The organism is Trichocoleus sp. FACHB-591 (assembly GCF_014695845.1).
Lineage (GTDB): Bacteria > Cyanobacteriota > Cyanobacteriia > FACHB-46 > FACHB-46 > Trichocoleus.
In genome coordinates this window covers 1-57,671 of sequence record NZ_JACJPA010000078.1, presented here as the reverse complement: position 1 = coordinate 57,671, position 57,671 = coordinate 1, and the positions used below count along the sequence as shown (strand labels likewise).

The following is a 57,671-nucleotide window of genomic DNA, read 5'->3' as shown; positions in this document are numbered from 1 at the left end:
CCTCTTGGCTCTTTAAGGCGTTCACTAACATCCATTAAAGATTCAAATTTTTTCTTCTTACGTTCACTTAGCGCTGCTTCAGAAATCGTTGCGGCCTTTTGAGGAGAAACCCCTGCACTTCTCAGCTTTGCAGTCAAATCAGTCTGGCTAAGGCTATTAAACGCATCCAGTGGATGAATTTTTTCTGGAATTCTGTGTTCTAGTTGATCAATTCTTTGAATAATCTCTAGTTTGTTTTCTCGATATTCATCTCTTAACTGGTTTAACCGCTTCTCGTATTGAATTTCGAAATTTTTAAAGTATATCTCAAATTCATTTGAATTTATATTGCCTGAAGAGTTAGGAGGAGAGTCTTTCTTAGTGGCTTTGATTTGGCGTGAAGCTATCTCTTCATATTTCGGTGATACGATCAGGGCATTGACCATTTCACCTTTGCGTGGGTTTATTTCTTTTGCCCTTACAGCTGCATAATATTCTAAGTCTCCCTCAATAACTGCATAACGTTCTGGACCAACTGGCTTCAAAACAACTGGGCTTACAAGTCCACCTATATCTAAAATCATCTGAGCCAAAAGCTCTAACTCAGATTCGGAAAATTTTGAACGAGAAACACTTGAACTAATATTCTTTACATCTACTAGCGCAACTTCAACCATTAACTTATACCTATCTAGTTTTATTTAGAACTTCATTCGTTAAAGCCTCAAATTCTTCCGCAGAAGGTGAGTCAGGCGCAAAATCAAAAACTGATTTTGGATCAGGAATTTCTAAATCTCCTACAGTTATTGTTTGATTTATGCAGTGGGAGAGAAATGCTCTTTCAAAAATGATGCTATCCATGAGTGGCATATCATATCGCTGAGAAATAGCTTCTCTCTGTTTTGGAAAGGTATGTTTCAAAAACTGAGGATGTGTAGAAATTTTTGAAGGAAGAATTCCAAGCAAAGTAATTGGAGGTATTGATCGATCTTCTCGATATTCATTAACCTGATTTATAAAACCTTGAACATTCGGTAAACCCTGGTTGGCGAAAGGCTTTAAGTCCGAAGGTATAATCAAATAATCTGCTGCTATCATAGCTACCTCTGCATATAAATCTCTTGATGGAGGTGCATCAATAATTACATAGTCATACTTGCTTTCTACACGCTTTAATTTCGAAGTCAATCTAGATCTACTTACTGCAATTCGTGTTAATTTGTCTTGATACTCAACCAAAGTGATGTGAGATGGAATTACATCAATTTCTGGGTTGGTGAAAAAATTAGATTTTCGAGCGACATCTTCAATAAAATTGAAATCTCCTGATTCTAATAGATGATATACATTGCTATCTTTTAAGTTGTCCTCCTCATCAAATTGAAATTTTATCAAACCAGTAGCAAAGGTAGAGTTGGCTTGAGCATCTATATCAATTAAAAGGACCTTTTTATTTTTTCTGGTTAAGCCTGCTGCTAAATTAACAGATACAGTAGTTTTACCAACACCACCTTTGTTGTGATAAACCGCAATTGTTTTCATGGGGTACTTCCTTGGGGGATCTTGTTCTGTAGAAGAAGGACTTGCCTTAAGGGTATCTTTACCAATAAGGATTCTAATGTCATCAATTTTGGTGGCAACTTCTCGACCAAGACAGTTGAATCTTAGCTGGATGTCACTTCCAACTCGCTCAAAAATCCTGATTTCTTTACCATTGGTTAGCAGTCCATACTGAACATTCAAACTAACCAAATATCGCTTGAGTTTTCGAACATGCGTGTCCAGATTTTGGTTGGGGCTTTTGGCTTCCATCACCACACTTAATGGTGAGTTATCATCCAACATAAAAGGAATGACTTGGGCAGCAAAAGCTAAAAAATCTAGACGAATACTACCGACCGCAACTTCTTGATACCAGCTATCCGGTGTATAGCCCAGTTGAGGCAGCAAATATTGAACGATGAGCTTGCTTTCAACCTCACTTTCGTTGCGGCAAAGCTCAGGATTGAAATCCAAGTTAAATTTTCCCCTGAGATACAGCTAAATCAGAAACAGCCTTATAGTTCCCGATTTTGGCTCAAGGTCAATCGTCTTTAGTAGAGCGGCGTTGCAAATATTCAATAAATTTAAATAGCATTTAGGGCAAGTAAGCAAGCTTTTTACTATGACTAAAGCTAGTTAGTAAAAAGGTGCTACTTGCCCTAGAGCAAAATTTTGCTCCTTAAATTAGAACAAACAGTTAGTTCTAGAAGACTATTTAACTGCGCTTGAAGAGAGAGGTGAAGCGGTCTTTGACGTTGGCGATCGCCGATTGGAACGCATTAGCAACAGCTTGCTCAGGCTTCACGGCAATTTGGATCGGTTCGTCGCTAAATTCCTTCAATCGATAGCCGTATTCTAAATTGGCTTGATTCTTGCGGAGGATCGGAAACAGGCGGAATGCACCTTCGCGCAGATCTTTTTCGCTATCGTAGATCGCCATATTAATTTGGCTGCTGCGCTTCACGGCAATTGAGCCGACTGGGTACCACTGCTTTTTGTTCTGAATTCGCATATAGATATTGAACTCAGGCACCCCGTCAGTTTTCATTTTGTCGTACTGCTTCGAAGCTTCCGTCCGCTTGACAGCTTTCTTAGAAACAGACTTTTTTGGGGTTTCTGCCTTACCAAATCCACCACTCGTCACAGCGATCGCTCCTTGCTCTCTTAAGGAAAGTTTACAGTATTTTCAGAAATGAGAGAACTAGCGAGAGTGCGGATATCTACCCGATCCCCATTACGCTAAGATGCTGTTTCTAGGGACTTCATAATCAGGTGAAAATCGGCAGCGATCGAGTATTCTTAAGGGTCAGAGTAGCGATCGTAACTAGCAAAGATTCCCCTGAGTAAAGTTTAAAGTTTGGTACCACTGCGCTTATGATCTGGACTGCATGTTATGTCGTAGGTGCCTAACCCCCTAGCCCACCCTGGCTCGGCCATGCATGACCCTTGAGAGGACGCAACGAATGGGATTTATCATCGCAACTGCAAACATGAAAGGTGGCGTTGGCAAAACGACCCTCACCATCAACTTAGCCACTGCCCTGGCCAAAAATCATGGCAAGCGAGTTTTAATTGTCGATCTCGACACCCAAATCAGCGCCACCCTCAGCCTCATGGCTCCCGGCGATTTTGCCAAGCTTCGCAACAATAAGCGCACCCTGCGACACCTAGTACATCGCGCCATTTATAGCGACAAACAACTGCCTAATCTTGTCCCTGAAGCAGTCCAAGCCTACATGTGTAATGTCAAAGGATTGGATTTGTTGCCCGGAGACATCGATTTATACGATGAATTCTTAGTTTCTGAAATGCTGTTTGAAAAAGCCACAAAAGACAGCACCAAAAACTTTGAACAAGTTTGGAATAACTTTGAAAAAGGGCTTATTTCAAGTATTCTGCAACCTGTTCTTAAAGACTACGATTTCATCATTCTCGACTGCGCCCCTGGCTACAACCTTTTGACTCGCAGTGCCCTCTTAGCCAGTGATTTTTACGTTCTGCCTGCCAAACCCGAACCCCTCTCTCTAATCGGGATTCAACTTCTGGAACGACGCCTTGCCAAACTGCGAGAAACCCATAAGGAAGGTGCGCCAGTCAAAATTCAGCTGCTGGGCATCACTTTTATGCTCTCTGGCAATATACTCACGGGGCGCTATTACAGCCAAGTCATGAAGCGGGTGAACGAAGACTACAGCGAAGCCAAAATCTTTAAGACTCGGATTCCTGTAGATGTGAATGTCTCTAAGGCCGTCGATTCATTTACCCCTGTGGTGCTCAGCAATCCTAGTTCATCGGGTGCTAAAGCTTTTGCGGGACTGGCCCAAGAATTTCTACAAAAACTCACGGTTGCGGCCCGCCTGGACCAGAAGCCCAGCAAGTTTGCCCTGGCCGACATGGAGTAAATCCTGGAGAGAAGATCTTAGGGGCTTAGCATTTGAGCCAAGATGAATCTATCAGCATCAGAAATTGCCACTCCAAATGCTAAGCCCTGAAATACCAAGCGCAGCAATCAGCTACACCGAACTCTCGGCGGGTTGCTTTTCTTTGGCGGTTTCTTGCACGCGCAGGGCCACTTCTTGCCCATAGGTGAGTTCTAGAATATGGCCATCTGGATCGGTGACAAAGGCCCAGTAGCCAATGGGGGGACCTGCATCAGCGGGGCCGTTGTTGAGGCAACCTTCTTCTCTGGCTTGGTCACAGAGGCGATCGACGACTTCGCGGCTTTCGCAGGCGACTCCTAGATGAGCAGGGGGTAAAAGTTTGTGCTCGACGTTGGGTTCTTGGAGCAACACAATCACAAAGGGCCGCGTGTGATCGGTGAGCCAAGCTACGTTCTCCCCGGTTTTGGGGTCAGTGCGCCGATGCACCGCTTCCATGTTGGCGTATTTGCCATAAAAGGCAATGCTGGCGTCCAGGTTGGTGACGGGCAAGGCCACATGGGTGAATCCAATATCAGTCATTTTTAGTTCAGATCTTGAGGCTTTACTCCACCACTATGGCGTGCAAGCCTGCCAGACGTTATCTTCTGGGAGATAGAACTATGGGCGATCGCGAACAAAGAACCTCTCCCCCAGCCCCTCTCCTACGAGGCGAGGGGAGCTAGAAGTAGCTCAAGTTTTTACGGCTCGGTTCCCCCTTCCCTCGCAGGGAAGGGGCTAGGGGGTTAGGTCTAGAATGCTCCTTCTAGGGCAGGTTCGCAGCGTTCGCAGAGTAGGGAGTGAGCCTCTGATTCGCCTACGTGGGTGGAGTAGTTCCAGCAGCGATCGCATTTTTCGCCATCAGCTTTGACTACGCCGATCCCTAGCGCGTCGGACTGGGAGCTGTACTGCAAGCCTTCTAGGGCGGCGGGGGAGTCGAGCAGTTCTACCTGGGAGACAATAAACAGGTAGCGCAGTTCGTCTACGCCGTTGCCTTGGAGGCTGGTGTCGGGGTTCATGGTTTGGAGCTGTTGGCGTAGCTCTAAGTCGGGCACGTAGAGCAGTAGCTTGGCTTCCAGGGAGGAGCCGACCATTTTTTCGGCGCGGGCTTTCTCTAGGACTTTGTTGACTTCTGCTCGGATTTGCCGCAGGGCAGGCCAAGATTTTGCTAGAGCTTCCACTTGCCAGCGACCTTCGAGATGCACCCAACCCGCCTCAAATACCGACTTGTACGGGGTGGAGTAAGGCAGGAATTGCCAGATGTCTTCGGCCATGTGAGAGAGCACAGGTGCGATCGCTCTGGCGAGGTTTTCCAGGATGATCCGCAGCACGGTTTGGCAACTGCGACGACGAGGGGCATCGGGAGCGCTAATGTACAACCGATCCTTGGCGATGTCTAGGTAGAAGTTGGACAAGTCCACGACGCAGAAGTTTTGCACCGTCTGGAAGAAGCGGAAGAACTGGAAGCTCTTAAAGGCTTCGGTGATTTCGTTGAAGACTTCGCAGGAGCGATGCAGCATGTAGCGATCGAGTTCTAGCAGGTCTTCGTAGGCGACCGAGTCTTTGGTGGGGTCAAAGTCGTGCAGGTTGCCGATCAAGAAGCGGGCGGTGTTGCGGATCTTGCGATACACATCCGACATTTGCTTCAGGATGTTTTTGCCGATCAGCACGTCGGAGGAGTAATCCACCGAAGACACCCACAGCCGCAGCACATCGGAGCCGTAGGGTGGTTCTTCCTTTTGATTCTTGCCGCCGTTGATCACGATCATCGGGTCTACGACGTTGCCCATCGACTTACTCATCTTGCGGCCTTGCTCATCCAAGACAAAGCCGTGGGTCAAAACGGTGTTGTAGGGAGCAACTCCATTCGCAGCGACGCTGGTGAGCAAGCTGGACTGGAACCAACCCCGGTGCTGGTCGGAGCCTTCCAGGTACATGTTGGCGGGGTAGCACAGTTCCTCGCGTTGCTTCGCGACTGCGGCCCAAGAGGAGCCAGAGTCGAACCACACGTCCATTGTGTCGGTGCCTTTGCGGTAGCTGCGACCGTTGTTGCGGTAGGTTTCGGGCAGTAACTCTTCGACCGGAAGTTCCCACCAAGCATCGGAGCCTTTCTCGGCAAAGATGGCTTGGACATGGGCGATCGTTTCTTCAGTCAGCAAAGGTTCTCTGGTGGCTTCGTCGTAGAACACGGGGATCGGCACGCCCCAATTCCGTTGACGGGAGATGCACCAGTCCGATCGCTCAGCCACCATTGAGGTGATGCGGTTTTCGCCTTGAGCTGGAATCCACTGGACAGAGGCGATCGCTTCTAGGGCGGCTTCCCGGAACCCAGATACCGAAGCGAACCACTGTTCAGTCGCTCGGAAGATGGTTGGCTTTTTGGTCCGCCAGTCGTAGGGATACTTGTGGACGTAGGGTTCTTCTTTGAGCAGAGAACCCGCAGCTTGCAAGGCATCGATCACCGCCTGGTTGCCAGGGCCGAGGACGTTTAAGCCTGCAAATGGGCCTGCCTCTTCGGTGAAGTCGCCGTTGTCGTCTACGGGCGCGAAGACGGGTAAGCCGTAGCGCAAACCTACTTGGTAGTCATCTTGACCGTGACCCGGTGCGGTGTGCACCAAACCTGTACCAGACTCGGTTGTGACGTAATCGCCACCCACCACGATTGGGCTTTCGCGATCGAACAAGGGATGGCGATAGGTGGAATGCTCTAGCGCTTGGCCTTTGAGCGTAGCTTTGACGGTAAGAGTTGTGCCTAGAACTTCTGAAAGTCGCTCTACCAATTCAGCAGCGACGATCAGGTATTTGGTGTCGGGGAGGCGATCGCTAGCTCCGACTTCTACCACCGCGTAGTTTAGCTTTGGGTTGACGCTGACGGCCATGTTGGCGGGGATCGTCCAAGGAGTTGTGGTCCAGATTGCCACTTTCAAATCTGGCAAATAGGGGCCAAAAGTTTCCTGAGCGGTGTCAGACAACCCAGTCATGGGGAAGGCGGCGTATAAGCTGCGAGAGGTGTGGCCTTCGGGATACTCCAGTTCTGCTTCTGCTAACGCTGTTTTAGAGCTGGGACTCCAATAGACAGGCTTGCGACCGCGATAAATATGACCTTTCAGCACCATTTGCCCAAACACGCCAATCTGAGCGGCTTCGTAAGCAGGTGTGAGAGTCAAATACGGATGCTCCCAATCGCCCCAGATGCCATAGCGCTTGAAGGATTGGCGCTGGTCGTCTACAGTGGCGATCGCAAAATCTCTGGCTTTGTGGCGCAGATCCAAGGGCGTTAGCTTTTGCCGCTCGTCTGGTTTCATGTTTTGCAGAACTTTCAGTTCAATCGGCAAACCATGACAATCCCAACCGGGCACGTAGCGAACTTTGCGCCCCTGAAGCAGGTGAAACTTATTGATAATATCCTTCAGAATCTTGTTGAGGGCGTGGCCAATGTGCAGCGAACCATTGGCGTAGGGAGGCCCATCATGCAGAATAAACAGCTCACCTGGATTGTTCTGCGACAGGTGCTCATAAATCTGGTGCTCTGCCCAAAACTGTTGCAGCTCTGGTTCGCGTTTGACAGCATTGGCGCGCATGTCAAAGTTGGTTTTGGGCAGATTGACGGTGTTTTTATAAGTTCCTGATTCTGTCACAGTCGGAAGCCAACGAAGGATAAAGGTCAAGTCTTGCTTCGACCATTATCCTTGACAAGCTCCCTATGCTTCAAGTTTAGTTTTCAGGATTTTCAGATGACTCTGAATTTTCAGGGTCGTGAGGCTGGGCCTGTTCTACCAAAAATGGGTTGGGTGGGTTGGGCCGCTTTAGCTCTGGGGTGTCCTCCGATGTCGCTTCGGACGCCGCGATCGCTTCCTCTACCGCTTCAGGCTCAACCAGCGTAAATGTTGCAGGTTCAATCGGCGGCGCATTGAGATCGATGTCTTCTTGCTGACGCTCAATTGGATCGCCGGGGCCAATCGGTTCAGCAGGTGGAGCTAAGTCAACTTCGGCTGCATCTACTGGGATGGCTTCGGCAGGCACGAAGGGATCACCGAGCGGGTTCTCTACCACTTCAAGGCCTGTAGCTGCCTGCTCCACTGCTTCTGGAGTGGCTTCATCTTCTGGGATCGATGCGGATACATCACCAGAAGGGGTAAAGCCAGTGGGTACCACTACGTCATCTAGCGCTTCTGGAGCTACTTCGGCGGCGTTGTTGAGCAGGGTCTCTTCTTCGTCAACGCTTAGCAGTTCGGCATTGGTCGTCGCAGTTGGTGGTTCGGCAACGGTTTGGCTGGGTGACTCTAGCAGTAAAGTCGGCTCGTCGTCACTCAATGAGGTAGGTGAGGTAGGTGAGCTAACTGGCGTTGGCGTTGCAGCTGCGGCAGTGGGGTCAGCCATGTCGTCCTCAAGCTCATCGCTCACCTCTGTGTCTGCTCCAGGACCCGACTTCGGTGGATGATTGAGCTCGATCATGGGGCGGCTGGGTTTCTTCTGGCCAATCTTGGCGATCGCACCCTTCACCGTGTCAACCAGTCCTGACACAGAAGCCAAAGGGTTAGAGGTTGCTTTACCACTGGAAGTTGATTGACTGCCACTGGTGCCAGAACCTACTACTTCAGTGGGTACCGTAGCCCCCGAACTAGCAGATGCACTAGTTGAACTGGGTGACTGGCCCGTACCTCCCTGCGATCGCTCTTTCACGCTATTGAAGAGACGGCTGGCTTGGTCCTTGAGTTGGGTCACGTTTTCGGAGGAAGAGAAGCCAATCAGCTTGTCTCGAACTTGCTGAGTGGTGCCTCGCAGGGCGGCTGGTGTTGCCTGGGCAGGCAGTTGAGTTTTTTGTTCAGCTGGGGTGAGATCCCAGCGCATTTTTAGGGTTTGCCAACCAAACCAACCGAGGAGGGCGACGCTTGCCGTCTGACCCAGTAGGACACCCCCGGTGATCCGTCCCGCACAGACCCAGAGCACCAGGGCATAAAACAGAGCAATACCGCTCCAAATAAAATCGCTTTTGCGATGAACTTCTGGAAAGAAGAAAGCGGCCATATATAGAGCAAAGCTGCCAAGCGCGACAGCCAATGCCAGGATGTATGCAAGCATCATGCACTCCCTACTGCATCTGACGACTACTCATTCAATCTACTGCCTTAATGTCTATTGTCTCTGACATATTGAATTCTGAAGCAGGCTGAATTGTCCTGAGGCTCTGGTTGTAAAGGTGGCGAGGCGATCGCTTTGGCGTAACAATTTGTAGCGATCGCCTCAGCTTCATTAATGCTTTTTAGGGATAATCTTTCTGAATTTCTTTCCCTAGACAGACTTAAATCCTCATTTTTCCAGCCTTTTGCGGAGGCTCTTAATTTCTTCTTCCAGTACAACCTAAGGGGATCGGGCTACCCTGAAGGGGAATCACAGGCCCTGATACATGCAGAGTTGGTAAAAAGTGTTATGACCCAGCAGAGCTTTGGTCTCATTGGTTTAGCGGTTATGGGTGAGAACCTAGCCCTGAACGTTGAACGTAATGGTTTTCCGATTGCCGTTTATAACCGAACCCCAGACAAAACCGATGTCTTCATGGCACAGCGGGCGCAAGGTAAGCAAGTTAAAGCTGCCTACTCCATTGAAGACTTTGTGGCTTCTCTAGAACGGCCTCGAAAAATTTTAATTATGGTGAAAGCGGGGGCTCCGGTTGATGCTGTGATTAATCAGCTGAGACCCCTGCTAGAGCCTGGTGACATCATTATTGATGGTGGCAACTCTCTCTATGAAGATACGGAGCGGCGCACTAAGGAGTTAGAACCTTCCGGACTCCATTTTGTGGGTATGGGAGTCAGCGGTGGTGAAGAAGGAGCCCTGAATGGCCCCAGTTTAATGCCAGGTAGCTCCAAAGCTGCCTATGATGAACTCGCTCCCATCTGGACCAAGATTGCGGCCCAAGTGGATGATGGCCCTTGCGTGACCTACATTGGGCCAGGTGGGGCAGGGCACTACGTCAAGATGGTGCACAATGGCATTGAGTACGGCGATATGCAGTTGATTGCAGAAGCTTATGACTTGCTGAAGAATACTCTAGGCTTAAATCACACCCAGCTACATGAAGTGTTTGCTGAGTGGAATACTACTGAAGAACTCGACTCTTATCTAATTGAAATCACAGCTGACATCTTCAAGAAAATTGATCCCGATACAGGCAATGCCCTAGTTGATGTGGTTCTAGATGCTGCTGCCCAGAAAGGGACGGGGCGCTGGACGGTTGCCAGTGCTTTAGAGCTAGGTGTTTCCATCCCCACTATGATTGCTGCTGTGAATGCTCGGATTACCTCTTCCCAGAAGGAAGAACGGGTCGCTGCTTCCAAGGTTTTGACAGGACCTACAGGTAAGTATGAAGGCGATACCAGAGCCTTCATCGGCAAAATCCGGGATGCTTTGTACTGCTCCAAAATCTGCTCCTATGCTCAGGGCATGGAGTTGTTGAGTGTTGCCTCTAGGGACTTCAACTACGGTCTGAACTTAGGCGAAATTGCTCGGATTTGGAAAGGCGGTTGCATCATTCGAGCTCGCTTCTTGAATAAAATCAAGCAAGCCTTTGATGAAAACCCCAGCTTACCCAATTTGCTGCTAGCTCCAGAGTTTAAGCAAACGATTCTGGATCGACAAGACGCTTGGCGTGAAGTGGTGATTCAAGCGGCTAGATTGGGGATTCCGGTGCCCGCTTTTAGTGCTTCGCTTGATTACTTCGATAGCTACCGTCGCGATCGCTTGCCTCAGAACCTAACTCAGGCCCAGCGCGATTACTTCGGTGCCCATACCTACCTGCGAGTAGACAAGCCAGGAGTCTTCCACACGGATTGGACCCCAGCGGCTCAGGAATCTACCCAGACTTCCACGCCTGAAGTTCCTCTAGATGGTAAAGAGCCAGGAACTGTGGCACCGGAAGAGGTGAAAACTCAGGAAGCTCAAACGCAGCGTTAACCAGCTTCAAAGTTTGGCTCCTCCTCTCAATCCTATGCCTCCATCAGGGGGCATTTTTTGTGCTCTTGATACCTTGTACTACTGGAAGCTAATGATCTTTGCCATTTTGAAACGCTCCAGCTCTACACCTTTACGAGTCACGACTTCGGTTTCTGTGATGTGATATCCCATTTTTAAGAAGAAAAACTTAGAGATGCGGCTAGCTTCAGTGTGCAGATGCTCTACTCCTCGTTGGATTGCATAGGTTTCTAGTTTTAGGTAAATCTTGGTGGCATATCCTTGCCGCGCCGCTTGGCTGGCTGTGTAGAGAAAAGCAATATGATTGAGCGGATTTAATTGCCCAAAAGCGAGTAATTGCCCCTCTGATACAGCAACCAATGTCAGGCCCTGCTGGAGCGATCGCCTGAATTCCTCGATGTCGTCAGGATAAGCAGACCAGACGGCTATTTGCTCAGCGTTATAGGCTGTAGCCCCAATGCCAAGGACAGAGTCTTGGTAAATCGCCGCGATCGCTTCAGCATCGGTCGTTTGATAAGGACGAATCAACATGATTTTTAGATCCGGATTAAGCTCTGCCCAGAGAGAGATTTACTTGTCAGTTTTAACGAACTACAAGGGAAAGGCCACTAATTCGGCACAAGTAACTCGGCACAGCTAATTCAGTACAAGTATCCAGCACAAGCAATTCGGCACAGTTGGAATGGTGATCGAAAACCCCGTCGGCAACGTTTCTGAAGAAGTTTTTGTCTTTCCAACATCCTTCGCCCAGCAGCGGCTGTGGTTTCTGGAGCAGCTTGTTCCCAACACCTGTTTATATAATGTGCCGACTGTATTTCGCCTGACTGGTGCCCTCAATGTAGTTGTTTTAGAGCAAAGCTTTAATGAGTTGGTGCGTCGTCATGAAACTCTGCGAACAACTTTTGTGGTGATTGACGGAGAACCCGCGCAGGCGATCGCACCTCGTCTCCAGATTCCTCTCTCGATCATCGACTTGCAACATTGTTCTGTCCTAGAGCGGGAAGCAGAAGCGCAGCGACTGATCCGGACAGAAATGCAGCGGTCATTCTGTTTGTCTCAAGGGCCGCTGATTCGGTTGGTCCTGATTCGGCTGGCTCTATCAGAACATATCCTTTTGATCAATTTGCATCATATCGTTTTTGATGAGTGGTCTAGTGGCATCTTGATCCGAGAATTGGGGGCTTTGTATACCACTTTGAGTACAGATGCAGCTTCTCCTTTATCAGATTTGCCGATTCAGTATGCGGATTTCGCTCATTGGCAACGAGAATGGTTACAGGGAGAAATTTTAGAGTTACAACTTGCTTACTGGCGACAACAGTTGCGAGACGTATCTGTACTGGATCTTCCGACCGATCGCCCGCGTCCTAAATTGCCTACTCATCGAGGGGCGCTGCATCAGGTAGAACTCCCTCAAAGCTTAGCTGAAGCGCTCAATGCCCTGAGCCAGGATACGGGTAATACGCTGTTTATGACTTTGTTGGCAGCATTCCAGACGTTGCTCTATCGCTACACGGGTCAGACAGATGTTCCGCTCGGCTCACCTATCGCCAATCGCAACCGCAGTGAATTGGAGAGCTTAATTGGGTTTTTCGCCAATAGTCTAGTGCTGCGGGGAGATCTGTCTGGTAATCCTACTTTTGTGGAACTACTGGAACGATCGCGGCAGATGACTCTGGCCGCATATGCCCATCAAGATGTGCCGTTCGAGAAGCTGGTTGAGGAGTTGCACCCTATCCGTAACCCTAGCCATAATCCCCTGTTTCAAGTCATATTTGCGCTGCAAAATGCGCCGATGACCCAGCTAGAGTTGTCTGGGTTGACGCTGGACGCCATTGAGTTTGACACCCGCAGTAGTCGCTTCGATTTGGAGCTGTATCTGTGGGAATGTGGGGAGAATTTTCGGGGGTTATGGGGGCAAGGCTGGCAAAACTCTACAGGTCTGCGAGGAGTGGTGGTCTACAACACAGATCTATTTCAACCAGAAACGATCGCTCGCTTCATGCGATCGCTGCAAACTCTTTTGGAGGCGATTGTCGCTAACCCTCATCAGCGGTTGGCAGATTTACCTGTACTGACTGCGGCTGAACAAAAACAGATCTTGCTGGATTGGAATCAGACGGATACAGGCTATCCCAAATCTCAGTGCATTCATCAACTGTTTGAAGCGCAAGTAGAAAAGTCACCGGATGCGATTGCAGTTCAATTTGGTGACAAGCAGTTTACTTATCAAGCCTTAAACCAAGGCAGTAACCAATTAGCTCATTACTTACAGAAGCTGGGAGTTGGAGCGGAGGCATTAGTAGGTGTTTGTCTCGATCGCTCCTCCGAGATGGTGGCAGCTCTCCTCAGCATTCTCAAGGTAGGAGGGGCTTATGTACCACTAGATCCGACATATCCCTCAGAACGACTCTGCTTTATGATCGAGGATGCTCAAGTTCCTGTATTGCTAACTCAGACGCAATATCGAGAGCAGTTCCAAGATTGTTCCGTTCAGGTGATTTGCATAGATCAGGAGTGGGCCGCGATCGCCCAAGAGAGCGAAGAAAATCTCCCTAGCCAAGTTACAGCCGAAGATTTGGCTTATGTGGTTTATACCTCTGGTTCCACGGGGCAACCCAAGGGGGTGACTGTGCCCCATCGCGCCGTAAATCGGCTGGTATGTGATACCAACTATATCAAGATTCATCCCGGCGATCGCGTTGCTCAAGTCTCTAATGTCTCTTTCGATGCCGCTACGTTTGAGATTTGGGGTGCGCTGCTGAATGGCGCTCAACTGATTGGCATTGATCGGGAAATATCCTTATCTCCACTGAAATTCGCAACAGCTCTAGCCCAACAACAGATTGATATCCTATTTCTGACCACAGCTCTGTTTAACCAAGTCGCCAGTGAAGTCCCGGCTGCCTTTCGTAGATTGCGATATCTATTATTTGGTGGAGAAATTGCCGATCTACAACGGGTTCGAGCTGTAATCCAAGCAGGTGTACCAAAACACTTGCTGCATGTTTACGGTCCGACGGAAAGTACCACGTTTGCCTCTTGGTACGAGATCCAGGAACTGCCAGAAACTATCACCTCTCTCCCAATTGGTCGGCCAGTTGCTAATACCCAGCTTTATATCCTTGATACCCAACTTCAACCTGTACCAATTGGTGCAAAAGGTGAACTATACATCGGCGGTGATGGGCTAGCAACAGGCTATCTTAACCAACCAGAACTAACCGCTGAGCGATTCATTTCTTATAAGGATGAAGCAAGCTACCTCCTTCCTCTCTACAAAACCGGAGATCTTGCTCGTTATCACCCTGATGGCAATATTGAATTTTTGGGTCGTAGCGATCATCAGGTGAAGCTGCGGGGTTTTCGGATTGAATTGGGTGAAGTTGAGGCAGCTTTGCAGCAACACTCGCAGGTACAAGCAGCGATCGCCCTTCTTCAGTCATCCGCCACTGACGGTCGATCTTTGGTGGCTTATATTGTCCCTAGACGGAAACCTGCTCCTACTACTTCAGAACTGCGGAGTTTTTTGAAGGCGAAGTTGCCAGAGTATATGATTCCAAGTGCGATCGCAGTTTTGGAGGCTCTGCCGCTAACTCCGAATGGCAAGGTAGATCGGCGGGCTTTGCCTCCTGTAAGTTTAGCCTCGGTGGTTGGAATACCTGCGGCTCAAGCGCCACAAACGGAGATAGAACAAAAGCTGGCTGCGATTTGGATGCGGCTTTTAGGGCTTCCGCAGGTCGGAGTCCATGACAACTTCTTTGAGTTAGGAGGGCACTCGCTGCTAGCCACTCAACTCATGTCTCGCATTCGGGATGTTTTACAGGTGGAAGTGCCGTTGCGTACTTTGTTTGAGGCTCCCACGATCGCGGGCTTAGCTAAACAGATAGAAACGCTCAGTTGGGCGGGGCGGAGACGAGAAGTTTCTAGTGCTGTAGCAGTGGGACGTGAGGAGGTGGAGTTTTGACAACGGCTGAGTTTTTAGCTTATCTGCGACAATTAGATATTCAGGTGTGGTTAGAGGGAGCCAATCTACGCTGTAGTGCCCCAGACGGAGCCTTGACCCCAGAGTTGCGAGTCGCGATCGCTCAACGCAAATCAGAGTTGCTGAACTGGTTACATCAAGCTCATGCCTCTGTCAATCAAGCTGCATCTGAACTGAAGCCAATTTCCCGTAATCAACCACTACCGCTTTCCTTCGCCCAACAGCGATTGTGGTTTCTCGATCAACTGGTGCCAGAAAATCCCTTCTACAACATGCCCGCAGCCGTGCGGTTAAGTGGACATTTGCATCTAAGGACGCTGGAACAAGCTTTTGCGGCAGTGGTGCAACGTCATGAAACGCTACGGACTCGCTTTGCCAAAGTAGACGGGCAACCCACCCAGATCATTACGCCTGCTTTGTCACTGTCTATTCCAGTGACGGATCTGCAAAGTCTGGATTCCTCGGCGCAAGAGGAGACCGTTCGGCAAATTGCCACAGAGGAAGCACATTGCCCCTTTGATCTCACAGTCAGTCCGTTGTTGCGGGTGAAGTTATTGCAGCTAGAGACGACAGAATATCTACTACTGCTCAATCTGCATCACATTATTTCGGATGGTTGGTCGTTGGGGGTGTTAATGCGAGAGCTAGGAGCGCTCTATACAGCCTTTGCGGAGGGGCAGTCTTCTTCTTTGCCAGAGTTGCCGATTCAGTATGCAGACTTTGCTCACTGGCAGCGGCAATGGCTACAAGGAGAAGTGCTGGAGTCGCAACTGGCTTATTGGCGACAACAGTTGCAAGATCTGCCAGTACTGAATCTCCCGATTGACCATCCCCGCCCAGCCACGCAAAGTTATAAAGGCGCGATCGCTCCCTTAGCGCTATCTCTTGAACTCACCCAAGCCTTAGAAGAACTGAGCCAAGAATCGGGAACGACGCTGTTCATGACCCTTTTGGCTGCGTTTCAAACTCTACTTTTCCGCTATACAGGGCAGACTGATGTGGCTGTAGGGTCTCCGATTGCTAACCGTAACCGCAGTGAGATCGAGGGATTGATCGGTTTCTTCGTCAACAGCTTGGTGCTACGAATCAATCTTTCTGGTAATCCGACGTTTCGGGAGTTGCTGGAGCGATCGCGGGAAGTCGCATTAGCCGCCTACGCTCATCAAGATGTGCCATTTGAAAAGTTGGTTGAAGAACTACATCCAGAGCGGGACTTGAGCCGCAATCCATTGTTTCAGGTCGCATTTGCCCTCCAGAATGCGCCAATGACATCGCTAGATCTCCCTGGGCTGAAACTATCTCCTTGGAAACTGGATGTTGGCACCGCTCGGTTTGATCTGGAGTTCCATATATGGGAGCAAGCAGAAGGACTGAGTGGCCTCTGGGATACCCCAAAGGAGGGGCTGAGCGGCTTTGTGGCATACAGTACCGAACTGTTTGAGCCGGCTACCATCACGCGAATAATTGGGCATTTTCAAACGCTGCTAGAGGGAATTGTTGCCAATTCAGATCAGCGACTCTCCAATCTGCCCATCCTCAATGCTGCTGAACAGCATCAACTACTAGTTGAGTGGAATCAAACTCAGGTGGAGTACAACAAGGATGTTTGTATTCATCACCTATTTGCTGCCCAGGCTGAAAAAACACCTGATGCGATCGCGGTTTCCGCACCCTCTGGAAACGTAGGTGTGGCCGATCAGCAATTGACCTATCAAGAATTAGATCAGCGGGCTAACCAACTGGCGCACTATTTACAACAAATAGGAGTGGGGCCAGAAACCCTCGTTGGCATCTGTGTCGATCGCTCCCTTGATGTCTTAATTGCCATCTTGGGTGTGTGGAAAGCGGGAGGTGCTTATGTGCCGCTCGATCCAGAGTATCCCCGCGATCGCCTTCAGTTTATGCTGCAAGATTCGCAAGTTTCGGTGTTGCTGACTCAGCGATCGCATGTGGAAGTGTTTGATATTTCCCCATTTTCCTTGCAAGGGGGGAGTGATAAACCCATTTCGGGAGAAGATCAGACGCTTCGAGTTATCTGTCTAGATCAAGATTGGGAGTTGATTGCTCAGCAAAAGCAGTCAGCCCCCGCTAGTGTTGCGACAGCCGATCAGTTGGCTTATGTGATCTACACCTCTGGCTCAACCGGGATGCCCAAAGGGGTGATGGTGGAGCACCGAGGGCTTTGTAATGTGGTGACAGCGCAGCAGCAAAGCTTTAATTTGCCGTTGGGGAGTCGGGTGCTGCAATTTAGCGCCTGGAGCTTTGATGCTTCCATCTTTGAGATGCTGATGGCGTTAGGCGCTGGAGGTACGCTCTATATTGTGCCCCAGTCAGCGCGATCGCCTGGGATAGAACTGGTTCAATTCCTCCAAACCCAGAATATTGCTGCCGCGATTTTGCCGCCTGCGGTCTTGTCCCTATTGCCAGAAAATAACCTACCAATGCTGCAAACGGTGATTGCGGGTGGAGAAGCTTGTAGCGGTGAAATCGTGAGAAAGTGGGCACGAGGACGACGGTTTTTTAATGCTTATGGCCCTACAGAAACCACGATTTGGGCGACGGTGGCCGAACTGACTCACAAAGCTGACAGCCTCGAAAAGCCCCGCATTGGTCGTCCTGTGGCGAACACCCAAACTTATGTTTTGGATACTTATCAACAGCCTGTGCCGATTGGTGTAGTTGGTGAGCTATACATTGGTGGGGATGGAGTAGCTAGGGGATATCTCAACCGACCAGAGTTAACTGCTGAGCGTTTCATTTCTCTCCCCCTCTTCTCTCCTAACCCCTCTCTCCCAACCTCTCTTTACAAAACTGGAGATCTCGCTCGTTATCGACCAGATGGCACCTTAGAATTCATTGGGCGAGCAGATGAACAGGTTAAGGTTCGGGGCTTCCGGATGGAATTGGGTGAGATTGAGGCGGTCTTGCAGCAACATCCTTTAGTGAAAGGGGCGATCGCCACAGTTCAGGAATCAGCCTCTGGAGATCAACAGTTAACGGCTTATATCTCTTTCCATCCAGAGCGTGAAGGAGCTGGGATGGCGATCGCCCAGCAGCTACAGCAGGAGCAAGTAGAACATTGGCAAACTCTATACGATCAGACCTATGCTCAGCCTGTTAATTCTGCTGATCCAACGTTCAATATTGTGGGCTGGAATAGCAGTTATACGGGGCAACCCATTCCAATAGAACAGATGCGAGAATGGGTCGATCGCCGAGTGGAACAAATTCTCGCCCTACAACCTCAGCGAGTCCTAGAAATTGGTTGTGGAACGGGATTGCTGCTATTTCAACTAGCGCCTCACTGTCTCGAATATTGGGCTACAGATTTTTCCCAAATCTCATTAAGTACGATTCAGCAGCAGCTAAACCAGCAACAGTTGCCGCCCGTAAAACTATTGCATCGTTCGGCTAACGACTTTGCAGGTATAGAGCCAGCTAGATTTGATTTGATTGTGCTCAATTCGGTGGTGCAATACTTTCCGAGTGTGGATTACTTAGTGCAAGTTTTGGAGGAAGCGCTACAAGCCCTAGCTCCAGGCGGTTCTCTCTTTATTGGGGATGTGCGGAATCTAGCGCTGTTGTCTGCCTTTCATGCTTCTGTGCAGATGGAGCAAGCTAGCCCTGCATTGAAGCGATCGCAGCTCCATCAGCGGTTTCAGCGAGCCATGTTTGAGGAACCAGAACTGCTGGTCGATCCAGATTTCTTTCAGGCGTTGCGATCGCATTTTCCGCAAATCCAGGAAGTACAGGTTCAGCTCACTCGTGGTCAGGCTCATAATGAGATGACCCAGTTCCGCTACAACGTCATCTTGCAGAAAGAAACTCCAGCTAAGGAAAGTCAGGAGAAACCATCGTTTATCCCTACGAGACTGGATGTCTCTGGGTGGGATTGGACAAACGAACTAACAGTTGCTACGATTCGCCAGCATTTAGTTAAAGCGCAACCAGAGGTGTTAGCCATTAAAGGTGTACTGAACGCTCGCGTGGTTACGGCAGTCAAAGCAGGGGCTTGGTTGGTAGAGGCAGACGGACCTAGAACTGTAGGACATATGCGAACAGCCCTAGAGCAATTGGCAGAACCTGGAATTGATCCAGAAGCTTGGTGGAGTTTGGAGCGAGAGTTGCCCTACGACATAAACGTGAGTTGGTCAGCAATTGGAAGCGATCGCTATGATGTGACCTTACAACATCGAGAGGTCAAAGCAGAGCGGAGACTGGAGCCTGAGGCGATCGCCCCAGCTCGTCCTTGGTCCACTTATGCCAATCAGCCTCTACAAAGACAGTTGGCGCGACAGCTAGTGCCCCAGCTCCGAAATTACTTAGAGCAAAAGCTGCCAAACTATATGGTGCCTACTGCTTTTGTCGTGTTAGAATCTCTCCCGCTCACCCCCAGCGGCAAGATTGATCGTCGGGCTCTCCCTGCGCCCGTTCCGATAGAGTTAACGCAAGGATATGTAGCACCGCGATCGCCGATCGAAGCAAAATTAGTCTCTATTTGGTCAGAATTGCTGGGAGTCAAGCGAGTGGGTCTGCACGACAACTTCTTTGAACTTGGAGGGCATTCTCTTCTCGCGACTCAACTGACTTCGCGGATTCGGGATGCTTTTGCGATAGAACTGCCTCTGCGTCATTTATTTGAATCTCCAACGATCGCTCAACTAGCTCAGCAAATCGACACTTTGCAGGTTAGCCAACCCCAGCCGTCTATTCCTGCCATTGTTCCGCTCTCCAGAGAGGCATATCGGCGATCGCGATCGTCTTTGAATCAGAATTAAGGGAGATAAGAGGTGGTAGCTAGTAACAGCCAGGAAGAATTGTTTGTCTTTCCGGCGTCATTTGCTCAGCAGCGATTGTGGTTTTTGCATCAACTTGTACCGGAGAATCCTTTTTATAATGTCTCGGCGGCAATTCGCTTGCAAGGAAACTTGCACATAGGATCATTGGAGCAAACGCTTCAGGAGATTGGGCAGCGCCATGAGGTTCTTCGGACTACCTTTGCAGTAGTGGAGGGAGAACTGGCTCAGATCATCAGCCCTAATTTCCATCTACCTCTACCCATCGTAGATTTACAAGCAACTTCCGCGATCGCCCGCACCGAAGCAGCCCAGCGGATTGCCCAAGAGGTATCCCGACGTTCCTTCGATCTCAGGATGGGGCCACTGTTCCAAGCGCAGTTATTGCAACTCGAGGCAGCCGACTATATCTTGTTGCTAAATTTTCACCATATCGTGGCGGATGGTTGGTCGATCGCGGTATTGATTCGAGAGTTGACGACGCTCTATCCTGCTTTTCTCAAGCGCCAACCATCTCCTTTGCCAGAGTTACCCATTCAGTATGCGGACTTCGCCCATTGGCAGCGAGAGTATCTACAAGGCGAGGTATTGGCATCTCAGCTCTCTTATTGGCGGCAACAGCTGCAAGATCTCCCAGAATTGCAGTTACCTACGGATTATCCCCGTCCAGTCACGCCTAGCTACCGAGGATCTGCCCAACAGCTAGAGCTATCACCCGAACTAACCTCAGCTGTAGAGAGTTTGAGCGATCGCGCGGGCGTGTCTCTCTTTATGACGCTGCTCGCTGCATTTCAGACGCTGTTGTACCGTTATACAGGGCAAACAGATATCGTGGTGGGTTCAGCGATCGCCAACCGCAATCGCACCGAACTAGAGGATTTAATTGGGTTCTTCGTCAACAGTTTAGTATTACGGATTGACCTCTCTGGTAATCCTATGTTTGATGAGCTACTAGAACGAGTTCGTCAAATGACGTTGGCTGCCTATGCTCATCAAGAGGTGCCTTTTGAGAAGTTGGTTGAGGAATTGCAGCCAGAACGCGATTTGAGTCGAAATCCTCTCTTTCAGGTGGTCTTTACGCTCCAAAATACTCCAGTTGCCAAGCTGGAATTCCCTGGATTAGTGCTCAGCAACTTGCCCGTAGAAACAGAAACGGCTCGCGTTGATCTAGAATTTCACGTTTATAAATCTCTCAATCGGCTCACCTGTACCGCCATCTACAGCACTGATTTGTTTGAGCCAGCGACTATGACTCGTCTGCTGGGGCACTTCCAAACCTTACTAACAGGGATTGTAGCTGATCCAAAACAGCAGATTGCTCATCTATCTATTCTGTCCGCCAGAGAACGTGACCAGCTCTTTCAGGAATGGAGCCAGACAGTGACTCATGAGGTTGCTCCTCTCTGTGCTCACCAATGGTTTGAAGCACAGGTTAGACAAACTCCTGAGGCTGTTGCCCTGACCTATCAAAATCAGCGCCTCACCTATCGAGCCCTCAATCAACGGGCGAATCAATTGGCTCATTACTTGCAGGAGTTAGATGTAGGGGCAGAAGTTTTGGTGGGTCTCTGTGTCGATCGCTCCCCAGAAATGGTGATTAGTCTGTTAGCCATCTGGAAGGCGGGTGGCGCTTATTTGCCGCTCGACCCTGGCTACCCACGCGATCGCTTGCAGTTCATGCTAGTAGATGCTGAAGTTAAAATTTTAGTCACGCAATCTTCTCATTTGCATCTGTTTGATAGTGAGTTGCTACAGGTGGTTTGTTTGGATCAGGCGCAGAGAGCGATCGCGCAACAAAGCCAAGCCAACCTAATCAACTGGATTACGACTAACAACTTGGCTTATGTCATCTACACTTCGGGTTCTACAGGCCAGCCCAAAGGGGTCTTAGTCGAACATCGCGGGCTGAGCAATTTGGTACAGGCACAGAGACAGATCTTCCATCCCAAACTTGGTAGCCGCATTCTGCAATTTGCCTCCCTGAGCTTCGACGCTGCTATTTTTGAGATCCTCATGGCTTTGACTAACGGAGCTACCCTCTACCTAGCGCCCCAGACATCTTTGCTACCTGGAGCAGATTTACTTCAATTTCTCCGTCATAACGCTATTACCCATGCTACTCTACCTCCCAGCGTCTTATCTGTTTTGCCCGCAGAACCTCTGCCCGCTCTGCCAGTTCTAATCTCGGCGGGAGAAGCTTGTTCTAGTAGCATCGTTAAACGCTGGGCACGAGGACGACAGTTCTTTAATGCCTATGGCCCTACCGAAGCGACTATTTGGGCCACTGTTGCCGAGTTGACTGTAGATAGCGCTAAACCTACTATCGGTCGTCCGATCGCCAACACTCAAATTTACATCCTAGATGCTCATCTCCAACCTGTTCCCGTCGGTGTTGCGGGTGAGTTGTACATTGCTGGCATCGGCGTTGCCCGTGGCTATCTCAATCGACCTGACCTAACTGCTGAGCGTTTTGTTTCTCTCTCTCTCCCCTCTGCGGAAACGCTTGCAGCGAACACACCTCTCTACAAAACTGGCGATCGCGCTCGTTATCTCCCTGACGGCAATGTTGAATTTTTGGGTCGCGCGGATACTCAGGTAAAGTTGCGAGGTTTCCGGGTTGAGTTGGGTGAAATTGAGGCTGTGCTCCAGCAGCATGATGCAGTCCAGGTCGCAGTTGCGATCGCTTCTCAGGACAAACAGGGTGAGCAACGTCTAGTCGCCTACGTGATACCCCATGAGCAGCAGTCTGTAACTGACTCTGAGTTGCGAGAATTCCTGCAATCGCGGCTCCCAAGTTATTTGATTCCCGCCACATTTGTCTTGCTAGAAACTCTGCCGCTCACGCCGAATGGGAAAGTAGATCGCGCTGCGTTACCGATGCCTGAACTGGCAGATCTCCGGTTGGGAGAGTCTATGACTGCTCCTCGCACTCTGCTTGAGAAGAAATTGGCCAATATCTGGGCTGAGGTGTTGCACTTGGAGCAGGTTGGGATTGATGAAAATTTCTTTGCGCTGGGGGGAGACTCGTTTTTGGCGCTACGCCTGATGGAGCAAGTTCAACAACAGTTTGGACAATCTCTACCTTTATCGATGTTGTTTTTGGCTCCGACGGTGGAGCAACTGGCAAAACAGCTATCAAGCCCAGACTCTCTAGATTGGTCTCCCCTAGTGCCATTGCAACCTGCGGGTACTAAGCCTCCTTTCTTCTGTATCCATCCTGTAATGGGGATGGTACTGCCTTATGCTGAGTTAGCCCGTCGGATGGGAACTGAGCAACCTTTTTATGGACTGCAACCTTTTGGGTTAGACGGTCAACAGCCGCCGCTCAAGAGTATTGAGCAGATGGCGAGCCATTACATACAGGCAATTCGAGCCGTTCAGCCGCGAGGCCCCTATTATTTAGGGGGATGGTCATTCGGAGGCTTGGTAGCGTTTGAAATGGCCCAACAACTGCGGCAAGCAGGTCATGAAGTGGCGCTGCTAGCATTACTCGATACCCTCGCTCCGATCCCCACCAATCAACCGTCTTTTGGAGAGAGTTGGCGATTTCTGATCACGACTGTCCTGAAATCTCTCCCTTCGTTTGGGCTGGACTATTTCCGTCTCCTGATCGCTTCTCTATCGGAGACTTTTTGGAAAAGGCGATCGCGCCTCAACCAGATTCGATCAAAGACTCTGAGGGCTGCTCCCTCTAGGCTTCCTCCCGACTCGCAACTGCGACTCCTCAAAGAATTGGCGCTAAGCCCCATGCTCCGCATTTTTTATGCCAACAGTCAGGCAGTACGACGCTATATTCCTCGAATTTATTCGGGTCCAATTACGTTGTTCAAAAGCTCACAGTTTAAAAGCTCAAAACCATTGAGCCAAGCCAAAGATGATTTTCTCGGCTGGCACAGTTTAACTACAACCAAGATAAAAACTCATGTCATTCCTGGCGACCACTTCTCAATCTTGAAGCAACCTCACGTACAGGTTTTGGCTGAACAATTGCGCACCTATTTTAAGTAGGTGTAATCCAAAAGCTCATTGATTTAGTAGTTCAGATTAGAATAGTTGTTAGATTTAGCGATCAGACTGATAAATTTATTAGGCTAAAAGTGTCTGAGGATACATGAATTTAGAGGAATTCATCAAGAAAATTAAGACACTTAGGCAGTCAAGTAGCCATTTCACTGAAGATAAGAACTCAGAGTACTTAGACCCTTTACTGATCTACGAACAGCTGTTAACAGCCCTAGAAGAACTGCAAGTTGCGGAAGCGGAACTGGTACAGCAAAATGAAGAGTTGCAAATTACTCGTGACTTAATTGACCAGGAGCGCCAACGGTATCAAGAATTATTTGAATTTGCTCCAGACAGCTATATTGTCACAGATGTCAGCGGCCAAATTCAGGAAGTGAACGAAGCGGCGATCGCGTTACTCAATTTGCCTAGGGTATCTCTGATTCGTAAGCCATTATCTGTTTTTATTGCTGAATCAGAGCGGGCTATTTTTCGTCTCAGGTTACAAAGATTGCAGCAAGAGTCTACCCAGCAAGAGTGGGAGATGCGGCTACAACCTCGCCGAGGACAGTCCTTAGATGTAGCAGCGACGGTTGCAGTCGTGCGAGACAATTGGGCAAGGCCCATCATGCTACGTTGGTTGCTGCGCGATATTACTGCTCGCAAGCAGGTAGAGAGACAAGTCAAAAAGCTGAATGCAGAACTGATGCAGCGATCGCTCTTTGAAGCCAGTCTGAAGCGAATTCGGGACAAAGTGCGAGAAAGGTTAGATGAAAGCCAGATTTTGCAAACTGCGGTGCAGGAATTAGCCATTGGGCTGCACTTGCGTGCTTGCGATACTGCTATGTATGACCTGCAAACAGGCACTTCTACCGTTTGCTATCAATATAGTGCTCCTGGTGTCTTGACGCCTTCTGTAGCAGGACAAGTAATCCGGATGGCAGCCTTTCCGGATGGTTACAGTCAGCTTCAGCAAGCTCAAACTTTTCAGTTTTGTGAAATAACGACTGACCCCGCTCGAAGTCAAGTAGCGATTCTAGCTTGTCCCATTGCTGACCATGAAGGTGTCATTGGTGATCTGTGGTGCTTTAGCGACGGAGAGCGAGCCTTGCAGGAAGCTGAGGTGAACCTGGTGCAGCAGATTGCTGACCAATGTGCTATTGCGATTCGGCAAGCTCGGCTCTACCAAACAGCCCAAGCCCAGGTTGAGGAACTAGCAAAACTCAATTTGCTCAAGGATGATTTCTTAAGTACGGTTTCTCACGAACTCCGCACTCCTTTAGCAAACATCAAAATGGCGTCTCAACTGCTCCAAATTGCTAGTACTCCTGAACAACGGGAGAAATATCTTAAGGTCTTGCAAGGAGAATGCGATCGCGAAGCGGCTCTAATTAATGACCTTCTAGACTTACAACGTCTAGAGAGTAACCTCCAGAGCAACTTTGTGCCGGAAGCTATCAATCTCTCTACCTGGCTGCCTAACCTCATCGCGTCCCTACAACTGAAGGCTAAAGCCCACCGACAAAACCTTCAGTTAGATCTCCCTGCATCATTGCCAGTTTTTATCATTGACCAAGGTAGCTTAGAGCGGTTGCTAGTAGAACTGTTGCATAACGCCTATAAGTACACAGCAGCAGATGGAGAGATTATTCTGCAAGTTCGAGCGACTGGTGCTGTGACTACCTTTACGGTACGGAATCAAGCAGAAATTCCCGCTGAGCAATTACCTCGTATCTTCGATAAGTTCTACCGGATTCCTCATGCTGATCGCTGGAAGCAAGGAGGGACAGGTTTAGGCTTATCCCTGGTAAAGCGTTTAGTAGAGCAACTCCAAGGCACAGTCGAAGTAGAGAGTAGGGGTGGTTGGACAACCTTTACAGTGCAACTGCCCAATCACCCAAGCAGGAATGAATGATTAACTGCTGCTGGCGCTTCTCTCAGAGAGTTTCTTCTCGGTAAGTTCTGCTAAATTGGGTGTGGCGATGAAGCCAAAGTAAGTTGCGATCGCAGCGGTAGAGGCATGCAGCCAAATGTCATTACCAAAGATAGGGATAAAACCTAAAGTGGATTGAGTCGCGGGAATTAGACCCAGAATGGTGAGCAATCCATAGAATAGGGCCAACGCTCCACTGTAGAGACGGGAGCTACCTAAGGAGATAGAAGCCAGAATTCCTAGAAATCCTACAGTCAGATGAACGATATTGTGCAAGAAGTTAATCGGGAATAAACCTAGTAGATACCCATATCCGCCGCTAAAGCCAAGATTCGCCGCATCGGCTGACACTGTAGGTTCTTTCACCAAGGCTGGGATAAATCCCATGATACCGATTAACAGAAAGAGGATACCTATCACCAAGGCGAAATACTGTCCTGGTTTCCGAGATTTCATTGTTGAGATTCCTGTTGTCTAAAACTGTGGTCTAATGTGATCTAAAAAGATGCAAATTGGCAAAGCCTTAACGGTTAAGCATAACCATCAAACACTTATGCATCTTCTTCTTAAGGCTTGTTTGGATGTATCAAGACGCTGTGTTGAGCAATACGCTGTAAACATTTCGATGCTGCGATTTTCAAGCGAATCGCCCCACCCGGAAGTTCAGTAGTTACTTTGACTGCTGCAATGCTTGTACTAAAACCGCGATCGCCTTCTGTTTTTGTGGATCTGCGCCTTGAGCATAAGCTAACTGAAACGGCACTTCAATATCTGGCTTCACACCTCTCCCTTCCAGGCGTTCTCCGTTGACAAACACATCTACCACAGCTAGATATAGCAGGCTACCATCCTGCATCAGAAATGGGCGACCTCCCACCACAGCTCCTGGAGTTTGGCTACCAATCACGGCTCCAATGTTGTATTTCTGAAAGCCATAAGCCAAAATCTCTTTACCACTTCTAGAGCGTTGGTTGACCAACATAACGACTGGCTTGCTCCAACGGTAATTGAGGTCAGTTTTGGTGCCATCGCGCTCAACTTGAGTCAGGGTTGGAGACTTGGCAGTAAAGAAGTTGAGATATTCTGGGATCGCTCCACCCCAGCCCTCTCGCAAGTCTAAAATTAATCCGTCTGCTGTTCTCAAATCGCCATAGATTAGCGATCGCTTTAATTCCTCTTGGTAGCGATCGCCCGCATAAGACCAAATATGCACATAGCCAATTCGCTGATTCCCTTGCTCAATCATCTCTGTGCTCGCCTGCATCGCTTCCAAAAAAAGCTTGGTGGGATCTAGGGATTTGGGAGTAACGGTAATTGTTTGAGTGCTAGCCGCATCCGAGGTGCGCTGAATGGAGACTTTGACTGCTTGCCCCACCTTGCCGACAAAAGATTGGATTGGTTGGTAAGGAAGACCCTCGACACTGAGTAAGCGATCGCCCACCTTCAAGCCTGCCTTCTCCGCAGGGCTGCCATTGAGGATAGCGCTGATAAAAGTTTGACCGTTCAGCTCTTGGGTGAAAATGCCAATGCCAGTATATTCCACCTTGCCATCTGGAAAGAACTTTCTCAACTGTCTCCATAAACTATCAGATTGAAAGATGCCTAAAAGTTGGTAGTAAGCAGGTTCGGAGCGAGTGTAAAACTGCGTATGGGAAGTCTGTAACTCAGACAACATCTGATTGATCACGACAGCGGCTGCTTCCATAGAGCTGGCTTGCGCTACTAAGGGCCTGTAGCGATCGCGAATTGCCTGCCAGTCCACGCCATTAAACTTGCGATCGTAAAAGTTTTGATTGACTGTCTGCCAAGCTTGTTCAAACACTGCACTTTTAGGGTCTGCCAGTCTGGAAACTGCTGGTAAGACGAGTAGGGCAACTAAAAGTAAACCTGTAGCACTTGTAATCGCTAAAGCAAACCAGCGGCGTAAATTCTTAAGCGATTTTTGGTGCAGGCTAGACATTGGAAAAACTTCCGCAAATCAATTGTTTTTTAATTGAGATTGGTCTTAATCACTAGCCTAATTAAGCTCTGCTTTTCTACATTAGTTTTTAATAGCAAAAGCTCGTAGAGATGAGTGATGTCAATGCTTAACTTTGGCAGTGCTGAAGTGGTTTGGCATCACTGCCCACTAGGTTCTGGCTCTGACAAAAGCTGATAATTCTGGCTTCTAATGAAGCACTTTTGTTGGTAGCTAAATATTCTCGGCTAGGGCAAAAATTGATTTGACTGGCTCAGGTTTGCTACCTTAAGAAGAAATTTAGGGACTAGACTGTCAGCTATGCAATTTTAGAATTTGGGCTAGAGCGCCGATGAGGTGAATAGAAAAGGCCAAGAAATAATAGAGAATACGGTCAACCCCCCTATCTAGGATCTAGTTTATGAGTAAACGGATTCTTCTTGTAGAAGATAACGAAATCCATCGTCTGTTCACTCAAGATTTTTTAGAGTCGCAAGGATATCAAGTCCTAAGTCTCTGTGACGGCATTGATTTCTTGGAAACGGTGACTGAGTTTCAACCAGACTTACTCATCTTAGATCTAAGGCTACCTCAAGTGGATGGATTCACACTGCTTCAGGAACTACAACAGTCGCAGTGGCATGCTTTGCCTGTGGTGGTCGTAACGGCCTATGCTTTTTATCGGGAGAAACAAAGAGCGTTGAGTATGGGGGTGCGTTCTTACCTAACTAAGCCCATTAAGCTAGAAGCGATCATCCAAGCGATTGAGATAGAGCTGAGCCTTAACTAGCCAAACTATGACTGCTCTAGGCTATTGATCAGTGAAAGGGGCACCGTTGGTTGCTCACCCCACGAAACTTGTCAAATATAATCTGCCCTGAGATTTAAACCAGGGTCTACCTAAAGAGGTGGATTGCGACAGCTACTATTCGTAACTCTAGATACAAGACAGGAAAAATTAGAAGGGCTAAAGTTTATTCATGTTTATATTCCTCAACGAGAGTCTTTGACTGTATGTTAAAGACTCTTTTATTGCTTTTCTAGAGAAATCCCAGAAGCACGCCTAGTTAAAAAGCCCAATGCCGTGATCAATATCTGCGCGAGCGTCCTCACCCATGCTTCCAGCGATCGCCGTTCCTCAGCCCTCTAGTCCCCCTTCTGTGCGTAAGGCTGTGATTCCAGCCGCAGGCTTTGGTACACGTCTCTTTCCCGCTACCAAGGCAGTTAAGAAGGAGCTATTTCCGATTATTGACGCTGAGGGACGAGCAAAACCTGTGATTTTGGCGATCGTAGAAGAAGCGCTTAGTGCTGGGATTGAATCGGTCGGGATTGTGGTGCAACCGTGCGATCGCGAGCTGTTTGAAACTTTCTTTAACGCGCCACCAGAGGGAGATTATTTCCAGAAACTAGTGGCGAAACAGGGCGCTTACTTGGAATATCTTCAGGAGGTAGGCGATCGCATCACAATCTTGACACAGGAGCAGCAAGAGGGCTTCGGTCATGCGGTCTTCTGTGCCAAAGACTGGGTACAGGATGAGCCATTTCTGCTGCTCTTAGGTGATCACGTCTACAAGTCTGATTTGGAGGTCTCCTGTGCGGCTCAGATGTTGGCTATGTTCGAGCGCTGCCGCAAGAGTGTCATTAGTCTGGAAGTGACCCCAGCCGCCGAGATTAGCCATAGAGGATGTGTGACGGGTACGTGGCAGGAGCCACAGGTATTGCTAGACGTGACTCAGTTGGTGGAAAAGCCAGAGGTAGAGTATGCGCGGCAACATCTACATATACCTGGCATGGATCCGGATCAATTGCTATCTATTTTTGGCATGTATGTGCTGCCACCACAAATTTTTGACTACCTGGAAGAGCAGATCCGAGGCAATTTACGCGATCGCAATGAATTTCAGCTCACCTCTGGCCTAGAGCGGCTGCGGCAAGAGTTAGGGATGATGGGCTATATGGTGCAAGGGCGATCGTTTGATACAGGATTACCAGACGCATACCGCCAAGCCCTAATTGAGTTTCGGCAGACTTAGGAAGTGGGCAAAGGAAACTCAATACTAAATCGCGTCTGTGCTGCTTCGCTGGCGACGTGGATAGTTGCGCCCAACCGTTCAACCCGTTTCTTGACTAACGCTAAGCCTAAGCCAGTGCCGCTATACTTCCAAGGATCGTTGTTGGGGATGCGGTAGAACTTATCAAAAATGCGATCGCATTCCTCCACTGGGATCTCCACCCCAGAATTGCTGATATGTAGCTGTAACCGTTCGGAGGTAGCCTCGGCGAAGATTTTAATCTGCTCACCTGGGGGGGTGTATTTACAGGCGTTACCAAGCAACTCCGATAAGACGCGCTCTAAATCAATCAGGTCTGTGGTGAGGGCAGGGAGATCATCAGGGAGATCAACCTGGATTTGCTGCTGTTGAGTATGAGCCCGTTCCATAAAAGTTTCTGCTACATGCGGCACCCAAGTACTAAGTTTGATGCTGGTTAACAGTAAGGGTTCTGCATCAGCATCTAGGCGGGATAAGTCTAGCAGGTCATTAATTAAGCTAATTTCTTGTTCACATTCGCTCTGCAAAATCTGGAAATAACGCTCTAAATCTGCTGATGGTGGTATCTCTAGCGGCTCTAAAGTCATCTTCAACATCTGAGTCGCCATTTTGATGTTGGAGATAGGAGTGCGTAACTCATGGGATATGGTGCTTAAAAAGTCATCCTTGAGACCATTGAGTCTTTCTAGGGCTGCCACTTGGGCCTGAGCCGCCTGATAGAGCCGTGCTTGGCGAATGGCGATCGCGCATTGGTTGGCTACCTGCTGCACTAAATGTAATTCTAAATCTCTAAAAGGATAGTCTTTGTCATTGACCAAGCGTAGATCACCTAGCACTCCTTGGTCATCCACGATCGCGCAAGCCAACATGGCTACTCGCCCTTGAATCGGATGGGGTACTAAGTTGCACAACTGTAGGGATTGCCCTTCTTGGAGTTGCTCATATTCAGGGAAATAGGCCATCTCGATCACAGAGCCTTGCTCCGAAAACATAGAGGCAGTGTATTCATAAGCGATCGTCGCAGTTTGTTGGGTCAGATCGTACAGAGCCGCTTGGCAACGATTTACGCCTAGTACTAGAGCTAACTCCTGCACGACAGTAGCTAAAATTTGCCCTTCATCCAAGCTATCCCGCAACTTATCGGTGATGCGCTTGAGCATGTCATTAAAGTCGAGGACTTGATGCAACTGAGCAGTATACTGGCGCAGCGATCGCTCGGCCTGCTTGCGTTGCGTAATATCGTGAAAGATACAGTGAATTGCCTTGAGCTGATCTGCTTCAAATCGGCTGCTCAAGGTGCCTTCAACTATAACTTCTCGTCCCTCTTTACTCAAAAATGTGATTTCCAAGCTACGGGTAGCGGGTTTTGCCTGCACCCAATAGATTGCTTCTAGCCATCGTCCTCGGCTTTGCGGATGCACAATGTCTATGGCTAAGTTGTTCAGGTCCGCTTCGTCATAACCCAACGTATGTTTCCAGGCGGGGTTGACATAGAGCAACTCCCCAGACGGAGACATGATATGGATTAAATCATTGGCATGGTCTAAGAAGTTTTGCAACCGTGCTTGGCTCGTCCGCAGTTCAGCGTTTACAGCTTCTAATTGGTCTGCTTGCCGTTGGATCTGAGCAGTCTTCTGAAACAGCTCCACAAAGGCGGCTACCTTGGAAAGGAGAATTTCTGGCTCAATCGGTTTGAATAAATAATCTACTGCTCCGACCGAATAGCCTTTGTAAACCAACTGGTCGCTGTTATGGAGCGCCGTCATAAAAATAATTGGGATATGACGCGATCGCGCGCGGCTACGAATTAGAGTCGCCGTCTCAAATCCATCCATTTCCGGCATTTGGACATCGAGCAAAATCAGAGCAAAGTCTTCCTCCAACAAGCACTTCAAGGCTTCTTTGCCCGAACAAGCTCGCACCAAATTTTGACTTAAACTAGCGAGAACTCCTTCTAGCGCTAGCAAATTTTCTACATGGTCATCGACCAGGAGAATATTAACTGGAGGCTCAGTTTGCATCATTCCATTGCAACCCAGGGTAGTACCTGACAGCGGCATAGCGGTATAAAGCTAGCCTGCAAGGACTTTATAGTAGTGAACAGCAATTAACGCTAGTGTGGTTAAGTCACCAGTTTCTTAGTTTAGTGTACGGTGCTTCTAAGTAGTAGCCTCAAGGGATAGATAAGCGCCGTTATCTATGTAACTTTTAATAGATTTAATTTTAATTTGATTTTATCAGCAAAAAATAATAAAAATGTGTCTAAAACAATTATGAGAAAAGCCCTTGGGCGTCTGGCCGTGTTTCGACCCCAAGGGCTTTTGCTTTAGAGTCACTCCCCACATGAGTAAATGTACAGTCTTTCTACCCATGCTTTAGTTCCATTAAGTGACACTTTTCTGACTGTCCTCACTGAGGTGGCTCATGCAGGACACATAGCAATCCACCAATTTCATAAATTATTCAGGACTAGTATATAGATTCAGAAAATCTAGATTCGAGGGGCAAGAGTTATTTGTCAAAGGAGAATTGGAATGGACCTAGCGAAAGTGAGGTAGCCATTGCTGCTTCTTGCACTGCTTCCTTGACGGTCGGTAGGTCTACAAAGCGGATAGCGTGAGGTGAGCTTAAACCAATCTTGCCAGAGAGTTCTACGTCTTCGCTGGCGGCCAGTAACAAGCGCAAGCTGTAGGAATCCTGACGGTTAAAGGGAATGAGAACGACATCCAAGGTGGGTTGTGGTTCCGCAAAAGACAGGGGGGTGAGTTGCTTTACCTGGTGGTCACGATCGCCTGAGCGGACCTCGACATGCACGGCTCCATCCTCGGCATCATCCAGATTCAAGGAGATGCCTAACTTAAACTCGTCAAAATCCTGGGTGCCTTGATTGAGTAAATGAATCTGGACCACGCGCAAGTTGTCATACTGATATTCCCTTTGCCCATCCGAAATCCGAATCTCAGTGCGGGGGCAAGATGAACCGAGAACATCTTGGAATTTGGGAGGCGTTTCTACTCTTTGGGCGATCGCGGGTTTACGATTGCGGTAGGCGGCGATCGCGGCATAAAGGGCTGCTCCCACTCCACCACTAACCAGTAGAGCGATCGCAATGATGAGAATAGTCAGCCAATGGAGATTGAGTAGAAAATCTAACATCCTTTGCAATTCCGTAACTTCTAACTGATCTCCAACACCTGGTCTTTGCCCCAGTGAAATGTCTCTTTTACGGTTCGTCAGAACTCTACAGCTCTCGCTCCTGCCCAATCCCCACGAGAGTTTGCCAGATGGCTATGAAGAAGGTGCAGACAATCAGTGCAAAAGCTTCTGGCCGCTTGAGTAAATCTTTCGCTTCGAGGTTAGGGGCGATCGCCTGATTATCGTCATTGGCACCATTCGGATTGCCATTGTTCTCAGGATTAGCTGTAGTTTGGAGACTGGGGGCAGAAGATGTAGGTTGCTGTGGTGCAGGTTCTTCGGTGGGGGCTGCTGTATCTTTGGCTGCAACCTGCTCCTCAAAGTTCGCCGCGATCGCCACAGGCTCTTCTGGTTTAGGTGTTTCTGGTTCTGGTGCTTCTGACTTAGACTCAGCTAGCTCGGACTCCTCCGCCACAGGCTGTTCCGGTTTAGATTCCTCTGGCTTAGATTCCTCTAGTTTAGGCTCTGCGATCGCCAGTTCCCCAGAAGGCGGCGTTTCTGGATCTGCTTGGGGTGCTTCTACCTCAACTGCAGCAGTAATCTCAGTTAGGTGGAGGGTCTCGGCGGTCTCAACCGTCTCTGTGTCTAAGCTCAACTGTGCTTCTAGACGCTCTTCTAGAGTGGACGGGATCAGGAGCGGAGCAATCAATTCGTTACTAGCGGTGTCTGGTTCTTGGTGCCCTGGCTCAAACTCCTCAGCAGTCTGATGAAGCTGGGGTTCCACCGTTCCCTCTTTTGCTTCTGATGCTTGCTGGGTCAAGGTAAGCTGCTTGTCGCCTAAAGCCCGAATGGTGGATAAGAGGTTTTTGTGTTTGTGAGGCATGATTGCGGTTCCCAGAGTTAGTTTCAGTAGTAACGAGTTTGAACTGGTGAAACCCAGTTCAGGTCTTGAGCAACCAGTCCGAACTGCTCAACCAAGAAAAAGAGTTAATAGCATCATTTTCCTCCGAAAGCGCTGCGCTATTACCTGGCCTAACGGATGGACCTAGCACTGATCCCTAGGCTGATTTCAGCAAATTTAACCCAGTTCAACCAGCAACTGGGGTTGCTTTACTGATCGGAGGGCCAGTTTTAGCGGCACCTTTACCAACAAGTACCAACAAGTACTAAGAATTTGGGAGATTGAGCTTGCGGCGCAATGATCCGGCTTACATTAAAGTTATGGCGCAACTTACATCACATCTTGCTACGGTTAGGGAGAGCAGATCTATATGTATCGAAGAATCCTTGTTGCGATCGATCACTCCAGCATTAGCCGCCAAGCTTTTGAACAAGCTTTAGCCTTAGCGAAGCTGACAGAAGCAAATCTAATGTTGCTCCACGTCCTTTCCTATGAAGAGGAAGGAAGTCCTAGATTGCCAGTGCTGACAGGTTTTGACGCTTATCCTGGCATGATCCGGACTCAAGCTTTAGAGCTATACCAACAGCAATGGCAAAACTATGAGGGTCAAGGGCTAGCAATGCTGCGATCGCGGGCTCAAGAAGCGGCGGATGCAGGCGTGCGAGTGGAGTTTACCCAAAGCCCTGGTAGTCCTGGCCGAGCTATCTGTGACTTAGCTCGAACTTGGGGCGCAGATTTGATTCTGGTGGGCCGTCGGGGCCGATCGGGTCTGAGCGAACTCTTTTTAGGTAGCGTTAGTAACTATGTGCTGCACCACGCTCCCTGTGCGGTTTTAGTTACCCAAGGAGCGATCGCCCCCAGTCCGCAAGAGCGATCGCCAGAACACGTAGAAGTTTTGTCTTAAAAGTTTTGTCTTGCCAAAAGAGCAAGGGTTTTTCTACCCAGGCAGCCTCAGCAGGTAGGAGGTAGAGTTAAGCGATCGCGGTCTTAACGCAGTCGTGCGGTCATCTCGCTTAATTCAGATGCTCAATTCAGAAGTAAGTAACTGGTCAATCACCTCAGCGACTCCATCACCTCGGCTGCCTTGCGTCACCCAATCCGCTTGTTCTTTCACCATCGGCAGCGCGTTGGCTACGGCTACAGAGAGGGCGCAAATATTCAGAAAAGCGAGATCATTCTCTGCATCACCAAACCCGACTACGTTCTGTGGAGATAACTCCATACGCTCTAGAGCTGCTTTCAACCCGGTCGCTTTGTTTAAGCCGGAGGGCAGCACCATCACAGCCTCTTTATTGAAAATTATCTGTAGCTCTAACCCTAAATCTCTAATGGTTTCTAATACCGTGGTTTCATAGGGTTTCCAAGTTGCTACAATCACGCGACCGACCGCTAAGGAATCAACTTGGCGTTCTTGAAGAGCTTGGATAAAGGCTGCAGGAGGGCGATCGCCCAACAACTGTTCTTCACGGGTGCTAGGCCAGTACAACAAAGCCCCATTCTCAGCAACCACACAATCAAACCAATCTACCTGCGGCAGCACCTGGAATAGCTCGTCTAACCGTCTACCTGTGACTAAAATGAGTTTGCGGCCAGATTCGCGGAGGCGTTGCAAGGCTGCCAGCGTGGTTTTGCTGACTTGACCTTTCGTAGCGAGTGTTCCGTCGTAATCCGAAGCAATTGCTAAATAACGCATCGCCTTAATTAGATAGGTCCATTTATCCTAAGGTGCGGGATTGCCTGGCTCATCTAACAGAAGCACTAATCTTAAAAGCAATTCACTAAGCTAGACTTGCGAGAGTTAGCCTACTGCATCGTGATGCAATCTGTAACTTAACTATGCAACTCGTGACAAAAATCCTGACGAAAGATAATTAGCTAACTATTGCTTAACTCAATCCTGTGCTAGCCTGTGGAAAAGGATTATTTTCGGCTGTGTAATTCGTTTTGTTGCAAGCGTTTCTCCGAATCTAACTCTCTGCACCTTTGATTCTGGAGATGCCCCAACCGAATGGCCCAAATAATTCTAAATGAAAATGAGGGAATTGAGGCAGCAATCCATCGATTCAAGCGGAAAGTTTCTAAGGCGGGAATTTTTCCAGATATGAAGAAGCATCGCCACTTCGAAACGCCTGGGGAAAAACGTAAACGTAAATTAGTTGCTAAGCATAGACAGCGGAAAAAATATTCTCGTCACTGATCCTTAAAACTTATCTGGCTGACGCAGCCTAATCAACCTAAAACTCTCGGACTTGAGTTCCGGAAGTTAAGCTTGATCGCTGAAATGAGACACTCCTTCCCCTCGTAAATCTTCTAACAACTCCTAAAGGCTCCTATGAATACCAAAGAACTTCTAAGCCGCTACTCAGCTGGACAAAGGGACTTTAGAAACCTTAATCTAATGGCCGCTAATCTAAGAAATCTTAACTTCAGTGGGGCTAATTTCAGTGGAGCCAATTTCAGAGGCGCAAACCTGACTAGCACCAATCTGAGCCAAGCGAACCTGAGTGATGTCAACTTGACGGGTGCAAACTTAACCAGAGCCAATTTGACACGGGCCAATTTGAAGAATGCCGACTTGACTCATGTCAATCTGAGTGACACAAATCTAAGTCATGCGTATCTGTCAGACGCTATCCTGCCAGATGGAGCAGGAGCCAAACTCGCCTCTAATAGTCCTGCGGTAGCGCTGTCTCAAGATGTAGTAGGCTAACTTGTTCTGAACTATCTCTGAACTCGCTAACCTACTAGTGCCTAGTCTTTACTCTAAGCAAGGTTCCTCTTTGAGGGGAGCGAGTAAGGGAAATTCTTCGCCGCGCAGGTAAGCATCAAATTCTTCTTCAAATCGGCTCCAGCTTGTTGCAATCGAACGTTGCAAACGACAGGCTGGAGCTTCTCGGTATAAAGGAAGGCGTTGCTCGATCTGCGTTTTTAGCGCTGGATGCAATTCTTCAAAGACATCCGTTTTTGTGCCTGTGTAGTTCAACACTAAAAAGCCTGGTTTGCCTTTCATCTTCATCCAAGGCTCCCAAGGTCCCATGCGGTAATAAGACAAGGTGACAGCGCGATCGCAACTGGCATCTATGATTTCGTCTTCAAGCATTCGAGTTGGAAAAATAAATTTGTAGGAATCAGAAGATTGCACGAATGGCTCAGGAGAATATTCAGCAAACTTAGGATTACTCGCCAAATTATTAGGTAGCTTCAGGTTGAGGTCTAGTGAGACAAAAGACACTTCAGGCCCAATAAAAGCCCCAACCTGTGGCGGAATCTGAAACTCCTGATAGTCGTAGGAGCGGTGGATGACGTGTAGCGCTTCACCTGTCCACGGGTTTTGCCATTGCCGCAATATTTCTTGCGATCGCGGGTCTAGATAGAGCGTAAATTTGCGGCTGAGTAAAGTCCAGCGCGAAGTTGCAGGGTCTTGAATACAGCGCGAAATATCGACCCCCAAAAAGTCGAACAGGTGAATGGGTTGATCTGAGTCGAGCGGCTGCGCGTACATCGAGCCCGTGGCTTCAAAGTAGTGAGTTCCGCCATCGGTACTACAGCGCATTTTGACAAACTGCTGGTCGGTAATTGTGGACTTGCGTAAAGTCATATTTCACCTCTAGCGAGATCGATTAATCGTAGCTTGAAGATCAGGTGAAGGGAAAACCTCTGTAATGTTACGGGTAATCAAACGCTGTATGTAGGTACTCTGGATCGATAAGTCTTAAAACCAATGAAAATTACTGCATTCTTCATGAATAAAGTAGCAATTTGATTAATTTATTTTAGTGAAAACTCGTAACCATGAAATTACACCTAGAGCTTTGTAGGAAGACAAAAACTACAAAGTGGGTTTAGATTGGGTTAGCTTAATCAAGATTTTAACTACAGTACCAAGCGCTGGATTCCAGCTAAGAAAAGACTTTTAGGGTTGCGATCGCAGTTTTTTCTCTTTGATGGCTTCAGTAGTACTGAACTAATTAATAATTTTCTACACGGGCACTTTCGCGCTGATTAGAACGTCTTTATAAAAGCTTTGTTAAATCAGCTCCATCCTTGTCAGGCAGTGGTGAAGGTTGCAAATGAGTGAAATTCGTGTGGCCCTAATTGAATCTCAAGACCTCAGTCGGTATGGGATGCAAGCGGCTTTAGGACAAAGTGATCTAATCACTATTGTTGGTGAGGCGGCCAAAGGGCGAGAAGGTCTAGACCTGTTGCAACAAACTCAGCTCGATTTAGTCATTATCGAGCTGAGTTTGCCTGATATCAGTGGCATCGAGGTCATTCAGCAGATTAAGAACCCAGAGTCGGAAGCAGAATCTGCCGACCTGAAAGTTCTGATTTTTAGCACTGAAGCTAATGAAGAATTGGTCATGCAAGCCTTTGCCGCAGGCGCAGATTCTTACTGCTTAAAAGACAAAACTAATCACCAAGATTTGTTAGAAGCGATTGAGGCAACTTACCAGGGAAATTCCTGGCTCGATCCCGCGATCGCTCGGATTGTGCTGTCCCACTATCAACAAACGATTGAGCAAGACACCAACGATTCTAGCCCTGGCTCTGTGAGTATTGAACCGATTGACCCAGCGGTAGGCCCCATTCTAGGCGCTGACCCTTTAACTAAACGGGAGCTAGAAATTCTGGAGTTAATTGTGGGGGGGCACAAAAACGAGGAAATTAGTCAAAAGCTCTATATCACGCTGGACACGGTAAAAACCCATGTCCGTAATATCCTCAACAAGATGGGAGCCAGCGATCGCACTCATGCAGCGGTTTTAGGCTTGCGTTCAGGCTTAGTGAATTAGAGCGATCGCTAGGTAATTCTCTCCGAGTTTACCTGTCAACATCACCTGATGTGCTGATTTCAGGTTATGCCGAATGATGGGGTTGCTCCTTCGCGAGAAATAAATATACTTTTGTGAAGATAACAAAACCCTTTTGATCAGCGAGGAGTAAAGATGTACATCGTACAAATTGCCTCTGAGTGCGCTCCAGTCATCAAAGCCGGAGGCTTGGGCGATGTGGTTTATGGACTCAGCCGCGAATTAGAAACGCGAGGACACTGCGTTGAGCTGATTTTGCCCAAATATGATTGCATGCGCTACGACCATATTTGGGGCTTGCACGATGCCTACCGTGACCTGTGGGTGCCTTGGTATGGCGGCACAATTCACTGCTCGGTTTACTGCGGCTGGGTACATGGGCAACTCTGCTTCTTTATTGAGCCTCACTCTCGCGATGATTTCTTCAATCGCGGTTGTTACTACGGTTGCCACGACGACACCATGCGCTTTGCCTTCTTTAGCAAGGCCGCTCTAGAATTTTTGCAACAAAGCAACAAGCGTCCCGATGTCATCCACTGCCACGACTGGCAGACTGGTTTAGTTCCCGTCATGTTGTTTGAGAATTACAAGTATGAAATGGGGCTTCAGCGAGTTTGTTACACGATTCATAACTTCAAACACCAAGGCTTTGCGGGCAACGAGATTCTTTGGGCCACTGGGCTCAACAACGAGCCTTACTATTTCCAACCCGATCGCCTGCAAGACAACTTTAACCCTTTCGCCTTGAACTTAATGAAAGGGGGCATTGTTTACGCCAATGCGGTGACTACGGTTTCACCGCACCACGCTTGGGAAGCGCGTCATACAGAGGTGGGTTCTGGTCTGGGCCACACGCTGCATATGCATCAAGACAAATTTACCGGAATTCTCAACGGCATTGATCTAGACTTCTGGAGCCCCGAAGTCGATCGCTATATTCCACACCACTACACTAAGGACAACTTAGAAGGCAAAGCCCAGAATAAGAAAGCGCTGCGCGATCGCCTGTTGTTGCAAGATGTAGACAAACCAATTATTGCTTATATTGGCCGTCTGGATGCCCAGAAAGGCGTTCACCTGGTGCATCACGCCATTTATCATGCCATCGATAACGGTGCCCAGTTTGTCTTGTTAGGTTCCGCCACCGAAGCGGGAATTAATGCTCACTTCCAGCACGAAAAGCGCTTTTTGAATGACCATCCTGACGTGCATCTGGAGCTGGGTTTTAACGAAGAACTCTCTCATCTGATCTACGCTGGGGCCGATATGATTTTGGTGCCGAGCAACTACGAACCCTGCGGCCTGACTCAGATGATTGGCTTAAAGTACGGCACAGTACCCATTGTTCGGAGTGTGGGGGGTCTGGTGAACACTGTGTTCGATCGCGACTACGATTCAGACCACCTGCCCGAAACCCGCAATGGCTATGTATTCTATGATTCTGACTATCAAGCGTTAGAATCAACCATGAATCGAGCTTTGACCCTGTGGCGGGATTACCCCAAAGAGTTCCAACAACTAGTGAAGCAGGGCATGGAGTACGACTACTCTTGGAACCATCCGGGTAAGGATTACATCGAAATTTACGATCGCATCCGCCACAAACCAGCTGCTGTAGCGCTGTAATAGTCTGAGTAATAGTCTGATTGGGAGGAATGGGGTTTGTCCCACCCAAAACTAACTACTAGGGCGCACTCCGGTGTGCCCTAAAATGTGTTTAGACGCTTGATTCGCACGGGAAGCATGACCGAAATTGTTGTTGCCGCACTCTACAAATTTGTCAGCTTGCCAGACTTCGCTGAGAAAAAAGATATGCTCTTGGCCTATTGTTTAGACCAAGACATTAAGGGCACCCTTCTTTTCGCTTCAGAAGGCATCAATGGCACGATCGCCGGATCTCGATTGGCGATCGATGCGGTTCTCTCTGTTTTGCGGGCTGATCCGCGCCTCGCTGATTTAGAGCACAAAGAGTCATATACAGATACTCCCCCGTTCGATCGCCTGAAAGTTCGCTTAAAAAAAGAGATCGTGCCTTTAGGCGTGCCTAAGGTTGACCCCAACCAGAAAGTAGGGACATACGTCAGCCCTGAAGAGTGGAATGATCTGATTGCCGATCCAGACGTGGTGGTGATTGATACGCGCAATGATTACGAGGTGCAAATCGGTACTTTTCAAGGCGCTTGCAATCCCCAGACGGCTTCCTTTCGGGAATTTCCTGACTATGTTCGCCAGCACTTAGACCCCCAAAAACATAAGAAAGTTGCAATGTTTTGTACGGGTGGAATTCGCTGCGAAAAAGCTTCCTCCTTCATGCTGGAGCAGGGGTTTGAGGAAGTGTATCACTTGAAAGGCGGCATCTTGAAGTACCTCGAAGCAGTCCCAGCCGAAGCAAGTCTTTGGGAAGGCGAGTGCTTTGTGTTTGACCAGCGGGTAGCGGTGCGTCACGGGCTAGAACCTGGTTCTTATGATGCTTGTATAGCTTGTGGTAGACCTATTTCAGACGAAGACAAAACTTCAGAACATTACCAGGAAGGGATTTCTTGTCCTCATTGCTTTGATAGTCTTACAGAAGAAAGAAGAGCCCGCCAAGTAGCCCGCCAGAGGCAAGTTGAACTAGCGAAGCAACGTCATCAGGCTAGCGTTGAGCCTTAAGCGGTTTTGCCAGTTTCTGCATTGCTGCCTTCAATCATAAATCAGACATTAAAAGGATACGCTGATGAAAGCGAAACATATTATTAACTTGCAAAAGGGGTTGACTGGATTTGTAGTCCTAGGGCTGATGTGGGCTTATCAGAACTTCACCATTGGTCCGTGGATTTATCTGGCGCTTCACGGCACCTACGGCCTGCTTTGGTTGCTCAAAGATCAGCTCTTTCCCGACAAACAATGGGAGCAGAAGATTTCGCCAGGGCAAGGAATTTTTGTTGGCATTATCTTAGTTTTGTATTGGGTTGCTCCCTTCTTGCTGATTAGTCGTGGCGTTGTGCCGTCGGCTCCTCTGATTGCGGCGGCTGTGGCCTTGAACATTCTTGGTGTATTCCTCCACTACAGCAGCGATGCTCAGAAATACTTCACGCTGAAATATCACCCTGGTTTAATTACAGAAGGCTTTTTTGCCCGATGTCGCAACACCAACTACTTGGGGGAAGTACTGATCTACAGCTCATTTGCACTTTTAGCTCAGCACTGGTTGCCGTTTGTGATTCTGGCTCTGTTTGCTGCAGGTTTGTTTATCCCGAATATGCGGAAGAAGGACCAATCTCTGGCGCGTTACCCAGAGTTTGCTGAGTATAAAGCGCGTTCTGGTTTGTTGTTGCCTCAACTCCTGCCATCAAGAAACTCGGTTTTAGACAGTCAAGCTCCTGATTCACCTCAAAACGGCTAAACTGGCGATCGCCTGAGTGAACCATTTCCTGTTTTGGAAGTAGTTACAACGGCACTTTGGCTCCAGGATTTGGGTCTCTACAAGATGTATCCCTTTATCTAAGACCCAAGTAGGTAATTGTTTATGGGGCCGAAGCAAAATAACATCGCGATCGCTTTGATCTCTGCTCTAGCCCTGGTTGGGGTAGGCAGTTACAGCTTATTACTTGCTGGTAAAACAGCTTTATCTGCGTCGGACCTCGCTCAAGGAGTGCCACCTAGCCCAAAACCCGCTCCCAAAATCATCGTGGAGCCGCAACCGGTGCGAGCTTTGCCAGGGCAGCTAGATCAGGTGCCGATGTTTAACAGCAATAGCCCGGAGTGGGTTAAGACTGAGGGTATTCTGCTTTCGACTCTGCCGCCTACGGGCAAGAAAACACCAACTGCCCATCTGAACTTTCCGTTTCAGGGCCGCTTCGATTTATTCATTCACCACCAAACCCACACCCCGAAGGATCTACAAACTTTCTACTTGGGTGTGATGCTGCATAACTCCAGTTCGCAACCCGTGACTGTTGATGTGTTGCAAGGCGCGACTTATCTGACCCAAAGCGCTCCCTACATCAAGCTGCCAACCTATGTAGACAATCCCAACAATACAGTTTATGCAGGGCCAGGCGATCGCGTGGTGACAGATATTCTTCAGGGCAAGCGCCAAGCTGATTTTCCGGCTCAACTGGTGATTCCGCCAGGCCAAAGCCGGATGCTCCTAAACCACCCGATGCCAGTGCGGGGTTTAGAGAAACCAATCAATGGGCGATCGGGTTATCTGCGACTGCGTAGTAGTGGCAAGGTCTACGCGGCCAGCTTGATGATGTTTGCCAAGAAAAATGCCAATGGTAGCGATCGCGCCCCCACCTTGGCTGAATGGCAAGCCCTACTAGACACCGGGACTCTCTCTGGACCTCGCGACAAAGTACCAACGCCACCCGAGCAGGCAGGCGGACAGTTGATTTATGGTCGAGTTGCAGGAGTTGCTCAAGGATCGCGCTGGCAAGCTCAACTCAGCGATCGCCCTGGAGCCAAAAACTTAACCATTCCTGCTCCAGGGCAGGCGGTATCTTATGCCATCAGCACAGTGCGAGCAGGTCGCTTGGGCACGGAGCAAAATCAAGCGGCTAAAATGCTGGTACGTTACCCCGATACCGCTTACGAATCCCATGCCAACTATGGCGTGGAATACAACTTGACCTTGCCGCTTTTCAACCCGACTCAACAGCTTCAAAAAGTGGCTTTCACCTTAGCGACTCCTTTAAAAGAAGATCGTCTCAGTCAAGGTGGATTGCGTTTCCGCCAACCCCCTTTTGATGTGCCCTTCTTTCGAGGCACTGTACGTCTGCGTTACCCAGATGATCGAGGCCAGCTTAAGACTCGGTATGTGCATTTGTGGCACCGCAAGGGACAAGTACTGGAGCCGTTAGAGATGATCACTCTGCCTCCCAACAGTGGCCGTTCTGTGCAGCTAGATTTGATTTATCCGCCTGATTCCACCCCGCCTCAAGTCCTCACCCTCAAAACTCAAGGTTAATATTCTATGTAAGTAAGCTGGACTGCCAGAATTGGCGCTAAAAGGTATATATTGATCCAAAGCGTTGCGAGATTCTGCGGATTGGCAAGGACGCCTGCATGAAACACCCTGCCACTCTTATCACCAAGCGATTGCAGAAAGTGCCACTGCAAACGGTTCTGGTCGCTCCTTTTGTCTTGCAAATTGCGATCGCAGTGGGGCTGACAGGTTGGCTGTCGCTACGCAATGGTCAGAACGCGGTCAACGATGTGGCTAGCCAGCTACGGACGGAGGTGACAGCCCGGATTCAGCAGCATGTCACGACTTATCTAGAAACTCCTCATCTCGTCAACCGCATTAACGCTGATGCCATTCGCTTGGGATTACTGAATGTTGAAAACATCCCTGGTTTAGAACGCTATTTCTGGCAACAGATGCAGCAATTTAAGACGGTGAGCTACATCTCGTTGGGGACAGAGCAGGCAGAATACATCGGAGTAGAGCGCTTAGATAATGGTGCCTTACAGATTGAAGTCTCCGATCGCGCCACAGGCCGAAATTTCCAAACCTACACCACGGATAGCCGCGGAAACCGCACGCGACTGGTGCAAAGTAAACCCAATTATGACCCGCGCCAGCGGGATTGGTACAAAACCAGTGTGAAAGCGGGTAAACCGATTTGGACCGAGATCTACACTTACTTCTCCACACAAAAACTCACGATCACGGCTGACCAGCCACTGTACGATGCCCAAGGCAAATTGATTGGGGTGACGGCGGCTGATTTGGTGTTGTCTCAAATCGGCGACTTTCTCCGCAGCCTCAAGATTGGTAAAACGGGGCAAACCTTTATCATGGAGCGATCGGGGCTTCTAGTTGCAACTTCGCTGCCTGAGAAACCTTTCATCCTCAGCGCTGATGGCAAAACGCAGGAGCGACTGGCCGCGACTGCTAGCCGCAATGAGTTGATTCGAGCCACGGCGCAGCACTTACAGCAACGCTTCGGTGATTTGCGGCAAATTCAAGGTAGCCAACAGCTCGACTTTCAGTTGGAGAATAAGCGTCAATTTCTGCAAGTGCTACCGCTACCAGATCAGCGAGGTTTGGATTGGCTGATCGTGGTGGTAGTACCAGAAACAGACTTCATGGAGCAAATCGAGGCCAACACGCGATCGACAATTTTGCTATGTTTGGCCGCCTTGATTGCTGCGATTGTGCTGGGAATTCTCACCTCGCGCTGGATTGCGCAGCCGATTTTGCATTTGAGCCGAGCGGCTAAAGCTTTGTCCCAAGGTGAGTGGGAGCAAACGGTGCCCGTGGAGCGAGAGGATGAAGTCGGGGTCTTGGCTCGGGCGTTTCAGAATATGGCGGAGCAGTTACGTGCTTCCTTTGGCGTTCTAGAACAGCGCAATGAAGAGTTAGAAGTCCGAGTTCAGGAGCGAACTGCGGATATTCGAGCGGCCAATGAGCAACTGCTAGTGGAAATTGCTGAACGCCAGCGGGTGGAAGATGCATTGCGGGTTTTCTTGCACGCCGTTTCTCATGACCTCCGCAACCCAGTGACTGGGATGTTGATGGTGTTGGGGAATTTGCTCAAAAGTGAATCGCTGCCTATTGATAACTCCAACGGTTCTGGCAAGGCGGTGATCCCGGTGGCCCGTAGCATTTTGGAGCGGATGGCTCAAAGTAGCGATCGCCAACTGTATTTAATTAACTCGCTTTTAGAAGTCCATGCCAGCGAAGTGGGGGGGATTGTCCTTCAGGCTGAACCGCTGGAACTTGGGCAACTGATCATAGATGTGCTGACGGATTTTGAGCCTCTGCTCTCTAAAAACCAAGTTAGCGCCACAGCTCTGATTCCGAACCATCTACCTGCCGTTCCAGCAGATCCCTTGCAACTGCGCCGAGTGCTAGAAAACTTACTAGCAAACGCCCTGAAGCACAACCCGCCAGGAGTGAGCTTGAGTGTCAGCGTGGAACAACGAGACAACTCGCTGCTTTGCCAAGTGCAAGACAACGGAGCAGGCATCAACCCAGAGGTGCGCGAGCATTTGTTTGAGCTGTATTCTCGCGGACCTCAAACCCGTCGCTCTACCGGACTAGGACTAGGTTTATATCTTTGCCGTCAAATTATTGTGGCTCATGGGGGAGAGATGGGCGTGACTAGCAGTCCTGAGGTTGGCTCGACCTTCTGGTTTACCTTACCTTTGGCACCTGTAGGAGCAACCACAAAATCACCTTGATGGGTGAATCATGTGAGCGAGGTGCGATCGCCTTACCTCCACCTAAGATAAAACTAAGGTGATTAAACAAACTGAGTTTGAAATCAGCTACACCTGCTCTCAAGCTGATTCCGCAAAGAAGTCAGTCTTTCTAACTAGCGCGAACTGGTTATTTTCACAGCAATTTAACGGTGTGTTTAACCAAACTAATAAAGTTTGAGCCACTACCAAGCTGACTATATTGGCACAGCCTGGTTGAGATTACGCATATCAGGTGGTTGCTGATTAGGGCGGCAAAATCGCTGTCTAAAGATTCGCTTGTCTTCGCTTTATCCCCAAAATTAAATTCTATAAGAACTAAATTATGATTGCTGATGTGAACTACCTCCAGGCTTTACGAAATTGCTGTCGCGATGAGGCAGCCTTTACCCAACTACAACAACTCCTCGCAGACCCTCGCGCCAGTCAGCATTTATCAAAGTTATCAGGGTTTGTAGGCAGTCAACCTCAGGCAGAAGCTAGCACCGTTAATCTAAGCGCAATAAGCGCAACCAACACCACCCCAGAGCCGCTAGATCGGGTAGAAGCGTTGTTGCAGGCTGCCTCTACTGAACTTCAGGAAGTACGTCAACGGCAAGCTGTACTGTTTCATGTCATGGAGCATGATCTGCGCCCTTTCCTCATGGGTACCTTGATGGTTTTGCGGAACTTACTCAAGCAAGGAGATGAGACGGTTACAATCACTCGCTCTAGAGTAGAACGGATGGTTCAAGCCAGCGATCGCCAACTGCATGCTATGAGCGCCTTGCTCGAAACCTACGCTACGACAGAGCAAACCGTACCGTCGCAACTGGAACCTGTAGAGTTTCCAGCGCTCAGTCAAACTATTTTGCAGGACTTAGCACCCCTTTTAAGGGCCAACCAAGCGAGAATTACGCCGCAGCTTCCTGCCAATATGCCACCCATTTTGGCAGATTCGGACCAAATTCGACGGGTGGTTGCACACCTAGTGACCGCAACCTTGCAACATAATCTACCTGGGCTACATTTAACTCTTGCTGCCGAAGTGGGAGCTGGGATGCTGCGCTGTACTCTACTCGATGATGGGCAGGGCTGGGACTCTCGAGAATGCGATCGCTTTTTTGAATTGCAAGTGCGATCGCCCCATGCTTGCTGTTCTACGAGTTTGGGCGTGCAACTGCACCTGTGTCAGCAAATCATTCAAGCGCATGGAGGTGAAATTGGCGTTATCAACACCGAACTAGGTTCGATCATCTGGTTTACGCTGCCCCTAGCAACAGCGGTTGCTTCTAGCAGTTATGCCCCGACTCGGCTAGCGATCACGCCAGGCTTAAACTAAACCAGAGCGCAAAGCGACCACTGCGGCTTGCACGCGATCGTCTACTGATAACTTATTCATGATGCCCCGGACGTGAGTTTTGACGGTATTGGGGCTTAGGTAGAGTTTGGCAGCGATTTCGGGGTTACTTAGTCCTTCGACCATCAGCTTCAGCACTTCCAGCTCGCGTTCCGACAGTTGCCCAATGCCACTGTTGGGCGTAGGCGGCTTGAGGTGATCGATCACACGACGGGCAATTTGAGGATCAAGGTAGGTAGCGCCTTCCTGAGCTGCGGCGATCGCTGCTTGGAGTCGATCTAAACTAGCACCCTTGATACAGTAGGCATCGGCTCCACTAGAGAGGGCTGCAATAATTTCTGTTTCTGCCGTGTGTGAGGTCAGCATCACGACCCGCACCTCAGGGAGCGCAGCCTTAATTTTTTGAGTGGCCGCGATTCCATCTAGTCGGGGCAGACCAATGTCCATGATAATCAGGTCTGGCTTGAGTCTTAGAGCTGCCTCTACACCTAAATACCCATCTTCTGCCTGTCCCACAACGATGCACGCCGAATCAGCTTGTAATGACTGTTCCAGACCCAACTGCATCATTGGGTCATCTTCAATAATCAAAACCCGTAAAGTTGGCGATGAGATAGTGGCATTCATAAATAGATCTTGTGGCAATACAGCCTTAGTGTAGGCATCTACTTCAACTTTGCACTTCACCCAGGTGACTCACCTGAATGAGTGATGCTGGACAAAGCCAGAGTAGTTCTATAGCGCCTCTATTATTCTCAGCTTGATTCAGGTAGAACTTCCTAGGGTGTATTGACAGGCATACTCATAATGAGTACGCTTTAAGCAGTCATAGGATGCAAAACTTTACATCCAAACCCAGCGAGGAGCGAAACTTATGTTGCCTAACCACGAAGGACAAAGAGTTCCTGACGTCACCTTCCGAGTTCGACAGAACAATCAGTGGATTAACATCACAACTGATGATCTGTTTGCCGGAAAGACTGTAATTGTTTTCTCCTTACCTGGTGCTTTCACCCCAACTTGTTCCTCTACTCATTTACCTGGCTACAACGAGTTGGCTCCAGCCTTTAAGGAAAATGGTGTAGACAGTATTCTTTGTCTTTCGGTCAATGATACGTTCGTGATGAACGAATGGGCTAAGGACCAAGACGTTGGTAATATTACACTCATTCCAGATGGTAACGGTGAGTTCACCGAAGGCATGGGGATGTTGGTTGATAAGACTGACTTGGGCTTTGGTAAGCGGTCTTGGCGCTATTCCATGCTAGTCAAGGATGGTGTGATTGAGAAGATGTTTATTGAGCCAGAAGAACCAGGAGATCCTTTCAAAGTATCGGATGCCGATACAATGCTCAAGTACATCAATCCTCATGCTGTGAAGCCTGAATGCGTCTCCTTATTTACAAAGGAAGGCTGCCCGTTTTGTGTTCGGGCTAAAGAGATGTTGAAGGAGCGCGGCCTCGCCTACGAAGAAATTGTGATTGGTAAAAATGCGACGACACGCTCGTTGCGAGCAATGGCCGGAGGAACAACAGTCCCTCAAGTATTTATTGACGGCAAATTGATTGGTGGGTCTGAAGCCCTGGCAGATTATTTGGGTGTAGCCTAGTTGCTCTAAGTAGCTTGACTAGAGTGATTTAAGCGTAACGCGATCGCTGACTTTCGTCTCTAGAATGAGATTTGAAAGCCGCGATCGCGTTTTGTGTTTAAGGATACTAGCTAAAACTCACTCAACTGCGATTGCAGCTCTGTTTTTCGGTAAAGATATCTTTGAAAATCAATTTTTATGGCTAACTCACCCAGAATTTTGGCTTTTGCGGGCAGTACCCGAACGAATTCCTACAACAAAACCCTGGTTAAAATTGCCGCTACAGGGGCTCGGGCTGCGGGCGCTGAAGTTACTTTTTTAGATCTGCGCGATTTGCCAATGCCACTTTATGATGAGGATCTAGAGGCGGCTGAAGGCATTCCTGCCAATGCCTTGAAATTTAAGGAGATCATGGTAGCTCATCAGGGACTCCTGATTGCTTCTCCTGAGTACAACAGTTCTATCTCTGGAGTGCTCAAAAATGCGATCGATTGGGCTTCTCGTTCTACCCCTGGTGAACCCTTCTTAGCTGCTTTTACAGATAAAGTAGCCGCAATTATGAGTACGTCTCCGGGCGGTTTAGGGGGGCTAAGAGGCTTGGTTCATGTTCGCAGTATTCTGTCTAATATCCAAGTTTTAGTCATTCCCGACCAAATTGCGATCGCAAAAGCTCATGAAGCATTTAATCCAGATGGCAGCTTGAAAGATAGCGCTCAACAAACTACCGTTGAGAATCTCGGCGCTAAAGTCGCTCAAATACTGACAAAGTTACAGAGTTAAAGGCATAACAGCTAAAAAATAATTGAGAGAGAGATACGACAAAACCATATCCCTCTCTCAATTTTATAAATCACTTGTCATAGTAGATTAAAAGCTATCGCAACAAATTTTCTAGCTTGCGCGAGCAGTTAAATCTATCAACGAATTTGTAGAGTTGCTATTTTTATTTGAGCCAACTGGAACTTAGTAAAATTCCTAAAACTCCCAAGATATGACCAAAACTCATTGCGCCTAAGAAGGTGGCAACACTCATGTTGTTCAGTAGGCCAGAGAATGGTCCGAGAGGCATCTTAGGACCGACTTTGGGAAAGCGGACGGTGCGGCTGGCAATGAACAAAGCCAGTAGGCAGGAGCCAATCATAATGGGGGTGCCTTGCCAGTTCCACAAAGCAGTGGGGTCTTGGGACGTAGCAGCGGGGACTGCTGCCAGCAACATAGAGTGAATCAAGATGCTTTCTCCTACTTGTTGAGACACTATATTGATCAACATTAACCGGACGCAATAACCATCTGCCTAATGTAGTTGAAGTAGGAAGTTGGCTAATTCTGCGGCCAGAACATCGCTAGGATTCATCGTCCCGTTGTATTGGCGATCGCACCTCAGCCTGACGAAGGATTTATTAGTGTTAGTAACAAAACTTATCTTCCGTCTTTATATAGGCGTTACCTGGGCCACAGGTGTTTAGCATGCGGGTGTGAGATTACTGTTTTGGACATCTGTTATGACATCTGCAAATACCAATACCGCTCAAACTCTGCGATCTTTTCAGCACCTAGATGTGGATCAGCAAATTGCTGCTTTGGCTTATCTTTATACCGAGTTAGGTCAATCGATCTCTTTTCCCAGTTCTGGAGTGACTTCCTCTAACGAAATTAGTCAACTCGTCAAGCACGTCAAAGAGCTGCGTTCAGAAGATCAGCTGCAATTTATCCGCGACGTGTTTTCTAGCCAACAAAGCGGTCGCGAGGAAGTAGCACTTGACCCCCACCCCAGTAAAGCGTTACTAGAATTGATTCCTGGTGGCACCAAAGATCCTCTCAGCCATTACCAATCTTTGGATCCTAATGCTCGCTTAGCGTTCTGGTATCGCTTAGCTCAAGAGTTGGATAGAGATGCTATCTCGACAGCAGCGACGACCCAACTGTCTTCTGGCGCTCAAGAAATCATCAATCATCTGAAGTCTTTAGAAGTCAGTCAGCAAGTTGACTTTTTACGTCAGATTGTTTAGTAAGTTTGATTCGCCCGAATTCATTAGCCTAAATTGAACATGAGCGATCGCCTTGCCTTTGAGCTGTCTTGAGGGCAGGGCGATCGCTTCGTTATACTTCTCTTGCTAAATAGGTTGATGCTTGCAGGCGCAGATCACAAAAATACCCCCCTCAACCAAAAGTTGAAGGGAGAAAAGTGAAGTTAGAGCGAAGCAAAACTACAATCAGTAGAAATTCTTAGGCAACTGATTGCTGCACCATCAAGTTGACTTTGGCATTTTGTAAACCGGGTTGCTTGACTTCTGCCAATGTTTTGTTAATCGCGTATTTCTGATTAATGCTATTCATTAGGTTAGCTAAGTTATGGCTCTTAGCAACACCCCAAAGATCAGCAATTAAGTCAAATGATCCTTGGGGATTGCGAACCCAACCTAAGTCGTAATCGCCTTTGAGCGCTACTACAATGTCAGCCCGAACTTTTTGACCACAAGCGCCGCGCACATCGGTGTTTATACTAGCAACTAGGCCCAGATCCGCGAGAGAAGATTTAAGCAATTCAGCGTCTGTGAGCTTGCTGCGAAGAGTACTAAAGTGAGACATAGGTAGTCCTTAAATGGGTGAAATGGGTGAATTTGTGAGTTGATCGAAATATGCAATGTTAATCAGCGATACCCGGTGTGCAGTAGAGCTAGCTTCATTCGCACCACACTGAAGGCATTAATAATTTCAGAGCTCTCTATTGCTATTGGTTATTGGCAATAGATCACATAACTAATCTATGTAATAGTCTGTTAAGTTTCATTGTTCTAAAGGTTTACTTCTGCCAATCTTGCAAACTCCTAAAGGTAGAGCTGTATCCCTAAACCAGTAGTAGCTTCAGTTACATCAGACAAAATGGCGTAAATTAACTTTTTTGATTTTAAGAAAAAAGAAACCTAGGAGTTTTCTAAAACAGGTGGCGCAGCTGGCCTCAACTCCTAGGTTTGATAATGATACTGAATCGCTTCGCGTAGAGTATTGTGACTAAATCAGCCACACTTCTGACTCAAAGAAATTTCCGTAATGTTGATGGGCAACCAATATACAAACGGTTTTGTTGAGAGTTTGTTATCCCCCAACAACTTCGCCACCATTGGGGTGCAGAATTTGCCCAGACATATAGGAGGAATCATCAGAAGCCAGGAAGACATAGCTCGGTGCAACTTCTTCTGGCTGCCCAGCTCGCTGCATCGGCACCTGTGACCCAAAGCTCTTGACCTTGTCCTCTGGGAAGGTCGCAGGAATTAGAGGAGTCCAGATTGGTCCAGGGGCAACGCCATTCACCCGAATACCCTTTTCGACCAGAGATTGCGACAGAGAACGGGTAAAGGCAACGATCGCGCCCTTGGTAGAAGAGTAGTCTAGCAGTTGCTGATTGCCCTTATAAGCTGTGACCGAAGTGGTATTGATGATGGCACTGCCTTCTTTGAGGTGGGGCAGAGCAGCTTTCGTCAAAAAGAACATGCTGAAGATATTAGTGCGAAAAGTACGCTCCAGTTGTTCTGCTGTGATGTCCTCAATGCTTTGCTGCGGATGTTGCTCAGCCGCATTGTTCACCAAAATGTCGAGGTAGCCTAGTTGCTGTACCGTTTGCTGTACAGCTTCTTTGCAGAATTGCTCGTCGCCAATATCACCTGCAATGGTGATACAGCGTCTGCCTTCCGCTTCAACTCGGCGCTTGGTATCTTCTGCATCTTGATGCTCATTCAGGTAAAGGAGTGCTACATCAGCTCCTTCTTTGGCGTAGAAAACTGCTACAGCGCGTCCAATGCCACTATCTCCTCCAGTAATCAGAGCGACTTTTCCTTGTAGCTTGCCGCTTCCCCGATATTTAGAGTCATCAAACTGGGGTCTGGGCGTCATTTCAGACTCAAGACCAGGCTGTTGATTCTGATGTTGGGGTGGTTGTAATTCTTTGGATTGACTCATCGTTGCTTCTCCCGGAGTTTTGCTGTATTTCTCTGTTAAAAGATTTTTAGAAGTCAGCCATAAGCTAAGTTGAGAATCTGCTCTTTACCTGCCGAATCCAACTATTTAAATTCTTTTGGCTGTTTCCTAATCTGCCGCCTTATTAGCTTCGGCGAGCATGTTCACTTTAGAACGCACTTTTAGTTCATTTCTGCTTCATTAGAGATAAATTTAGGTCGTTCTATAGGTGAGTTTCTCATAAGTCAAGCTGTGATGCCCGATACTTTAAGTAGCTTGGCGATTTAGATGATTGATTGGTTATAGCAATAGGCTGCTATTCAGCACGGGCAGTATTTATGGGTACAGTTACACTTCATTCAGATACAGCGTTTTTACGACTTTGGATAGAGCAGCCTCTCTGTCCTCAGTGGAAGAAGCTGTGAGCGATCGCCACTAAGCTGCTTAATAGCAAATACTTTGAAAATGCCAGCACCTTGAATTCATCAATAGAAGGCGATTGAGAAAAGCCGATTGCACTGATTAATTCGAGGCATTTTACATAATTTGAGCAGGTGAAATAATGAGCTTTAATCCGCTAGCTGAAAAAGGAATTCCGCTTGATCAACAGCTACGAAATTGGTCCGAGCTAAACGTTCAGCCCTATATCAAAGATCAAGTTGATCCCTATACTCGTACCCGTGTCATTACGATGAACGGAATTGAAACGGAAGGGATATTTTTCTCTCATCAATTTGCGCGCCACACCGCCGACCCAGACTTGCGGAGACAACTCGCCATGCTGCGTCGAGTGGAGCAGCAACAGCAGAAAGTGGTTAACTGGCTCACGCCCGGTAATGAATCGACCTTGGAAGTCACGATTGGCTATGAGCAGGTTGCAGTTGACCTCACGGCCTTTTTAGCTCGTCATGAACCTGATCCTTATATCAAGCAAGCGTTTGAATTTGGTCTTTTAGAGGACTTCGACCATCTCTATCGCTATGCCAACTTGCTAGAAATGACCGAAGGCAAGAAAGCCGAAGAAGTCACAGGTCGGTTGACTGAGATTATGCCAGGACGGCCAACAGTCGCAGAACACCGCCATCCCTATGATGATGTGCGTAGACCCAGCGATCGCACCAAAGCTGACCCGGTCTCCCTGCTGCACGTGCTGACCTTGGTTGCTTCCGAGCAACAGACCATGAACTTCTACATGAACGTGGGCAATCGTCCCATGAACCCGTTGGCACGGGGACTCTACCTAGAAATTGCTCAGATTGAGGAACAGCACGTCACTCATTATGAATCTCTGCTGGACCCCAATGCTTCTTGGCTAGAGCAGGAAGTTCTGCACCAGTACAACGAGTGCTATCTGTACTACTCATTCATGCAGCAAGAGTCCGATCGCCGGATCAAGCAAATATGGGAACTCCACTTGAACATGGAGATTGAGCATCTGCGAATTGCTTGCGATCTACTTCGTCAGTATGAAAATCGCGATCCGGAAGAATTCTTGCCCCCAAGCTTACCGGAGACCATGCGCTTTGAAGAAAACAAAGACTATATCCGTCAAGTTTTAGCAGATCAGGTAAACTTGACTACCCAAGATACGGAATTTGTGCCAGTTGAGCAACTCCCTGAGGATGCTCGCTACTTCCAATATCAAAAGACGGTCAACGCGGGTGGCGTACCCAGTGAACAGGTGATTGAAGAACACCGCAGTCAAATGGGTGGCGACTATCGCATGACCACAGAGGGAGCGCATCCATTGGCGGGTGCTAATCGCTAAAGACTGAACCCCTCAGTCCTTCCATAATAAAGAAGCGGCTGGGGGTCGTACAGTTGAAACGAAGATGAGGAAGAGAGAGGCGAATTAGAGGTTATCCAAATCTACTTCAAAAGTCTGGTCATCCACGGTGACGCGATCGCCGGACACTAGTTTGCGACCCCGACGAGTTTCCAAAACACCGTTGACACTCACTACTTCATCTTGAATGATCATCTTGGCTTGACCACCGGTGTCTACAAGCCCAATCACCTTCAAAAATTGATCTAGTTTAATCGTATCGCTCGTCTTAGTCATACCAGGTCAGAGAGAGGAGTCTCAGTAGAAGTCGTTATTGCTATTCTCTATTGTCTCTGAATGTTCCTGCTTTGGAGATGGGCGATCGCGAAATTAGCTCTAACTTGTCTTATTCCTCAGTCACCACCAACTGCCAATGAGCTGCTTGAGGAACTTGAGGCAGTGTTACTTCTAAGCGATCGCCTACCCAGCGCAAATCACTGATTTCTGCCCCTTGAACTGTGACTCGGCTGTGAGGAGTTAAACCAATCCAATGGACTTGGAAATTCCGGACAGCGGGCATATCTGCATAGGTGCCTCGGATTGCTTCACAAGTTAGAATGTGCTGGCTAGATGCTTGCTGTTGGGTAAATCGCCGCCGACTGCCTGCTTCAGTCAAATATGCCTGACTCATACCATCATCCTCATAAAAATCCAGGTCGCCAGCATCTCCCGCATAAACTTCGAGTAGTAGCGTGGCGGCTGGTTGGTTCCCTGCTCGTAAAGCCATAGGCTGTAGCGGCAAAATGGCCCCTGCTTTTACAAACACGGGTACTTGGTGCAGCGGTACATACAGATCTAACTGTTGCGCTCCTCGATAGAATTTACAGGTTTCTCGATGCCACCAACCTCCTACAGGCAAATAGATGGAGCGATATCCGCCTGCTTCTACTACAGGGGCTACTAAGACGCGATCGCCCAGGAGATACTGAGTTGGTTGTTCATAGGCAACCGGATCTTCGGGATAATGCAGATACAGAGGCCGACAGAGGGGCAATCCTGTTTCATAGGCAATTCGACTGAGGTGGTAGAAGTAGGGGAGAAACTGAATCCGCGTCTGGAAGGCTCGGCGGACTGCGTCTAAGACCCACTGGCCATAGGCCCAAGGCTCTCGTTTGCCGTGGTCTGAGTGCAAGCGCACCACCGGGCTCCAACAACCAAACTGCACCCAACGCACATACAATTCAGGGTCAATATAGGGGACACCAGGCACATGGTTGTAGAAACCTCCTAAATCGTGTGACCAATAGGCGACCCCAACGTTGCCAGCCCGTGCCGTAAAATCTACGAGTAACTGCAACACTTCCCACTGCGAGTAGGTATCCGCTGAAAACTGAGCGGGATAGCGATGGGAACCAATACCCCCGGTACGAGACAAAATCATCGGTCGCTGGGAACGATTGGCTAGATGCGTGAAATAAACATGATTTGTCCAAAGCTGAGAGTTAACGCCGGGATGAATCGCGCTGGAGCCATCAATCCACCAAAAATCAATGCCATCTGCTTCTCGCGGACCGTGCAGCACCTGCATAAATAACCGAGCTTCTTCTGGCTCAGCCAAGTTAAACAACAACCAACCCGTTTCTAGCTCTGCTTGGGTGGGCTTATATTCTGCCATTCCGCTCGGATGCCAAGATTCAAAAATCCAACTGGACATCGGGTTTCTGATTGCAAATACCTTTCCCGCTTTGACGTCATTTGGGTCTAGTCCTCGCGCTTCGCACAAAGCTTGGAACTGGCTATCGCCCGGAGCCAAGCCCTCTGGGTGAACATTCGCTCCGACATGCAGTCCTTGCTCATGAATCTGCTTTAGAAAGGTCGGTGCATCTGGGAAAAATTCTGGGTTCCAATCCCAACCACACCAACCCGACAAATGCCAATCCACATCCAAAATCAAAACATCGAGTGGTAGGTCAAGTGCCTCAAATTGCTTCACTAAGTTGTGGTAGTCAGTGTCGTAGAGTTGCCCAAACAACGAAAACCAAACCCCAAAAGCCCAGCGCGGCAACATTGGAACTGGGCCACAAAGTTGGACAAAGTTTTGTAGAGCTTGAGCATAGTCAGAGCCGTAAGCGAAGAAATACCAATCTTGGCCTTCTGGGTCAAAGCGTTGAGCTAGCCAGTTGTTTTCTAGGGGGGCACTAGCTGAGTCATTCAAGACACTATAACCACTCCGGCTGAGAATTCCTGGTGGGAAGCGGTGCCACTCTTGCAAAACTTGCCGCACTTCCTCCGGTAACTCTTCCTGACGGTGGCGATCGAGATACCAGAGCGGTGGCTCCTCAAAGCGGGTAGTCTCTCCGCGATCGCGCAAGCTCAGGTGAGCCTTTTTCATCGGGTTGTAAAGCCATTCTTGGGTGTAAGGGTAGGCGCGTTCTACTGCCGCCGGATGCACCTCAGTGGGTCGGAGATTGCGGTGGATTAGGTCAAGGCTACAGAATGTACCGCCCAAGTTGGCAGAGTCAACAGTTGTAGGAGTCCAACTTCCTTTTTGTGTCCCACAGCGCCACTCTATTTGCAGGTTGTTGTCGTTGAATGGCTGAGTATCCGGTCGATAGTGAATTTGAATCAGTTCAGTTTGTAGTTGGAGTACACCAGCCTCGGTCCAGGCGATCGCTTGAAAGGGTAATGCTTGGGGTCGCGTCATTGCTTGGACGGTGGGTCGATCCTCAAATTGCCCTGTTGCTGACCACTCCAAACGAATTAAGCCTTGGCTCAAGGCACTAAAGCGAGCAGAGCCACAAACAACGCGATCGCCTACAACCTGATATCGCACAGCATTTCTCCCTAGAGACCCTCAGTTTCCCAAGGTAGCAAGGACTTTTCGGGCTAGTTGACTTTGCAGCAGCTAGGTTAGAAAAAACTGCCTAAGGAAAGTTATTCCCGATTCACTAGAGGGATTGCGCTTTCCTGGAAGGGTGTGATACATTTATAAATCGCTAGGACGCATAGCTCAGTTGGTTAGAGCACTACGTTGACATCGTAGGGGTCACTGGTTCGAGTCCAGTTGTGTCCATCTAGAAGCTAGCGCTTCTGTCCCAAAGCCTATCAAACTGTCCTAGACTTGTCCTAGTCTAACTTAGGTTAGATAGCCCAGACAACCTAAGCAGCTTTAAGGCATCCTCAGCATTTAGGTCGGGGGCTACAACGGTCAAACCTGGTTGCTCTGCATTCCGACAGACTAAACCTTATCGGAAATAGAAAGGGATGTTGATTAAGTCACTCCTTGCCCTCTGGATCTGCAACTAAACCGCTTGGAGCTTCTGCTTCGCTTTTTGAGAGCGGTAGGTGAGTCG

The 57,671-nt window shown here is 48.6% G+C and carries 42 protein-coding genes and 1 tRNA gene (1 of these 43 running past the window's edge); 23 read left to right on the top strand and 20 right to left on the bottom strand.

The genetic code is table 11. The features are described 5' to 3' along the window. The 3 genes from H6F90_RS13735 to H6F90_RS13725 form a co-directional block, all read right to left on the bottom strand. Positions 1–656, bottom strand: partial view of a chromosome partitioning protein ParB gene (locus H6F90_RS13735; RefSeq protein ID WP_190553007.1) — the 5' portion only. The gene continues 70 nt to the left of window position 1, outside the view; 656 of the gene's 726 nt are visible here — the first part of the coding sequence; it begins with the start codon at positions 654–656; its stop codon lies off the left edge, out of view. Positions 657–666: 10 nt separating this feature from the next. Continuing rightward, on the bottom strand, positions 667–1,995 hold the full coding sequence (locus tag H6F90_RS13730) for an AAA family ATPase (RefSeq protein WP_190553006.1): 1,329 nt from the start codon (positions 1,993–1,995) through the stop codon (positions 667–669). A 241-nt stretch (positions 1,996–2,236) separates the two neighbouring features. Continuing rightward, the gene (locus H6F90_RS13725) at positions 2,237–2,665 is read right to left on the bottom strand and encodes an HHL1-like protein (RefSeq protein WP_190553005.1); all 429 of its coding nucleotides are present in this window, start codon (positions 2,663–2,665) and stop codon (positions 2,237–2,239) included. Between the two features lie 319 nt (positions 2,666–2,984). On the opposite strand from H6F90_RS13725, the gene H6F90_RS13720 reads away from it, so the two are divergent. After that, the gene (locus H6F90_RS13720) at positions 2,985–3,923 is read left to right on the top strand and encodes a ParA family protein (protein ID WP_190553004.1); all 939 of its coding nucleotides are present in this window, start codon (positions 2,985–2,987) and stop codon (positions 3,921–3,923) included. Between the two features lie 111 nt (positions 3,924–4,034). On the opposite strand, the gene H6F90_RS13715 is transcribed toward H6F90_RS13720, so the two are convergent. The 3 genes from H6F90_RS13715 to H6F90_RS30695 all read right to left on the bottom strand — a co-directional run bounded on the left by H6F90_RS13715 (position 4,035) and on the right by H6F90_RS30695 (position 9,023). Then, entirely contained in the window at positions 4,035–4,481 is a 447-nt protein-coding gene (locus H6F90_RS13715; protein WP_190432965.1) for a VOC family protein, read from the bottom strand. Positions 4,482–4,690: 209 nt separating this feature from the next. After that, on the bottom strand, positions 4,691–7,576 hold the full coding sequence (gene ileS, locus H6F90_RS13710; protein ID WP_190553003.1) for an isoleucine--tRNA ligase: 2,886 nt from the start codon (positions 7,574–7,576) through the stop codon (positions 4,691–4,693). A 76-nt stretch (positions 7,577–7,652) separates the two neighbouring features. Continuing rightward, positions 7,653–9,023 (bottom strand): Ycf66 family protein, encoded by a 1,371-nt coding sequence (locus H6F90_RS30695; RefSeq protein ID WP_242024468.1) that lies wholly within the window; start codon positions 9,021–9,023, stop codon positions 7,653–7,655. Positions 9,024–9,368: 345 nt separating this feature from the next. Here H6F90_RS30695 and gndA point away from each other — a divergent pair, with 345 nt between their 5' ends. Further along, complete coding sequence (gene gndA, locus H6F90_RS13700) at positions 9,369–10,892, top strand: NADP-dependent phosphogluconate dehydrogenase (protein ID WP_190553002.1); 1,524 nt, start codon at positions 9,369–9,371, stop codon at positions 10,890–10,892. A 78-nt stretch (positions 10,893–10,970) separates the two neighbouring features. Here the strand turns inward: gndA and H6F90_RS13695 are convergent, their stop codons facing one another. After that, positions 10,971–11,441 carry a GNAT family N-acetyltransferase gene (locus H6F90_RS13695; RefSeq protein WP_190553001.1) on the bottom strand — a complete coding sequence of 157 codons (471 nt, stop codon included), beginning with the start codon at positions 11,439–11,441 and terminating at the stop codon, positions 10,971–10,973. Between the two features lie 151 nt (positions 11,442–11,592). On the opposite strand from H6F90_RS13695, the gene H6F90_RS13690 reads away from it, so the two are divergent. The 4 genes from H6F90_RS13690 (at position 11,593) to H6F90_RS13675 (ending at position 25,608) form a co-directional block, all read left to right on the top strand. Further along, positions 11,593–14,877: a non-ribosomal peptide synthetase gene (locus H6F90_RS13690; RefSeq protein WP_190553000.1), complete on the top strand. Its 3,285-nt coding sequence runs from the start codon at positions 11,593–11,595 to the stop codon at positions 14,875–14,877. After that, complete coding sequence (locus H6F90_RS13685) at positions 14,874–19,673, top strand: non-ribosomal peptide synthetase (protein ID WP_190552999.1); 4,800 nt, start codon at positions 14,874–14,876, stop codon at positions 19,671–19,673. Before H6F90_RS13690 ends, H6F90_RS13685 begins: the two co-directional genes overlap by 4 nt. A gap of 12 nt (positions 19,674–19,685) precedes the next feature. Then, complete coding sequence (locus tag H6F90_RS13680) at positions 19,686–23,699, top strand: non-ribosomal peptide synthetase (RefSeq protein WP_190552998.1); 4,014 nt, start codon at positions 19,686–19,688, stop codon at positions 23,697–23,699. Between the two features lie 103 nt (positions 23,700–23,802). Further along, positions 23,803–25,608: an ATP-binding protein gene (locus H6F90_RS13675; protein ID WP_190552997.1), complete on the top strand. Its 1,806-nt coding sequence runs from the start codon at positions 23,803–23,805 to the stop codon at positions 25,606–25,608. Here H6F90_RS13675 and H6F90_RS13670 read toward each other — a convergent pair whose 3' ends face one another. Both H6F90_RS13670 and H6F90_RS13665 read right to left on the bottom strand, forming a co-directional pair. Then, on the bottom strand, positions 25,609–26,082 hold the full coding sequence (locus tag H6F90_RS13670; protein WP_190552996.1) for a DUF4383 domain-containing protein: 474 nt from the start codon (positions 26,080–26,082) through the stop codon (positions 25,609–25,611). A gap of 214 nt (positions 26,083–26,296) precedes the next feature. Next, complete coding sequence (locus H6F90_RS13665; protein WP_190552995.1) at positions 26,297–27,586, bottom strand: S41 family peptidase; 1,290 nt, start codon at positions 27,584–27,586, stop codon at positions 26,297–26,299. A gap of 418 nt (positions 27,587–28,004) precedes the next feature. Here H6F90_RS13665 and H6F90_RS13660 point away from each other — a divergent pair, with 418 nt between their 5' ends. After that, complete coding sequence (locus tag H6F90_RS13660; protein WP_190552994.1) at positions 28,005–28,373, top strand: response regulator; 369 nt, start codon at positions 28,005–28,007, stop codon at positions 28,371–28,373. Positions 28,374–28,698: 325 nt separating this feature from the next. Further along, complete coding sequence (locus H6F90_RS13655; protein ID WP_190552993.1) at positions 28,699–29,616, top strand: UTP--glucose-1-phosphate uridylyltransferase; 918 nt, start codon at positions 28,699–28,701, stop codon at positions 29,614–29,616. Here the strand turns inward: H6F90_RS13655 and H6F90_RS13650 are convergent. The 3 genes from H6F90_RS13650 to H6F90_RS13640 all read right to left on the bottom strand — a co-directional run bounded on the left by H6F90_RS13650 (position 29,613) and on the right by H6F90_RS13640 (position 33,652). Further along, the gene (locus H6F90_RS13650) at positions 29,613–31,658 is read right to left on the bottom strand and encodes an ATP-binding protein (protein ID WP_190552992.1); all 2,046 of its coding nucleotides are present in this window, start codon (positions 31,656–31,658) and stop codon (positions 29,613–29,615) included. The genes H6F90_RS13655 and H6F90_RS13650 overlap by 4 nt on opposite strands. 487 nt (positions 31,659–32,145) lie before the next feature. Beyond that, the gene (locus H6F90_RS13645; RefSeq protein ID WP_190552991.1) at positions 32,146–32,790 is read right to left on the bottom strand and encodes a hypothetical protein; all 645 of its coding nucleotides are present in this window, start codon (positions 32,788–32,790) and stop codon (positions 32,146–32,148) included. Between the two features lie 85 nt (positions 32,791–32,875). Next, complete coding sequence (locus H6F90_RS13640) at positions 32,876–33,652, bottom strand: hypothetical protein (protein ID WP_190552990.1); 777 nt, start codon at positions 33,650–33,652, stop codon at positions 32,876–32,878. A 388-nt stretch (positions 33,653–34,040) separates the two neighbouring features. Between H6F90_RS13640 and H6F90_RS13635 the strand changes: the two genes are divergently transcribed. Next, positions 34,041–34,574, top strand: coding sequence for a universal stress protein (locus tag H6F90_RS13635; protein WP_190552989.1), 534 nt, complete (start codon positions 34,041–34,043; stop codon positions 34,572–34,574). Positions 34,575–34,688: 114 nt separating this feature from the next. On the opposite strand, the gene H6F90_RS13630 is transcribed toward H6F90_RS13635, so the two are convergent. Beyond that, positions 34,689–35,363, bottom strand: coding sequence for an HAD family hydrolase (locus tag H6F90_RS13630; RefSeq protein WP_190552988.1), 675 nt, complete (start codon positions 35,361–35,363; stop codon positions 34,689–34,691). A gap of 315 nt (positions 35,364–35,678) precedes the next feature. Here H6F90_RS13630 and rpsU point away from each other — a divergent pair, with 315 nt between their 5' ends. Both rpsU and H6F90_RS13620 read left to right on the top strand, forming a co-directional pair. Continuing rightward, the gene (rpsU, locus tag H6F90_RS13625; RefSeq protein WP_190437304.1) at positions 35,679–35,867 is read left to right on the top strand and encodes a 30S ribosomal protein S21; all 189 of its coding nucleotides are present in this window, start codon (positions 35,679–35,681) and stop codon (positions 35,865–35,867) included. A gap of 135 nt (positions 35,868–36,002) precedes the next feature. Further along, complete coding sequence (locus H6F90_RS13620) at positions 36,003–36,380, top strand: pentapeptide repeat-containing protein (protein WP_190437308.1); 378 nt, start codon at positions 36,003–36,005, stop codon at positions 36,378–36,380. 48 nt (positions 36,381–36,428) lie between these two features. On the opposite strand, the gene H6F90_RS13615 is transcribed toward H6F90_RS13620, so the two are convergent. Next, positions 36,429–37,268, bottom strand: a complete 840-nt coding sequence (locus H6F90_RS13615; RefSeq protein WP_190552987.1) for a DUF1838 family protein — start codon at positions 37,266–37,268, stop codon at positions 36,429–36,431. Between the two features lie 472 nt (positions 37,269–37,740). Between H6F90_RS13615 and H6F90_RS13610 the strand changes: the two genes are divergently transcribed. The 7 genes from H6F90_RS13610 to H6F90_RS13580 all read left to right on the top strand — a co-directional run bounded on the left by H6F90_RS13610 (position 37,741) and on the right by H6F90_RS13580 (position 46,993). Next, positions 37,741–38,463 carry a response regulator transcription factor gene (locus tag H6F90_RS13610; RefSeq protein ID WP_190552986.1) on the top strand — a complete coding sequence of 241 codons (723 nt, stop codon included), beginning with the start codon at positions 37,741–37,743 and terminating at the stop codon, positions 38,461–38,463. Between the two features lie 153 nt (positions 38,464–38,616). Further along, a complete protein-coding gene (gene glgA, locus H6F90_RS13605) occupies positions 38,617–40,107 on the top strand; it encodes a glycogen synthase GlgA (RefSeq protein WP_190552985.1) in 1,491 nt (496 codons plus the stop codon). Positions 40,108–40,224: 117 nt separating this feature from the next. Further along, the gene (locus H6F90_RS13600; RefSeq protein WP_190552984.1) at positions 40,225–41,133 is read left to right on the top strand and encodes a rhodanese-related sulfurtransferase; all 909 of its coding nucleotides are present in this window, start codon (positions 40,225–40,227) and stop codon (positions 41,131–41,133) included. A 64-nt stretch (positions 41,134–41,197) separates the two neighbouring features. Beyond that, positions 41,198–41,866 (top strand): isoprenylcysteine carboxylmethyltransferase family protein, encoded by a 669-nt coding sequence (locus tag H6F90_RS13595; protein WP_190552983.1) that lies wholly within the window; start codon positions 41,198–41,200, stop codon positions 41,864–41,866. Between the two features lie 123 nt (positions 41,867–41,989). After that, positions 41,990–43,432, top strand: a complete 1,443-nt coding sequence (locus H6F90_RS13590) for a DUF3370 domain-containing protein (RefSeq protein ID WP_190552982.1) — start codon at positions 41,990–41,992, stop codon at positions 43,430–43,432. Positions 43,433–43,530: 98 nt separating this feature from the next. Further along, positions 43,531–45,654 (top strand): ATP-binding protein, encoded by a 2,124-nt coding sequence (locus H6F90_RS13585; RefSeq protein WP_190552981.1) that lies wholly within the window; start codon positions 43,531–43,533, stop codon positions 45,652–45,654. A 343-nt stretch (positions 45,655–45,997) separates the two neighbouring features. Next, a complete protein-coding gene (locus tag H6F90_RS13580; protein WP_190552980.1) occupies positions 45,998–46,993 on the top strand; it encodes a sensor histidine kinase KdpD in 996 nt (331 codons plus the stop codon). Here H6F90_RS13580 and H6F90_RS13575 read toward each other — a convergent pair. Then, positions 46,985–47,698 (bottom strand): response regulator transcription factor, encoded by a 714-nt coding sequence (locus H6F90_RS13575; protein ID WP_313930055.1) that lies wholly within the window; start codon positions 47,696–47,698, stop codon positions 46,985–46,987. The genes H6F90_RS13580 and H6F90_RS13575 overlap by 9 nt on opposite strands. Before the next feature lie 187 nt (positions 47,699–47,885). Here H6F90_RS13575 and H6F90_RS13570 point away from each other — a divergent pair, with 187 nt between their 5' ends. After that, positions 47,886–48,620: a glutathione peroxidase gene (locus H6F90_RS13570; RefSeq protein WP_190552979.1), complete on the top strand. Its 735-nt coding sequence runs from the start codon at positions 47,886–47,888 to the stop codon at positions 48,618–48,620. Between the two features lie 177 nt (positions 48,621–48,797). Continuing rightward, a complete protein-coding gene (locus tag H6F90_RS13565) occupies positions 48,798–49,379 on the top strand; it encodes an NADPH-dependent FMN reductase (RefSeq protein ID WP_190552978.1) in 582 nt (193 codons plus the stop codon). A 163-nt stretch (positions 49,380–49,542) separates the two neighbouring features. On the opposite strand, the gene H6F90_RS13560 is transcribed toward H6F90_RS13565, so the two are convergent. After that, entirely contained in the window at positions 49,543–49,827 is a 285-nt protein-coding gene (locus H6F90_RS13560) for a photosystem I reaction center subunit PsaK (protein WP_242016965.1), read from the bottom strand. Positions 49,828–50,101: 274 nt separating this feature from the next. Here H6F90_RS13560 and H6F90_RS13555 point away from each other — a divergent pair, with 274 nt between their 5' ends. Then, entirely contained in the window at positions 50,102–50,608 is a 507-nt protein-coding gene (locus H6F90_RS13555; RefSeq protein ID WP_190552977.1) for an orange carotenoid protein N-terminal domain-containing protein, read from the top strand. Positions 50,609–50,825: 217 nt separating this feature from the next. Here H6F90_RS13555 and H6F90_RS13550 read toward each other — a convergent pair whose 3' ends face one another. After that, on the bottom strand, positions 50,826–51,188 hold the full coding sequence (locus H6F90_RS13550) for a DUF1257 domain-containing protein (protein ID WP_190552976.1): 363 nt from the start codon (positions 51,186–51,188) through the stop codon (positions 50,826–50,828). 507 nt (positions 51,189–51,695) lie between these two features. Continuing rightward, positions 51,696–52,556: an SDR family oxidoreductase gene (locus tag H6F90_RS13545; RefSeq protein ID WP_190552975.1), complete on the bottom strand. Its 861-nt coding sequence runs from the start codon at positions 52,554–52,556 to the stop codon at positions 51,696–51,698. A 559-nt stretch (positions 52,557–53,115) separates the two neighbouring features. Between H6F90_RS13545 and H6F90_RS13540 the strand changes: the two genes are divergently transcribed. Then, positions 53,116–54,321 (top strand): hypothetical protein, encoded by a 1,206-nt coding sequence (locus H6F90_RS13540; RefSeq protein WP_190552974.1) that lies wholly within the window; start codon positions 53,116–53,118, stop codon positions 54,319–54,321. Positions 54,322–54,405: 84 nt separating this feature from the next. On the opposite strand, the gene H6F90_RS13535 is transcribed toward H6F90_RS13540, so the two are convergent. Beyond that, complete coding sequence (locus H6F90_RS13535) at positions 54,406–54,615, bottom strand: RNA-binding S4 domain-containing protein (protein ID WP_190552973.1); 210 nt, start codon at positions 54,613–54,615, stop codon at positions 54,406–54,408. A gap of 109 nt (positions 54,616–54,724) precedes the next feature. After that, positions 54,725–57,151, bottom strand: a complete 2,427-nt coding sequence (locus H6F90_RS13530) for a TIM-barrel domain-containing protein (protein ID WP_190552972.1) — start codon at positions 57,149–57,151, stop codon at positions 54,725–54,727. A gap of 166 nt (positions 57,152–57,317) precedes the next feature. Between H6F90_RS13530 and H6F90_RS13525 the strand changes: the two genes are divergently transcribed. Continuing rightward, a tRNA-Val gene (locus tag H6F90_RS13525) sits at positions 57,318–57,391 on the top strand. The last annotated feature ends 280 nt before the right edge of the window (positions 57,392–57,671 follow it).

Bases quoted from the DNA above. Each gene is read 5' to 3' on its own strand.
- H6F90_RS13555 (WP_190552977.1), top strand. From the start codon at position 50,102: ATGACATCTGCAAATACCAATACCGCTCAAACTCTGCGATCTTTTCAG.
- H6F90_RS13580 (WP_190552980.1), top strand. From the start codon at position 45,998: ATGATTGCTGATGTGAACTACCTCCAGGCTTTACGAAATTGCTGTCGC.
- H6F90_RS13545 (WP_190552975.1), bottom strand. From the start codon at position 52,556: ATGAGTCAATCCAAAGAATTACAACCACCCCAACATCAGAATCAACAG.
- H6F90_RS30695 (WP_242024468.1), bottom strand. From the start codon at position 9,023: ATGATGCTTGCATACATCCTGGCATTGGCTGTCGCGCTTGGCAGCTTT.
- H6F90_RS13645 (WP_190552991.1), bottom strand. From the start codon at position 32,790: ATGTTAGATTTTCTACTCAATCTCCATTGGCTGACTATTCTCATCATT.
- H6F90_RS13660 (WP_190552994.1), top strand. From the start codon at position 28,005: ATGAGTAAACGGATTCTTCTTGTAGAAGATAACGAAATCCATCGTCTG.
- H6F90_RS13620 (WP_190437308.1), top strand. From the start codon at position 36,003: ATGAATACCAAAGAACTTCTAAGCCGCTACTCAGCTGGACAAAGGGAC.
- H6F90_RS13585 (WP_190552981.1), top strand. From the start codon at position 43,531: ATGAAACACCCTGCCACTCTTATCACCAAGCGATTGCAGAAAGTGCCA.
- H6F90_RS13635 (WP_190552989.1), top strand. From the start codon at position 34,041: ATGTATCGAAGAATCCTTGTTGCGATCGATCACTCCAGCATTAGCCGC.
- H6F90_RS13550 (WP_190552976.1), bottom strand. From the start codon at position 51,188: ATGTCTCACTTTAGTACTCTTCGCAGCAAGCTCACAGACGCTGAATTG.
- H6F90_RS13655 (WP_190552993.1), top strand. From the start codon at position 28,699: ATGCTTCCAGCGATCGCCGTTCCTCAGCCCTCTAGTCCCCCTTCTGTG.
- H6F90_RS13670 (WP_190552996.1), bottom strand. From the start codon at position 26,082: ATGAAATCTCGGAAACCAGGACAGTATTTCGCCTTGGTGATAGGTATC.
- H6F90_RS13720 (WP_190553004.1), top strand. From the start codon at position 2,985: ATGGGATTTATCATCGCAACTGCAAACATGAAAGGTGGCGTTGGCAAA.
- H6F90_RS13615 (WP_190552987.1), bottom strand. From the start codon at position 37,268: ATGACTTTACGCAAGTCCACAATTACCGACCAGCAGTTTGTCAAAATG.
- H6F90_RS13630 (WP_190552988.1), bottom strand. From the start codon at position 35,363: ATGCGTTATTTAGCAATTGCTTCGGATTACGACGGAACACTCGCTACG.
- H6F90_RS13715 (WP_190432965.1), bottom strand. From the start codon at position 4,481: ATGACTGATATTGGATTCACCCATGTGGCCTTGCCCGTCACCAACCTG.
- H6F90_RS13675 (WP_190552997.1), top strand. From the start codon at position 23,803: ATGAATTTAGAGGAATTCATCAAGAAAATTAAGACACTTAGGCAGTCA.
- H6F90_RS13535 (WP_190552973.1), bottom strand. From the start codon at position 54,615: ATGACTAAGACGAGCGATACGATTAAACTAGATCAATTTTTGAAGGTG.
- H6F90_RS13570 (WP_190552979.1), top strand. From the start codon at position 47,886: ATGTTGCCTAACCACGAAGGACAAAGAGTTCCTGACGTCACCTTCCGA.
- H6F90_RS13590 (WP_190552982.1), top strand. From the start codon at position 41,990: ATGGGGCCGAAGCAAAATAACATCGCGATCGCTTTGATCTCTGCTCTA.
- H6F90_RS13565 (WP_190552978.1), top strand. From the start codon at position 48,798: ATGGCTAACTCACCCAGAATTTTGGCTTTTGCGGGCAGTACCCGAACG.
- H6F90_RS13640 (WP_190552990.1), bottom strand. From the start codon at position 33,652: ATGCCTCACAAACACAAAAACCTCTTATCCACCATTCGGGCTTTAGGC.
- H6F90_RS13600 (WP_190552984.1), top strand. From the start codon at position 40,225: ATGACCGAAATTGTTGTTGCCGCACTCTACAAATTTGTCAGCTTGCCA.
- H6F90_RS13695 (WP_190553001.1), bottom strand. From the start codon at position 11,441: ATGTTGATTCGTCCTTATCAAACGACCGATGCTGAAGCGATCGCGGCG.
- H6F90_RS13610 (WP_190552986.1), top strand. From the start codon at position 37,741: ATGAGTGAAATTCGTGTGGCCCTAATTGAATCTCAAGACCTCAGTCGG.
- H6F90_RS13665 (WP_190552995.1), bottom strand. From the start codon at position 27,586: ATGTCTAGCCTGCACCAAAAATCGCTTAAGAATTTACGCCGCTGGTTT.
- H6F90_RS13595 (WP_190552983.1), top strand. From the start codon at position 41,198: ATGAAAGCGAAACATATTATTAACTTGCAAAAGGGGTTGACTGGATTT.
- H6F90_RS13540 (WP_190552974.1), top strand. From the start codon at position 53,116: ATGAGCTTTAATCCGCTAGCTGAAAAAGGAATTCCGCTTGATCAACAG.
- rpsU (WP_190437304.1), top strand. From the start codon at position 35,679: ATGGCCCAAATAATTCTAAATGAAAATGAGGGAATTGAGGCAGCAATC.
- H6F90_RS13690 (WP_190553000.1), top strand. From the start codon at position 11,593: ATGGTGATCGAAAACCCCGTCGGCAACGTTTCTGAAGAAGTTTTTGTC.
- gndA (WP_190553002.1), top strand. From the start codon at position 9,369: ATGACCCAGCAGAGCTTTGGTCTCATTGGTTTAGCGGTTATGGGTGAG.
- H6F90_RS13650 (WP_190552992.1), bottom strand. From the start codon at position 31,658: ATGATGCAAACTGAGCCTCCAGTTAATATTCTCCTGGTCGATGACCAT.
- glgA (WP_190552985.1), top strand. From the start codon at position 38,617: ATGTACATCGTACAAATTGCCTCTGAGTGCGCTCCAGTCATCAAAGCC.